At 62.6% G+C, this 56,807-nt stretch carries 52 protein-coding genes (2 of these 52 running past the window's edge); 35 read left to right on the top strand and 17 right to left on the bottom strand.

Annotated features, from left to right (window positions below; translation table 11 throughout):
• The 9 genes from IEI94_RS10120 to IEI94_RS10080 all read left to right on the top strand — a co-directional run.
• Window positions 1-392, top strand: the 3' end of a protein-coding gene (locus IEI94_RS10120) for a glycosyltransferase family 4 protein (protein ID WP_191167185.1). The gene continues 685 nt to the left of window position 1, outside the view; only the last 392 of its 1,077 coding nucleotides appear in the window; its start codon lies off the left edge, out of view; its stop codon occupies window positions 390-392.
• A complete protein-coding gene (locus IEI94_RS10115; protein WP_191167184.1) occupies window positions 389-1,057 on the top strand; it encodes a sugar transferase in 669 nt (222 codons plus the stop codon). Before IEI94_RS10120 ends, IEI94_RS10115 begins: the two co-directional genes overlap by 4 nt.
• Window positions 1,054-1,887, top strand: a complete 834-nt coding sequence (locus IEI94_RS10110) for an aldolase/citrate lyase family protein (protein WP_224750053.1) — start codon at window positions 1,054-1,056, stop codon at window positions 1,885-1,887. Before IEI94_RS10115 ends, IEI94_RS10110 begins: the two co-directional genes overlap by 4 nt.
• Window positions 1,887-2,864, top strand: coding sequence for a D-2-hydroxyacid dehydrogenase (locus IEI94_RS10105; protein ID WP_191167183.1), 978 nt, complete (start codon window positions 1,887-1,889; stop codon window positions 2,862-2,864). The genes IEI94_RS10110 and IEI94_RS10105 overlap by 1 nt, the downstream gene beginning before the upstream one ends.
• 1 nt (window position 2,865) lies before the next feature.
• On the top strand, window positions 2,866-3,924 hold the full coding sequence (gene galE, locus IEI94_RS10100; RefSeq protein WP_191167182.1) for a UDP-glucose 4-epimerase GalE: 1,059 nt from the start codon (window positions 2,866-2,868) through the stop codon (window positions 3,922-3,924).
• The gene (gene tviB / locus IEI94_RS10095; protein ID WP_191167181.1) at window positions 3,918-5,195 is read left to right on the top strand and encodes a Vi polysaccharide biosynthesis UDP-N-acetylglucosamine C-6 dehydrogenase TviB; all 1,278 of its coding nucleotides are present in this window, start codon (window positions 3,918-3,920) and stop codon (window positions 5,193-5,195) included. The genes galE and tviB overlap by 7 nt, the downstream gene beginning before the upstream one ends.
• Before the next feature lie 28 nt (window positions 5,196-5,223).
• On the top strand, window positions 5,224-6,261 hold the full coding sequence (locus IEI94_RS10090) for a hypothetical protein (protein WP_191167180.1): 1,038 nt from the start codon (window positions 5,224-5,226) through the stop codon (window positions 6,259-6,261).
• A 386-nt stretch (window positions 6,262-6,647) separates the two neighbouring features.
• Window positions 6,648-7,649 (top strand): hypothetical protein, encoded by a 1,002-nt coding sequence (locus tag IEI94_RS10085; RefSeq protein ID WP_191167179.1) that lies wholly within the window; start codon window positions 6,648-6,650, stop codon window positions 7,647-7,649.
• A 49-nt stretch (window positions 7,650-7,698) separates the two neighbouring features.
• Window positions 7,699-8,757 carry a sugar-transfer associated ATP-grasp domain-containing protein gene (locus IEI94_RS10080; RefSeq protein ID WP_191167178.1) on the top strand — a complete coding sequence of 353 codons (1,059 nt, stop codon included), beginning with the start codon at window positions 7,699-7,701 and terminating at the stop codon, window positions 8,755-8,757.
• A 120-nt stretch (window positions 8,758-8,877) separates the two neighbouring features.
• Here the strand turns inward: IEI94_RS10080 and IEI94_RS10075 are convergent, their stop codons facing one another.
• The 7 genes from IEI94_RS10075 to IEI94_RS10045 form a co-directional block, all read right to left on the bottom strand.
• The gene (locus IEI94_RS10075) at window positions 8,878-9,021 is read right to left on the bottom strand and encodes a hypothetical protein (protein ID WP_191167177.1); all 144 of its coding nucleotides are present in this window, start codon (window positions 9,019-9,021) and stop codon (window positions 8,878-8,880) included.
• A 452-nt stretch (window positions 9,022-9,473) separates the two neighbouring features.
• Entirely contained in the window at window positions 9,474-9,995 is a 522-nt protein-coding gene (locus tag IEI94_RS10070; RefSeq protein WP_318153387.1) for a lasso peptide biosynthesis B2 protein, read from the bottom strand.
• Between the two features lie 12 nt (window positions 9,996-10,007).
• Entirely contained in the window at window positions 10,008-10,298 is a 291-nt protein-coding gene (locus IEI94_RS10065; RefSeq protein ID WP_191167176.1) for a PqqD family peptide modification chaperone, read from the bottom strand.
• Between the two features lie 150 nt (window positions 10,299-10,448).
• Complete coding sequence (locus IEI94_RS10060; RefSeq protein WP_191167175.1) at window positions 10,449-10,592, bottom strand: hypothetical protein; 144 nt, start codon at window positions 10,590-10,592, stop codon at window positions 10,449-10,451.
• A gap of 96 nt (window positions 10,593-10,688) precedes the next feature.
• Window positions 10,689-12,626: an asparagine synthetase B family protein gene (locus IEI94_RS10055; protein ID WP_191167174.1), complete on the bottom strand. Its 1,938-nt coding sequence runs from the start codon at window positions 12,624-12,626 to the stop codon at window positions 10,689-10,691.
• Window positions 12,623-14,296: a cobaltochelatase CobT-related protein gene (locus IEI94_RS10050; protein ID WP_191167173.1), complete on the bottom strand. Its 1,674-nt coding sequence runs from the start codon at window positions 14,294-14,296 to the stop codon at window positions 12,623-12,625. Before IEI94_RS10050 ends, IEI94_RS10055 begins: the two co-directional genes overlap by 4 nt.
• Window positions 14,277-15,242 carry an AAA family ATPase gene (locus IEI94_RS10045; RefSeq protein ID WP_191167172.1) on the bottom strand — a complete coding sequence of 322 codons (966 nt, stop codon included), beginning with the start codon at window positions 15,240-15,242 and terminating at the stop codon, window positions 14,277-14,279. Before IEI94_RS10045 ends, IEI94_RS10050 begins: the two co-directional genes overlap by 20 nt.
• Before the next feature lie 489 nt (window positions 15,243-15,731).
• On the opposite strand from IEI94_RS10045, the gene IEI94_RS10040 reads away from it, so the two are divergent.
• From IEI94_RS10040 to IEI94_RS10020, 5 genes are all read left to right on the top strand, one after another.
• Window positions 15,732-16,934, top strand: coding sequence for a nucleotidyltransferase family protein (locus tag IEI94_RS10040; protein ID WP_191167171.1), 1,203 nt, complete (start codon window positions 15,732-15,734; stop codon window positions 16,932-16,934).
• Window positions 16,935-16,956: 22 nt separating this feature from the next.
• Complete coding sequence (locus IEI94_RS10035; RefSeq protein ID WP_191167170.1) at window positions 16,957-18,777, top strand: ABC transporter ATP-binding protein; 1,821 nt, start codon at window positions 16,957-16,959, stop codon at window positions 18,775-18,777.
• 57 nt (window positions 18,778-18,834) lie between these two features.
• Window positions 18,835-19,779, top strand: a complete 945-nt coding sequence (locus tag IEI94_RS10030) for a hypothetical protein (protein WP_191167169.1) — start codon at window positions 18,835-18,837, stop codon at window positions 19,777-19,779.
• Between the two features lie 169 nt (window positions 19,780-19,948).
• The gene (locus IEI94_RS10025) at window positions 19,949-21,325 is read left to right on the top strand and encodes an O-antigen ligase family protein (RefSeq protein WP_191167168.1); all 1,377 of its coding nucleotides are present in this window, start codon (window positions 19,949-19,951) and stop codon (window positions 21,323-21,325) included.
• A complete protein-coding gene (locus tag IEI94_RS10020; protein WP_191167167.1) occupies window positions 21,309-21,824 on the top strand; it encodes a zinc ribbon-containing protein in 516 nt (171 codons plus the stop codon). The genes IEI94_RS10025 and IEI94_RS10020 overlap by 17 nt, the downstream gene beginning before the upstream one ends.
• Here IEI94_RS10020 and IEI94_RS10015 read toward each other — a convergent pair whose 3' ends face one another.
• From IEI94_RS10015 to IEI94_RS09970, 10 genes are all read right to left on the bottom strand, one after another.
• Window positions 21,825-23,198: a hypothetical protein gene (locus tag IEI94_RS10015; protein WP_191167166.1), complete on the bottom strand. Its 1,374-nt coding sequence runs from the start codon at window positions 23,196-23,198 to the stop codon at window positions 21,825-21,827.
• Window positions 23,199-23,323: 125 nt separating this feature from the next.
• A complete protein-coding gene (locus tag IEI94_RS10010; RefSeq protein ID WP_191167165.1) occupies window positions 23,324-24,352 on the bottom strand; it encodes a GlxA family transcriptional regulator in 1,029 nt (342 codons plus the stop codon).
• Window positions 24,352-25,089, bottom strand: a complete 738-nt coding sequence (locus IEI94_RS10005; protein ID WP_191167164.1) for a class II aldolase/adducin family protein — start codon at window positions 25,087-25,089, stop codon at window positions 24,352-24,354. The genes IEI94_RS10010 and IEI94_RS10005 overlap by 1 nt, the downstream gene beginning before the upstream one ends.
• Window positions 25,090-25,109: 20 nt before the next feature.
• Complete coding sequence (locus IEI94_RS10000) at window positions 25,110-26,594, bottom strand: aldehyde dehydrogenase (protein WP_191167163.1); 1,485 nt, start codon at window positions 26,592-26,594, stop codon at window positions 25,110-25,112.
• A gap of 12 nt (window positions 26,595-26,606) precedes the next feature.
• On the bottom strand, window positions 26,607-27,557 hold the full coding sequence (locus tag IEI94_RS09995) for a PDR/VanB family oxidoreductase (protein ID WP_191167162.1): 951 nt from the start codon (window positions 27,555-27,557) through the stop codon (window positions 26,607-26,609).
• An 8-nt stretch (window positions 27,558-27,565) separates the two neighbouring features.
• Window positions 27,566-29,230 carry a choline dehydrogenase gene (locus IEI94_RS09990; protein WP_191167161.1) on the bottom strand — a complete coding sequence of 555 codons (1,665 nt, stop codon included), beginning with the start codon at window positions 29,228-29,230 and terminating at the stop codon, window positions 27,566-27,568.
• 26 nt (window positions 29,231-29,256) lie between these two features.
• Window positions 29,257-30,183, bottom strand: coding sequence for an ABC transporter substrate-binding protein (locus tag IEI94_RS09985; RefSeq protein ID WP_191167160.1), 927 nt, complete (start codon window positions 30,181-30,183; stop codon window positions 29,257-29,259).
• 45 nt (window positions 30,184-30,228) lie between these two features.
• The gene (locus IEI94_RS09980) at window positions 30,229-30,996 is read right to left on the bottom strand and encodes an SDR family NAD(P)-dependent oxidoreductase (RefSeq protein WP_191167159.1); all 768 of its coding nucleotides are present in this window, start codon (window positions 30,994-30,996) and stop codon (window positions 30,229-30,231) included.
• Window positions 30,993-32,147, bottom strand: coding sequence for an aromatic ring-hydroxylating oxygenase subunit alpha (locus IEI94_RS09975; protein ID WP_191167158.1), 1,155 nt, complete (start codon window positions 32,145-32,147; stop codon window positions 30,993-30,995). Before IEI94_RS09975 ends, IEI94_RS09980 begins: the two co-directional genes overlap by 4 nt.
• Window positions 32,148-32,338: 191 nt before the next feature.
• On the bottom strand, window positions 32,339-33,244 hold the full coding sequence (locus tag IEI94_RS09970) for a LysR family transcriptional regulator (RefSeq protein ID WP_191167157.1): 906 nt from the start codon (window positions 33,242-33,244) through the stop codon (window positions 32,339-32,341).
• A 226-nt stretch (window positions 33,245-33,470) separates the two neighbouring features.
• Between IEI94_RS09970 and leuC the strand changes: the two genes are divergently transcribed.
• The 21 genes from leuC to IEI94_RS09865 all read left to right on the top strand — a co-directional run.
• Window positions 33,471-34,916, top strand: a complete 1,446-nt coding sequence (gene leuC, locus IEI94_RS09965; RefSeq protein WP_191167156.1) for a 3-isopropylmalate dehydratase large subunit — start codon at window positions 33,471-33,473, stop codon at window positions 34,914-34,916.
• A 3-nt stretch (window positions 34,917-34,919) separates the two neighbouring features.
• Entirely contained in the window at window positions 34,920-35,573 is a 654-nt protein-coding gene (gene leuD, locus IEI94_RS09960; protein WP_191167155.1) for a 3-isopropylmalate dehydratase small subunit, read from the top strand.
• Window positions 35,574-35,799: 226 nt separating this feature from the next.
• On the top strand, window positions 35,800-36,879 hold the full coding sequence (leuB, locus tag IEI94_RS09955) for a 3-isopropylmalate dehydrogenase (RefSeq protein WP_191167154.1): 1,080 nt from the start codon (window positions 35,800-35,802) through the stop codon (window positions 36,877-36,879).
• 74 nt (window positions 36,880-36,953) lie between these two features.
• Window positions 36,954-38,066, top strand: coding sequence for an aspartate-semialdehyde dehydrogenase (gene asd, locus IEI94_RS09950; RefSeq protein ID WP_191167153.1), 1,113 nt, complete (start codon window positions 36,954-36,956; stop codon window positions 38,064-38,066).
• A 183-nt stretch (window positions 38,067-38,249) separates the two neighbouring features.
• Window positions 38,250-40,751, top strand: coding sequence for a FimV/HubP family polar landmark protein (locus tag IEI94_RS09945; protein ID WP_191167152.1), 2,502 nt, complete (start codon window positions 38,250-38,252; stop codon window positions 40,749-40,751).
• A gap of 49 nt (window positions 40,752-40,800) precedes the next feature.
• On the top strand, window positions 40,801-41,787 hold the full coding sequence (truA, locus tag IEI94_RS09940) for a tRNA pseudouridine(38-40) synthase TruA (RefSeq protein ID WP_191167151.1): 987 nt from the start codon (window positions 40,801-40,803) through the stop codon (window positions 41,785-41,787).
• Complete coding sequence (locus tag IEI94_RS09935; protein WP_191167150.1) at window positions 41,784-42,434, top strand: phosphoribosylanthranilate isomerase; 651 nt, start codon at window positions 41,784-41,786, stop codon at window positions 42,432-42,434. Before truA ends, IEI94_RS09935 begins: the two co-directional genes overlap by 4 nt.
• Window positions 42,435-42,583: 149 nt before the next feature.
• Window positions 42,584-42,817, top strand: coding sequence for a lasso RiPP family leader peptide-containing protein (locus tag IEI94_RS22950; protein WP_191167149.1), 234 nt, complete (start codon window positions 42,584-42,586; stop codon window positions 42,815-42,817).
• A 31-nt stretch (window positions 42,818-42,848) separates the two neighbouring features.
• Window positions 42,849-44,072 (top strand): PqqD family protein, encoded by a 1,224-nt coding sequence (locus tag IEI94_RS09925; RefSeq protein ID WP_191167148.1) that lies wholly within the window; start codon window positions 42,849-42,851, stop codon window positions 44,070-44,072.
• A gap of 15 nt (window positions 44,073-44,087) precedes the next feature.
• Window positions 44,088-46,010, top strand: a complete 1,923-nt coding sequence (locus tag IEI94_RS09920) for an asparagine synthetase B family protein (RefSeq protein WP_191167147.1) — start codon at window positions 44,088-44,090, stop codon at window positions 46,008-46,010.
• Between the two features lie 154 nt (window positions 46,011-46,164).
• A complete protein-coding gene (locus IEI94_RS09915) occupies window positions 46,165-46,362 on the top strand; it encodes a hypothetical protein (protein WP_191167146.1) in 198 nt (65 codons plus the stop codon).
• A 180-nt stretch (window positions 46,363-46,542) separates the two neighbouring features.
• On the top strand, window positions 46,543-46,707 hold the full coding sequence (locus IEI94_RS09910) for a hypothetical protein (protein ID WP_191167145.1): 165 nt from the start codon (window positions 46,543-46,545) through the stop codon (window positions 46,705-46,707).
• 303 nt (window positions 46,708-47,010) lie between these two features.
• Entirely contained in the window at window positions 47,011-48,225 is a 1,215-nt protein-coding gene (gene trpB, locus IEI94_RS09905; RefSeq protein ID WP_191167144.1) for a tryptophan synthase subunit beta, read from the top strand.
• Window positions 48,226-48,234: 9 nt separating this feature from the next.
• The gene (gene trpA, locus IEI94_RS09900) at window positions 48,235-49,038 is read left to right on the top strand and encodes a tryptophan synthase subunit alpha (protein ID WP_191167143.1); all 804 of its coding nucleotides are present in this window, start codon (window positions 48,235-48,237) and stop codon (window positions 49,036-49,038) included.
• A 54-nt stretch (window positions 49,039-49,092) separates the two neighbouring features.
• A complete protein-coding gene (gene accD / locus IEI94_RS09895; protein WP_191167142.1) occupies window positions 49,093-50,076 on the top strand; it encodes an acetyl-CoA carboxylase, carboxyltransferase subunit beta in 984 nt (327 codons plus the stop codon).
• A gap of 11 nt (window positions 50,077-50,087) precedes the next feature.
• Window positions 50,088-51,446, top strand: coding sequence for a bifunctional tetrahydrofolate synthase/dihydrofolate synthase (folC, locus tag IEI94_RS09890; protein WP_191167141.1), 1,359 nt, complete (start codon window positions 50,088-50,090; stop codon window positions 51,444-51,446).
• Window positions 51,443-52,111, top strand: coding sequence for an SPOR domain-containing protein (locus IEI94_RS09885; protein ID WP_191167140.1), 669 nt, complete (start codon window positions 51,443-51,445; stop codon window positions 52,109-52,111). Before folC ends, IEI94_RS09885 begins: the two co-directional genes overlap by 4 nt.
• Window positions 52,111-52,713, top strand: a complete 603-nt coding sequence (locus tag IEI94_RS09880) for a CvpA family protein (protein WP_191167139.1) — start codon at window positions 52,111-52,113, stop codon at window positions 52,711-52,713. The genes IEI94_RS09885 and IEI94_RS09880 overlap by 1 nt, the downstream gene beginning before the upstream one ends.
• Window positions 52,714-52,781: 68 nt before the next feature.
• On the top strand, window positions 52,782-54,302 hold the full coding sequence (gene purF, locus IEI94_RS09875; protein WP_191167138.1) for an amidophosphoribosyltransferase: 1,521 nt from the start codon (window positions 52,782-52,784) through the stop codon (window positions 54,300-54,302).
• A complete protein-coding gene (locus IEI94_RS09870; protein ID WP_191167137.1) occupies window positions 54,292-55,497 on the top strand; it encodes an O-succinylhomoserine sulfhydrylase in 1,206 nt (401 codons plus the stop codon). Before purF ends, IEI94_RS09870 begins: the two co-directional genes overlap by 11 nt.
• A gap of 342 nt (window positions 55,498-55,839) precedes the next feature.
• A protein-coding gene (locus tag IEI94_RS09865; RefSeq protein ID WP_224750052.1) for a GGDEF domain-containing protein crosses the window boundary here: on the top strand, window positions 55,840-56,807 show its 5' portion. The gene runs 55 nt beyond the window's last position; 968 of the gene's 1,023 nt are visible here — the first part of the coding sequence; the start codon lies at window positions 55,840-55,842; the stop codon falls past the right edge of the window.

The raw sequence follows: 56,807 nt of genomic DNA, 5'->3' as shown, positions 1-56,807 counted from the left end.
CCTCGGCTGATCTTGAGCGCTGGAAGGGTGAGGGTTGCGTGGAGTTCGTGGGTGGCGTCTCTGACGTGCGCCCGTGGATTGCCAAGTGCTCTGTTTTCGTACTGCCCTCGTATAGAGAGGGCACACCACGCTCGGTGCTCGAGGCGATGAGTATGCGCCGGCCGATCATCACCAGCGACGCACCAGGGTGCCGCGAGACGGTGGAAGATGGCGTGAACGGTTTCCTGGTGGCGCCACGCGCCAGTGCACCGCTGCTGGAGGCGATGAAGCGTTTTGTCGAGGAGCCGGCGTTGGTGCCGCAGATGGCCGAGGCATCCCGGGCGCTGGTCGAGCGGCATTATGATGTGCGAAAGGTCAATAAGGTGATTCTCGAGGCGATGGAGTTGGCATGAGGGATGGCGTTAAACGACTGATAGATATACTGGGCAGTGCGGCTGGCCTGATCCTGCTATCCCCGCTGCTGATTTTGGTGGCGGCTTGGATCAAGGTGGATAGCCCGGGGCCGGTGTTCTTTATGCAGCAGCGAGCCGGCCGCGGGGAGCGCCCGTTCAGTATTTTCAAGTTTCGGACCATGCAGCACCGGGCCCCCGACACCATTGACCAGCACCAGGAAAAGGTGGTCAGTGCCGGCCACGATCCCCGTATCACACGGGCAGGCCGGTTTATCCGTGCCACGAGTCTTGATGAGCTGCCGCAGTTGATCAATATCCTCAAGGGCGACATGAGCATTGTCGGGCCCAGGCCTGTGCTCATGGAGCAGACCGAGGTAGTGCCGCCCGGCTACAAGAAACGTTTCAGCGTGCGCCCCGGCTTGACCGGGCTTGCCCAGGTGCGGGGGCGGCGCAGCCTGGGCTGGCTGCAGCAGCTGGCCCATGATGCCGAGTATGTCGACAAGCGGAGTCTGGTACTGGATATCAAGATCCTGCTGCTGACGGTCAAGGTGGTGGTAATGGGCAGCGGGATTTACGGTGAGGCAGGACTTAACTGGCGCACCTATCGCGACCGGCTGAATGGGCAGCCGCCCAAGGACAGCGACGTTGAGGAGGCCATGCGATGAGCCAGCTCAACTTCATGATGATTACCGCCAGCCCGGATGTGGCCGCATTCATAGAGCAGCATGACGTGGCGCGCATTTTCATGGATCAGGAAGTGCTCGGCAAGGCGGAGAGGCAGGGGCACCTGGACACCCACAAGGCGGCCCACTCCCTCGAAGAGATTGCCGCAGTCGCGGCGGTGCTGAAGAGCGCAGAACTAATGGTGCGGCTGAATCCGCTCAATGCGTCGACCCGCGAGGAAGTGGAGGGGGCGCTAGACCATGGCGCGCAGCGCTTGATGCTGCCGATGTTCTCTTCCCGCGCTGAGGTCGGTCGGTTTCTGGATACCGTCAATGGCCGGGTGCCCGTGACTTTCCTGGCCGAGACGGCGGCCTCGCTGGTGCGCTTGCCCGATTGGCTGGATCTGCTCACACCGGGTCATGATGAAGTCCACATCGGGCTCAACGATCTCTACTTGAGCATGGGCCTTGGGTTCTTGTTCGAGCCCATGGCGGGGCGCCTGCTGGACCCCGCTGCCGCGCTGCTTGCGCAAGCCGATGTCAGGTGGGGGATTGGTGGTATTGCAAGGATTGGCCAGGGAGAGCTGCCCGCCGAAACGGTACTCGGCGAGCACGTTCGGCTGGGGTCGCAGTGGGTCATCCTGTCGCGGGCGTTTCATGCCGGAGCGGCGACCTCTGCAGACCTGCTCGAGACGCTCGATTTTCCCGCCGAGATAGCCAAGCTGCGCCAGGCCGAGTCGCACTGGCGTGGCGCCGAGACGGCGGCGTTGCTGGACAACCAGCGAGAGCTGGCCGACTGCGCCTATCGCCTCGGAAGCCGGGGAGGGGTGTGATGTCTCCTGCGCCCATCCTACGCGTGCTCTACCTCCAGAAAGCCGAGGTGCTTGCCCAGCAGCAGGGCGTAGTATCACGCACCCTGCAGCAGGCACTGCCAGAGGCTGAGATACTCTTTGCCGACAGCGTCGCGACGGTGCCGTGGCATGCCGATATCGATATCGTTATCACGCCGACCCTGCCGTGGCTGCCCGAGGCGCTGCGAAGGCTGGCCTCGTATCGCTGGTTGCATTTTCTTTCCGCCGGCGTCGAGAAGATCTGGTCGATGGATTTCGACAAGTCTTCCATCTTGATGACCAAGAGTAGCGGTGTTCACGGTGCGCCGATGAGCGAGTACGTCATTGGCGCCATGCTCTATTTCACCAAGCAGTTCGGTCGCTTCCATGACCAGGCAAGGCAGGCGAAGTGGCAACGGAGCTGGTTGGGTGAGCTGACCGGCAGCCAGCTGACGGTGCTGGGGCTGGGGCATATCGGGCAGTGCCTGGCCAGGCGTGCCAAGGCGTTCGATATGCAGGTGGTCGGCACTCAGCGCACCCCCCGTAGCCTGGCTGACGTCGACCGAGTTGTGGCCCTGGAGGATATTGGGCCCGAGCTGGGGCGCACGGATTTTCTGGTAGTGTGCCTGCCGCTGACAGAGGCGACGTGTGGCCTTGTCAATGATGCATTACTCAACCAGTTGCGCCCTGGTGCGGTATTGGTCGATATCTCGCGTGGCGGAGTAGTAAAGAGCGATGCGTTGCTGCGCGCACTGGATGCCGGCAGGCTGAAAGGCGCCGCCCTGGATGTATTCGAGCAGCAACCACTCCCTGCCGAGTCGCCGCTGTGGCAGCGCAGCGACCTTCTGATCACGCCGCATGTGTCAGGCACGACCCCGTTCTACCTGGAGCGGGCGCTCAATGTGTTGATCGATAACCTGCGTGCCTATCAGCAGGGCAAGCCCCTTGTCACAGCGGTAAGCGTCGAAGCCGGATATTAATATGCAGAAACCTAAGATCTTGGTAACCGGTGGTGCGGGCTATATCGGCTCGCATACGGCACTGGTGCTTTTGGAAGCAGGCTACGAGGTCGTAGTGCTGGATAGTCTGATCAATGCTTCCCGGGAGTCATTGCGGCGGGTGCAAGAGATCGTTGGTCGGGAGCTCGTTTTCATCGAGGGGGATGTGCGCGATCGCGCTTGTCTCGACCGGCTCTTCGGCGACCACGACATCTACGCAGTGATCCACTTCGCTGGTTTGAAAGCCGTCGGTGAGAGCGTCGAGCAGCCACTGGCTTATTACGACACCAATGTGGGGGGCTCATTGACCCTGTGCCGGGCAATGCACGCGGCCGGGGTGTTTCGGCTGGTGTTCAGTTCATCGGCCACGGTCTACGGACCCGATGCGCCGGTGCCATATCGGGAGAGCATGCCACGTGGACGGACCTCCAACCCCTATGGCACCTCGAAATCGATCGTGGAACAGACCCTCGAGGACCTGGTGCATGCCGACGGGCGCTGGAGCGTATCGCTGCTGCGCTACTTCAACCCGATCGGTGCACACCCCTCGGGACGCTTGGGGGAGGATCCCCAGGGCGTGCCCAACAATCTGCTGCCCTTCATTGCCCAGGTGGCGGTGGGGCGTAGGCAAGCGCTGACCGTTTTCGGCAATGATTACGCCACCGAGGACGGCACCTGCGTGCGGGACTATTTGCACGTCATGGATCTTGCAGAGGGCCATGTCGGGGCGCTCAACCGCTTGGGGCAGGCCGGCCTGCACATTTATAACCTGGGAGCCGGCAAGGGATTATCAGTGCTGCAGATGGTCGAGGCATTCGAACGCATCAGCCTGCGGCCGATTCCCTACCATTTTGCACCGCGTCGTGATGGCGACCTGGCAGCGTTCTGGGCGGATTCACAGAAGGCTGAGCAGGAGTTGGGATGGCGGGCCAAGCGAGGGCTGGACGACATGATTGCCGACACCTGGCGCTGGCAGCGTCAGAACCCTCACGGATATCGCTCTGAGATAAACGTCAAATCACAAGGGACATCAAAATGCTGAGCATGGATAACGTTCGTTTGGGGATCATTGGCCTAGGCTATGTGGGATTGCCGCTGGCCGTGGAGTTCGGCAAGGTCTTGCCGACGGTGGGCTTCGACATCAATGCCAAGCGCATTGGCGAGCTGCGTGATGGTATCGATCAAACCCTCGAAGTGGAGCCCGAGCTGCTGGCACAGTCGACGCAGTTGAGTTTCGAGAGTGAGCTGGAGGCTTTGCGCGCCTGCAACGTCTATATCGTCACCGTGCCTACGCCCATCGACAGCAGCCGGCGCCCCGACCTGACACCGCTGATCAAGGCCAGCGAAAGCCTGGGCCAGGTGGTCGCCAAGGGTGATATCGTCATCTATGAGTCGACGGTCTATCCCGGGGCGACGGAAGAGGATTGTGTGCCTGTTATCGAGCGACTCTCTGGGCTGGTTTATAATCGCGACTTCTTTGCAGGCTACAGCCCTGAGCGTATCAACCCGGGTGACAAGGAGCACCGCGTCACCACGATCAAGAAAGTGACCGCAGGCTCCACGCCGGAGGTGGCGGACTTCGTCGACGCGCTCTATCAGAAGGTGATCACCGCGGGAACGCACAAGGCCAGCTCGATCGCCGTGGCTGAGGCCGCCAAGGTGATCGAGAACACCCAGCGCGACGTCAATATCGCCTTGATCAACGAGCTGTCGATGATTTTCAACCGCCTGGGACTGGATACCGAAGAAGTCCTCGAGGCGGCCGGTACCAAGTGGAACTTCCTGCCGTTCCGCCCCGGGTTGGTCGGTGGGCACTGCATCGGTGTCGATCCTTACTACCTGACCCACAAAGCCCAGCAAGTTGGCTATCACCCCGAAGTGATCCTCTCGGGGCGGCGTATCAATGATGGGATGGGAGCCTATGTGGCATCCCAACTGATCAAGCAGATGATCAAGAGCCGAATCCACGTCGAGAAGGCTCGCGTGCTGGTCATGGGGCTGACGTTCAAGGAGAACTGCCCCGATCTGCGCAATACCCGGGTGGTCGATATTCTCAGCGAGCTTGGCGAATATGATATTCAGGTAGACGTTTACGACCCGCATGTCAGCAAGGAGGAGGCGGAGTGCGAGTACGGGATACGCCCTATCGAGGTGCCCGAGGACGGTGCTTATGATGCGGTGATTCTCGCCGTTGCCCACAGCGAGTTCCGCGACTTGGGGGTGTCGGCGATCCGCGCCTGGGGTAAGCCAGAGCATGTGTTGTACGACCTTAAGTATCTGTTACCTAAAGGCCAGGCTGATCTGCGCCTGTGATGATACCGCAGGCATGAGAGGGTGGGAGATGAAAGACACGGCCCATGAAGGCGGTGAAGACGTCGTAATGGCAGAGGATAAAGCGCTCCCTGGTCTCCCGGATGAGCGACGCACAGAAAAGGAGTCGCCGTCGACTTGGTATTACTACCATGCCTATGGTTTCGACATCGCTTCCCAGATTCCCCTACCGGAGCTCGTGAAAGTCACTCCCAGTGCTTCGCCTGACATCGAGATCGTGGCCGACCATGTCGACGTTACGCTACACGAGGGAAAGCACGTCAATCAGTGGCTTCAGATAGGCAAGGAGCACTGCCAGATATGGGTCGAGGGCATTGCCCGCTACCGTATCGAAGCTGGGCGGCGAGTAGTGGTGGATCGGCGCGTCTCGGACGCGAAGGATAATGCCGCTGCCGCGTCTGACATTCGTGTATATCTGCTGGGCACGGTATTTGGCGTGCTGGCCCATCAGTGTCGGTGGCTGCCACTACACGTCAGCGCCATCAAGGCCCCCAATGGGGTCTGGGCCTTCACGGGGGAGTCAGGGGCTGGCAAGTCCACTCTGAGTGCCTGGCTCCATCACCATCACGGCTGCGGCCTGGTGACCGACGATGTGGCTGTCGTCAAGCCCGAGGAATCTCTGCCACTGCTGCATCCCGGCCCGCGAAAGGTAAAGCTATGGAAGCAGACCCTGGCTGCGTTGGACATCGATGCCCAGCATGCCCAGCGCGACCTGATGCGCGTGGATAAATATCATCTAGCGCTGGATCACCAGGCTGCTCTTGGTGCTGAACCGCTCAAGGCGCTAGTAGTGCTCGAGCGTGGGAACCCTGATGAGCCGCCGAAGCTCTCGGAAGCGACTGGGGCAGAGGCGCTGTATCTCTTGCTCGAGTCGATCTATCGCCCTGAAATCGGTCGTGCCTACCAGGCGGCCGAGGAGATGATGGCTGCCTGCCAGGTGCTGACGGGACAGATCAGGGTCTACCGCTATCGGCGGCCATGGGATCTTGATGGGGTGTCTAGTTCGCTAGGGCCACTATTGAAGGAAATGGGCTTTGACAATTTCTAAGGGCGATTTATAGTGTAACGGTTGGTGATATTTTGTTATCAACACGTTCTGTGTCACCCATAATCAGGAGGATTAGGCATGCAGGGGAACGATAGCCGAAAGGCATACGAGTCACCCGCTGTGGCTGCCATTGGCACCATGGCAGAAAAAACCGAGTTTTTCTTTGGTAGATGGCTCTGGGAAAGGAAACTCGAGCACTGGCGATCGAAGAAGCCAAGTTTCCCGGATGAGCCCGAGTATTCATGATGCAAGGGCACTAGCCACTCATGACCTGCGACGCCTCGGCGTCGCAGGTTTGCTCCTGCGCTGAAGCTGGAGCAGGGCAGTGCTCGCGGGCACAACAAGATAAGGGAGTTTGGATAGTGGCCAGTCAAGGGAAAGATCGGGTGAGCAACAGCCCCACCTCTGTGCAGGGCGAGAGGCGCGGCAACCTGCCATTCAGCAATGAGCGATTCTACTACCGCACCTATGGCCTGAACATCGAATCTCAGCTGGAGCTCCCCGAGCTGCCAGCGATTCCGCCATGCGCTGAGCCTGATGTGGTCGTGCTGACGCCGGGTGTCGAGGATCAGTTGGAAGATGCCACCTTTCGCAAGGGCTGGCTGGAGATGGGCGACGACCGCTGCCAGATTACGATCGAGGGGATCGCCCGTTACCGCGTCGAGCATGGCCAGCGCATTCTGCTCGACCGACGCGTGCCCCGGGGCGTTGATCCGGTTGCCGACCCGGGAGATATTCGCCTCTTCCTGCTGGGGAGTGCTCTGGGTGGGCTGCTGCACCAGCGGCATTGGCTACCGCTTCACGTGAGTGCGTTGAAGACGCCTGGTGGCGTCTGGGCGTTCACCGGCCACTCGGGAGCAGGGAAGTCGACGATTGGCGCCTGGCTCCACTACACCCAGGGATGGCCGCTGGTGACCGACGATGTCGCCGTGATCAAGCCGCATGAGGAGGAGCCCTACCTTCATCCTGGTCCGCCTCGCGTCAAGTTATGGAAGGATGCCTTGGCCGCGCTGGGCATTGAGACCGAGGGGCTCGTTCGTGACCTGACACGGGAAGACAAGTACCACTTGATGCTCAACAAGGGCTTTCAAGATCGCCCCTATCCCCTGAAGGCACTGGTAATGCTGGAGCGTGCGGAGGAGGGGGAGTCGGCCAGCCTGGAGCGTATCACGGGGGTCGACGCATTCAAGTCGGTGATGGCGACGCTCTACCGGCCTGAGATGGGCAATGAATTTAACACTCCTGCTGGGTTGATGCGGGAGTGTACCAAGCTGGCGAGCAAGATAGAGGTGTATCGATTCCGTCGCCCCTGGTCACTGGATGACATGAACACCAGCATCCAGCCTCTACTGGAACGGATCATGCTGGAGCAGGACGCAGGCACGTGAGAGCGCCGCGCATTGATATGGTCGCCTTGCTCGGCGGCCCGGCAAGCTAATGGCATCGGCCTCGATCAAGCGCATATTGAAGCAGGTTGCGCAACGCGTGCAGCGCGAGCGGTGTCATGCCCAGCACGCAAGGATGGCACGGACACTGCTGGCGAATGTCGAGCAGAAAAGCGGAGCGCTGAGCGCAGCCGTCAAGCGTCAGGCCCGCGACTATGCCCAAGAGGTGCTGGGCAGCACGCGCTTCGCTCCCTGGTTACTGGTCTACTCCGCGGTAAAGGGTAATTTCGCCGAGGGCTGGATTCCTGGTGATTACTATCAAATGGTGGTGTTGCCGGCGAAGAATGGCCAAGTCGGTCAGGCGACCAATACCAAGACATTGACCAACCGTCTGCTGAACTCAACGGATCTCCCGGATATTGCCTATCTCATCGATGGGATAGGCTATGCTGCAGACTATTCCGTGGTGAGCGCCGCTGCCTTGGTCGATCTGCTGTTCGAGATAGATGAGCGTGTCTTCTTCAAGCCTGACCGTTCCTTTCAGGGCCAAGGCATTCGCATTCTTGAAAAAGGCGATATCAGCCCTGAGACATTGGGGAGATTACCCGATGGGGTTTTCCAGCGTCCGGTGATTCAACATGAGATATTCGATACGCTGACACCCAATTCCACCGCTACGCTCAGGCTTACCACCGCTAAGCTGCAGGATGGCGGTGTCGAGTTGCGAGCGGCGGACCTCAGGTTGGGCAGGGCGGGTGATCGCTATGTCAGGGCAGTAAGTGAAATCAGGGTACCAGTCGATCTCGCAAGTGGGACACTATGGTCGTGCGGCTTCATGCCCGACTGGCGTAGAGTCGAGTCACATCCTGATACAGGCACGTCATTCAGCCACATTCGCATTCCTGGCTTTGATCATGCTGCGGCGATGTGCAGCCGTCTGCATCAGGGATTTCCTCACCTGGGCTGCATTGGATGGGATATTGCGATTGATCGTGAAGAGACTGCCAAGATAATGGAGTGGAATGCACGACACAACAGTATCGTGTTCTCTGAGGCGACTACTGGGCCAAGCTTCAAAGGGCTTGGGTGGGAGTCTCTATGGAAGCGCTAAGTACGTCATGCGGCGCTTTTCAATATGATATTTGACAGACAATAAACGTGCGCACTACACGGTAATGGTCAGCTTGTCACTGCATACTGTGTAGTGCGCAATGTGCTAGATGGCTAGATATCAGGAACCGGGCTTATAAGCCGTATTGTTCTGGCCTCCAACGGTGTCTGCGTTTGGCAGGTCGCCGCCTTGAGTGATTTCAGAAGGCGAACCCAGCGAGATTAGCACCGGTGAAACATACACTTCTTTCTTGTCAGTTTTCATGCGACTACTCCATGGTGCTGTTGAGACGATCTACCTTGATGGACACTCCACCCCTGCTGCTCTGTCAGAATGCGCTTGATGTACCGTCACTCCCCGGATACATCTGCTTACATTCTTGTAGAATATTAGCCGCTAGCGACTCTACCGGCAAGCTCATTGCTCGAGTTTCACTCTAGTGGTGTTGTTGTAATATGTTGATTTTAAATGTTATTTTTAGGTATTAGGAAAAACCGTGCTTTAAGGTGAGTCACACTCTCAAGGTCTGTGTCTTATTGTTACGAAAGGGCGAGGGAGAGTAGTGAGGCTTCATTGAGCATTTAATGCTAGGTCCTGGACAGAAGCTGGCTTTGCTCGGTTATGTGGCGTGAAAAAAACAGGCCGAACGCGCTTGCCCGACGCCAGGCGGTCTCGGCGAGTGTGCTCAGTAGTGTATGAGTATCGGGGGAGGTTGGCTAACGCCGGGTTTGGCCCTGGGGTGGCAGGGAGGAGTAGCACCCGACGACGGTAAAAAGGTTAAAGCCGTAGCCGCCGGTTATCGCTACGCGGCCGGTCGCTACCCAGGCATGGGCCTTATACTCGCGGGTCTCCGGTTCGCGCATGACACCGAAATAGAGCGAGTAGGGAATGCCATAGAGGCCCAGCACCAGGCGGGCGGTAACGGCTTGGGGAAAGCAGTTGGATACCCAGGGCGTGTATCGAGCAGCGAGTCTGATGGCCTGGCCGATCTGTGCCGCCTTTGCTTCCTGTTTGGGCGTCAGTAGTGGGATATAGGCTGCAATACCCATTGGCTGGCCGAGATAAGGGGCCAGGCGGCGAAAGGAAAACAGCAAAATCGCCACTCTGCTCAATCCCAGCAGCACCCAAAGCAGAGGGAACCAACGTTTGGCAAAGCCAGGCTGGCGCAAGAAACTGATCGCCTTGCGCCTGATTTTTTTCAGGAACCCTGTCTGCAACGTCTGGAAGTAGGTCGCCACGTAGTAATGGCCTTATTCAACGACTTCAATCAAGTCGATCTTTATCAGATCATTGACGAATTTTGACATGTCTTCGCGGCATGTTGCCGGATCGGTCTCGTATTCCTGGCAGATGACGTCGGTGATGCCGTCAATGGAGATTGGCTCCTCAAGCAGCTCCCATACACGTGACCCTACGCCAGTGATGCCATAGTACTGCCCTTGATCTACGCCCATCATCACGACATCTCCGTCGATGTTGGCCGCCACCATGTCGGGATTACGCTTGAGTAGAGTAGTAGTAGAAATCGTGGGTGATGACATTGTTTCATACTCGAGTGGTTGAAGGGTGCGACATCAATGAAATAGTGCCTGAAGCAGCCTTTGGTGCGATATATCTTATTAATAAGAGCCGCATATTGCCACTAAGTGGCAATATGCGGCTAGTTATCTAGACATTACCGCAGGCTGAGCTTAGGAGCCCGGCTTGTTGGCGGTGCCGTCAGAGCCTCCAGGGGTGTCTGCGAGAGGCAAGCCGCCTGATTCGGTGATGTCTTTCAGAGCACCCAGTTCCTCAACGGAAGGGGTAGCATAGGGTTTGCGATCCATCTGATTCATGAGATTCATCCTTTAGTTGCGTTGCCGGAGTGAGTGGCAACTCCGACAGTATAGCGAGAGGTTGGATACTCATCTACCACTCTTTATTACACTCGGTTACTCATTGCCCTCGTCCGCGTAGCGGATGAAGGTCCCTACCGACAACCCCCTCAGCAGCTTGTAGCGATAGCGCCTCTCGACCTCGGGGGTAGCCCACCCCTCCTTCGGCCACTCATCCAGGGCCTGCTCCAGGGCATCCAGGTCCAGAAAGTGGCTGGCGCTGCTATGCGCCTTGAGCCGCTCGAGTTCCTCGCGGAGTTCGGGCAAGGCCTGCTCGGTCTGTTCGTACCAGTCGGCAGCCTGCAGGCCACGCGTCTTGGCATGTAGAATTTCGTCAGGGAGCATGTCTGCCATCAGCCGCTTGAGCAGCGACTGCGGCTCGCCGTCTTTCAGGTACTGCGAGTCGGGTAGCGCCAGGCAAAATTCCATCAGACGGACGTCGGCAGTCGGGTCGCGATACTCGATACCATCAACGTTGGCGGCGGCATTGTACTCACCGGTGTCCGTGAGGTAGAGCACGTTGATGCGGTACTTTCGCCCGTTGGCGGGTGGCTGGTAGGTCAGGTCGAAATCCAGTTCACTGGCACGCTTGCGGGTATTGAGGTCGCGCGATAGCCGGGGACTGACGGCGGAGTGTTTGTTGAGCTTCCAGGCCCGGTTGCGATACTTTTCGAATGCCTGCCACAGCGGGCGGGGGAGGAGCGGGGCAGTGGAAAACTTTACCATCTGACGCCAGGTCATGGTGGGATATTGGCGCTTCATATCCTGGTAGACCTGCCACAGTGTTGGCCAGCGTCCAGCACGCAACAGGTGAGGCAAATAGGGCATACCGTCATACGAGATGCTCAAGTTACCTTTGTCGCCGCACAGCAGCACTCTGACGCCACGCCTGGTGGCGTCTTCGCGAATGGCTGCTGCCCACGCCACGTTACAGGCATTGAGTGGCGCCCGATCGAGCATTTCTGTGGTTTCGTGGAGATGATCTAGCGGCGAGGTGCCGTCGGTACGAATCAGGACATGTTCAACGTTGGGAAAGCGATCGGCGACCGTGCGTGCGGCAGGGCCTTCATCTGCATGGCGGCCGCTGGGTACCGGACCGTCGAAATTCTCGCGTGGTACGGCGGTGTAGGCGATGAGCGGCTTTTGCTGTTCGGCTAATTGCTGGGCAGCAAAGGCAGTAACGGTCGTGCTGTCCTTTCCCGAGCTTAGGTGCGTGGCAACTGGGCCAGCAGTGCGCAGTCGGCAAGCCACGGCGCGGTTCAAATGCTCGCGCAGCGCGTCCACGTATTCCTGGTCGCTGTCGAAGTGGATCTCATGGTTCGGATCGAAGCGATGATAGCGCTGAGTACTGACCTGGCCATCTTTCAGCACCACGATATGTCCAGGCTCCACGCGGTAGACCTCCTTGAAGAAGGAGGCTGGGCCGGTCATCGGTAGCATGCACAGGTAATCGTGAAGCTGCTCTTCACAGATAGCCTTGCTAAGCCCAGGGATGGCGAACAGCGCCTTGGGCATAGTGGCGAAGGCAAACAGGTCGTTGCGTTTATACCAGAACAGCGGGCGGACGCCCAGTGGATCGCGAGCCAGCCACATCCGTCCCCGCCTGGGCTGCCAGCATGCCAGGGCAAAGTCCCCCAGCAAATGCTTGGGAGTGTCGATATCCCAGTGCAGGCAGGCGCGAAGTGCTAGGTCACTATCGGCCATCAGGGCGATATCCGACGGTGTCAGCCCTAGCGCCGAGGCGAGCTCGTCGCGATTGTCCAGGCGGCCGTCGAAGACCAGCACCGTGTCGGCGGCTAGCTCCACCAGTGGCTGACGATCGAGGCTGTCTTCTGGCGTGGTACGCAGCAGCGTACGCAGCATGCCGCTGCTGCCTTGCTGCCAGTTTTGCTGGGCGTCCCGGCCGTAAGGTGTCAGCAATACCTGCATGCGCCGCAGGGTGTCTCGGTCAACGGCTTGGCCGTCAATCTGAACAAGACCAGCGATGGCGCTCATGGCTCTCTCTCGTTTATCTCAACGTTGGTAAGAAGGTCACCCAACTGCTCGAACAGTGACTCTGCAACGGCTTCCGGACGGCGCACCGTTAATGCCTGTCGATAGAAGCGGGCGACATCCTGACCTGTTCCAATGGCGGCCAAGCTGATTGGGCTGCGTTCGACCTCCTGGATGATGCGCCTGAGGTGTTGTTCGAGAAACTCACGGCCGTTGGCTTGAGCCGTTGCTTTATCGTAAGGGGCGCCATCGGAGAGCATGATCAGCACCTTGCGCGGCTGGGGTTGACGAGCCAGACGTTTGGCTGCCCAGTAAAGGGCTTCACCGTCGATGTTTTCGTGGCCCGGCTCTTCGCGCAACAGAAGTCCCAGATGCTGGCGTGCACGGCGCCACGGCTGCTCCGGCGTCTTGTAGATGATATGGCGAATCGCGTTCAGTCGCCCAGGCGCCTTCGGGGTCGGGGTAGCCTGCCACTGGTGGACCAGCGGATTGTCTGCATTGAAGCGTGTCGTGAACCCCAGTACCTCGCAACGAATCTTGCACAGTTCCAGGGTATGCACCGCGAGGTCGATGGCAATCGCCGCCATTCGCCTGCGTTCGCCGCGCATTGAGCCTGACTGATCCACTAACAGGGTGACGCAGGCTTCAGGGACCGGCGCTTCCCGTTCGACGCGAAACACTCGCTGGCTGGGGCGGTCGCCGATCAATCTGGCCAGGCGACGGCTATCCAGGCGTCCCTCATCCTGGTCGAACGACCAGTGGCGTAGCTGGGCCGCCATCAGGCGTCGCTGCAGGCGGTGGGCTAGCTGACGAATGCGTCTTCGGTCAGGGGTGTCAAGCTGCTTCAACGCCGGAGCGTCTGTGCTGCGATACCAATAGCTGGCCGGTTGTTGCTCATCCCAGGCGCGAGAATAGACTGCATAGCCTTGTTGACGATCGGTCCGCTCGGCCTGTTCGTCATCAGCCGGCTGTGGTGGCGGCCCTGCGGTGGTCAGCTTGGCCTCGGGATGCTCTTGTTCAGCGCCACGGCGCGAGTTGCCGTGCAGGGTGATCTGGCCGTGCGGGGTGTCGGCATAGTAATTCGCAATGCGCTGTACGATCGGGGCGACCGTCTCGGCGAAGGCATGCCCCTGCGCCAGGTGCTGCGAGGCGGTGGTTAACGCTGCTACGACATCGTCATCCAGCAAAAGCGCTTGCGCGGCATGGCGGCCGTTGTCAGCTTTGCTAGTTGGCAGCAACGTTGTCAGCCACGCCAAGCGGTTGGGCGGCTTGTTCGTGATGGTTTCCAGAATCGGTGCGCGATAGTGCTGGCCAGCAAAAATGGCTCGTGAGGCTTGATAAAGGGATGCCATGGCGTGGTCAGTGGGCGCAATGGCATCTGCCCTCATCAGGTTACTGGCCATGCCGGGTAGGTGCTGCCGAGCAAGCGTCTCGACTCTGGCCCGCTCGAGCAATGCATACCACTGCCACTCTTGTTCGCTGAATGCCGCATCCTGTTGGGGAGTGTGCCAGCGTCGCCAGGCAGCCAGTGCATCGGCCTCACCGCGGCTGCAAGTATGCGCTGGTGCAGCGGCACCCAGAGAAACCGCGGTGGGGTGGCCGGCAGCATAGGTGCGTGACCAAGCTGAGATCAGCTCAGTTGCGCGGTTACTGTCAGTAGATACTTGAGACATGGGCCGTGCCACGCAGCAACTCAGCATCGAAACAGCGCTGGTAGAGTTCGGCGACCAGGGGGCGTTCGGTGTCGTCGCAACGGTTCACGAAGGCCAGGCGCAGGGATTCTTCCGTGTCGTCGATCAGGGCGATATTTTCTCCCCAGGAGATCAGCGTGCGCAGCGATAGCAGCGAAGAGAGATCGCCTTGCTGGAACGCGTGGCGAGTCAATCCGGCGAAGGTCACCATGCGCTCGATGATCGAGGTGTCGAGCGAGGGCAGGCGCGCCTGGAGTATCTGGCACTCCTGCTCGGGGGGCATGTAGCCAAGCTCCGTTACCACATGCCAGCGATCCATCTGGGCCTGGTTGAGCGCTTGCGTGCCAGCGTAGAGGCCCGTGGCGTCGCCTTGGCCTGCGGTATTGGCGGTGGCGAAGATGCGAAAGGCGGGGTGGGGCGTGATGACACGGTTCTGGTCCAGCAGTGTGAGGCGGCCATGGCTCTCGAGCAGCCGCTGAATGACGAACATGACGTCTGGGCGCCCTGCATCGTACTCATCGAAGACGATAGCCACCGGGCGCTCTAGGGCCCACACCAGGATGCCGGGGACGAACTCGGTGATCTGCTTGCCGTCGCGTATCACGACCATGTCGCGGCCTATCAGGTCGGCGCGCGTGATGTGGCCATCGAGATTGATGCGTATACAGGGCCAGTTGAGGCGCGCCGCGACCTGTTCGATATGTGACGATTTGCCACTGCCATGGGGGCCATGCAGGTAAACGCGGCGGTTATGGGCGAAGCCCATCAGTATCGCCTTGGTAACGTCCGGCATGAAACGGAACGCAGGGTCAAGCTCGGGCACGTGTTCGTCCGGGGAGCCGAAGGCGGGCACAGGCCACGGCAACTGCAGCTTGAACGTATGCTCGGTGTCACAGAATGCGTCTGGGCTCGAATTAGCGTCGTTCATGGCCGCTCAAGGTATTCCTTGTGGAGAACCTGGCCGTCGTGCCATCCGATGGCACGCGGGGTGTTCTGTTGATGATGAATCTAACCTAGCAGAAGCGCTGACATGGGGGCAATGCTGACAGCGCAAAATGTGTGTTTATGTTAACGGCTGGGCGATGGGATGGGTGGTCTGCTCTCATCTGAAAAACCGGCGATGCTCGAGATTCCCCATATGATGGGATGTATGAGGATTGGAAGTGGGGCGGCTATGTATGGCTGGCGGGCTGTTATTTTGTCACTAGACTGTTAACATAGTCGGCGTATGGAGGGCCTCGCTGATCTTCCATCCCACACCATGACAGCGTCCGTGGCATACTCAAGTACGCTAGAGATGGCGCGGTGATGAGATGAGGCGTATTCGTACCAGGGAATGATGAAAAATAACGTAAGCCTTTGATAAGAAGCCATTGTGGATGGAGATTTACGCCATGGTCAGTAAGGAACGCTCGTCATGACGGTAACGCTCGGCGTGCCAGCTAGGTTGGACCCATGCTTGCGGCTATTGATCCTGCTCGCCAGGCTCGAGCTGACTGAGGCCCAGGCGCGCGCCGCACTGGCACTTTGCGATGAGATTCCCGATTGGGAGCTGTTTACTCGCCGTGCACAGGAGCGTTTCGTACTGCCACTGGTCTATCGTCACCTGCGCAAGCTGTCTCCGCCGTCATTGTCTGTAGAACGATTGGAAACCATGAAGCTGCATTCGCTCAGCGTTCTGCAATACAACCTGAACGTGACGGCAGCGCTGCGCGACCTGGTAAAGGAGTTGCTGGGCCCACTCGAACTTCAGCACGTGTTCTTCAAGGGACCGACGCTGGCCACGCGGTATTACGACGAGCCGGCCATGCGCTTCTGCCAGGATATCGACATTCTGGTGCCCCGTGAGCGTATGGCCGAGTTGCTCGACCATGCGTTGAGCCAGGGCTATACCCCGTTGGATCCCGAAGCGCTGAAGGGCGATGCTAACAGTCTGGCTTTCGTCTCACGGGTGCAGAAGGTCATCACCCTTGTGTCGCCGCGCCGGATTGCCATCGAGTTTCACCAGCGTATCGACAACATCGGCTCGATTTATGATTCTCGCCAAGTCCTGGCGGCGGCCGAGCCAATGCGCGTTGGTAAAAACTATATCTCAGTGATGCCCACGGAGGAGCTGTTCGTCTATATCTGCTGGCATCACACCAAGCACTATTGGTCTCACCTGCATTGGCTAGTTGATATGGATGCTATCCAGCGGCATCCGAGCTTCGATCTCAAGGCGGTCATGGCTTGCGCCGACCGGCGCAATCTCCGCTCCACCGTGGAAGCTTCACTCGAACTGTTCAACACCTTGGCAGACCCCGAGCTGTGGGAGGGAAAAGCACTTTCGGAGCCTGGTAAGGAGATGCTGACCATGTCCTTGAAGGCCATGCAGGGCGACCATCAGGTCGAGCTCGCCATGCGCCGTCAGAAGGCAACGCCAGATTTCTCTTTCAGTTGGCAAACCGATGCACGTCGCTGGTTGAGCTGGAAACTACTGGGATGGACGCGCCTGTTTCGCCCCAGCTATGCTGACTACCAGAGTTGGCCGTTACCGCCCGGGTGGCAGTGGCTTTATCGAGTGACTCGCCCGTTTCGCGAATCCTATGTTCGCTTGACTTCTGGAAGCGCCCATAAATGAACTTGTCTGATGGCGGCCACCCATGATCCAGACCGATAAGATACTTGCTCCCGTTCTGACGCTGCGCCGCATTCTGCCCATGCTGTGGAAGAGCAGCCGCAAGTGGACGGTGCTCAGTACCTTGCTGATGGCACTGGAGGTGTTGTTTGGTCTGGCGGTGCTGTATCTCCTCAAGCAGTTGGTAGACGTTGTCACCCAGATGCTGGGCAGTGAGAGTGACCCCGGCGGGTTGTCGAATGTGTTGCTCTATGTCGCATTGACCGGGGCGAGTACGGTCGCGTTCATTGCTGCACGCAGCCTGTCGGGACTGGCCCGCGAAGCGCAGGGCATGATGGTCGCAGATTACGTCGACCGTGAGGTGCACTCGCGCGCCGTGCGTGCCGATCTTGCCTTCTACGAAAGCCCGCTCTACCACGATACGCTGGAGCGAGCGCGCCAGTCCGGCAATCAGCGTCCGGCCCAGGTGGCCAGTAATTTGATGATGCTGGGCAAGAACAGCCTGATGCTGGCGGCCGTGGTGGTGCTGATCATGACCATCAACTGGTTGTTGCTGCCGGTGTTGTTGATCGCGATCGTACCGGCCTTGCTGGTGCGGATCTACTTTACCCGCTACCTGTACGAGTGGCAGCGGCGGCGTACCCAGATGGAGCGTCGCGCGGCGTACCTCGATTGGCTGATGACGTCCGATATCAACGCCAAGGAGCTGCGACTCAACCAGTTGGGCGATTACCTTCGCGACCAGTACTCCAAGCTGCGTAGCACCATTCGTGGTGAGAAGCTTGCGATTACCAAGCGTCGTACCAGCGTCGAGATGGTCGTGGCCAGTATCGCTTCGGTGGCCTTTTTCGGTTCGCTGGGCTTTCTTGCCTGGCAAACCGCGGAAGGGCGCAACAGCGTTGGCGACCTGGTGCTGTTCCTGCTGATTTTTCAGCGTGCTCAATCCATGGGGCAGGAGTTGGTTCAGCAGCTTTCCAAGCTCTACGAGGACCATCTCTACGTCGGGTTGCTATTCGAGTTTCTGGATATTCGGCCTGCCATCGCCGAGCCAGAGGAGCCGCGCGAGGTGCCCGCCTCGCCCCGTGAAGGCGTGCGTTTCGAGAACGTGGGATTCTGCTATCCTGGCACCGATAGCCAGGTGCTGCACAATATCGACTTGACCATTCGCCCAGGGCAGATCGTGGCACTGGTAGGTGCCAACGGCTCAGGCAAGACCTCGCTGATCAAGCTTCTATGTCGTCTTTACGACCCCAGCTCTGGCCGCATCACGCTGGATGGCATCGATGTGCGTGAATTTGGCCTCGAGGATTATCGCCGCGTGTTCAGTGTGATTTTTCAGGACTATACGCATTACGCAACCAGCGTGCGTGACAATATCCGCTTCGGCGATATACGCGAGCCTGAGGATACCCCCGCGGTCAGAACGGCAGCCATCAATGCCGGTGCGGCGCCGTTTATCGAAACGTTAAAGCGTCAGTACGATACCCCACTCACCAGGATGTTCGATGATGGCCAGGAATTGAGTATTGGCCAGTGGCAGAAGATCGCACTTGCCAGGGCGTTCATGCATCGATCCAATATCATCATCCTCGACGAGCCTACCAGCGCACTGGATCCCGGTGCGGAGTTCGAGCTCTTCGAGAATTTCCGAGAGCGTATTGATCATCGCGCAGCGTTGGTGATCAGCCACCGCCTCTCGACTGTCAGGATGGCCGATTATATCTATGTGATGGATAAGGGGGTCATCTGTGAGTCAGGCACTCATGATGAACTGATCAAGCGAGAAGGCATCTACTGCGAACTTTTCAGGCGTCAAGCGCACCACTATCGGGAAGTAGAGGCCTAGGCTCCGCCTGGGGCTTAGCTGCGCAAACCTTGTTCAGACCCTGCTTGGGAGATGGTGGTGCCAAGATTCCGTTTATTCGGCTATGAAACGCTGTCAGATAGCGAGTTGTCCACGCCGATGGCGAATGCTTCGCAGGATACTGCCGCTGAGCTTGTCTTCACCTGCCGCGAAGCCGAGCCCCTGGCAGCGACGGGCAAGACGCTGTACCTCAGCCCTAGCCTGAACGCGCAAGGTGAACCCGCCGTACAGCTATTCGAGATCCATGCAGCGACATGGCTGATGCGTTTCCCGCAGGTTGCCGACTTCATCATGTGTCAGGGCGAGATCGAGTGTCGTTTGGCGGATGCGTCGTTGGCTTACATGGTGGATGTCTTGCTGCTGGGGCACGTGATGGCGTGCTATCTGGAGCAGCAGGGTGTTATCGCACTCCACGCTGGCGCCTTGGCCGTTGGCGGGCGTGCCGTGCTGGTGTTAGGGCACAAGGGAGCCGGTAAGAGTAGTATGGTGACCTCAATGGTGACCTCGGGCTTTCCCTTGATCGCAGACGATATTGCCGCCATTGAAGTACAGGAGAATGGCGTCACGTGCCGTTCGGCCTTTCCTCAGGTCAAGTTGACCCCAGAGCAGCTGCAGCGTTTTGCGAAGGGCAACAACAAGCCGTATCCTCGCTTTCATCCGGGATTTACCAAGCTGAGCGTGCCAGTGGACGATCTTGGTTGCTTTCATCCCGATACGCTTCCCGTTGGTGCAATTTATCTGCTTGCTCGAGGTGGTGGCGAGCCTCCCTCCATCGAGACATTGCCGCCTGCCAGGGCAGTGGCAGAGCTCGCCAAGCTCTCTTTCCTCAACCATTTGCTCGAGGCCATGCCCATTCAGCGGGAGCGCTTCAACCATTTGGTTCGCGTGGCGCGCGCAGTGCCGGTTAGGCTCCTGCGCTACCCAGATGGCTTTGACCGTCTCGGGGATGTGCATGCTGCCATCGTTCGAGACCTGGGCGGCTGAGCCGGCCGATTGCCAATCTGGCAGTACCGCGACAAGATGGCGCTTGCGTTGCTCTTGGAACAGATTGCAGTGGTAGGGGCGCCGGGCAGAGTGCTTGGCGAGTGCTGAAGGAAGTTGTACTGCTTGCCTGGAGGTTGATGCTGAAACGCCCCGACGCTATTGGATCGACATGTCGCTGATGCTGGAACGTGCCATTGGGAGTGCCAACAGCTTATTGGTGTTGGCTTTCATCGCCTTATTGGTGTTGATTCCCGATGCCTACCGCTGGGTGGCAGTTGCCGGCCTCGGGGTATTGGGGGTGGCTGCGGCGACGGCTCGTGGCAGCCAGTACCAGCGCTTGGATCGGGACGACGCCTGGTTCTGTTTGGCACTGATCGTATACGGCGTTATCTGGCTCGCCGATGTCTGGCGTTCCGGCCACTGGCCAATGGTGCATGGCGCCGGGCCACGCCTGCTTCCCCTGTGGCCGCTGCTGGCGGCGTTGCTGTTGGTGGGATTGCGCTGTTATCCACCCAATCCGCGCATGCTGTGGTGGGGCGTAGGTGTGGGCGCTTTGGGCGTGGGTGCTGTGGCACTCTATGAGCGCTTTCTGCTCGGGCTCGAGCGCGCCAGCAACGGCATCAATGCCATTCCCTTTGGTAACCTCTCGCTGCTGCTTGGCTCGTTGGCAGCGCTGGCCGTGCTTTGGTGCTGGCGTCACCGCTCGTTTCACTATGCGATCTTGATGGTACTGGCAATGCTGGCGGCCGTATTCGGTCTGCTGGCATCACTGCTGTCGGGCACTCGGGGCGGGTGGGTCGCGCTCCCCTTTGTGATGCTGCTGGTGTATCGCGCGGCGCGTGATCTGCTGCCGAGGCGCTATTTACGGCTCGGGGCCGGTTGTCTCACCGTGGTGGTGCTGGCGGTGGCGATACTGCCGCAGAGCGGGGTCGGAGAGCGTCTAGGACACATCTCCGAGGACGCGCATCGCTATTGGCAACAGGGGCGTGCCGGCAACTCGCTCGGCATGCGGCTGGAGCTGTGGCGAGCCGGTGCGATCATGGTCAGTGAGAAGCCGCTGTTCGGCTACGGTGAGCGGCATACCGAGCTGGGTTTGAGGGAGCTGGCCGAAGCCGGCAGGGTCTACGATAGGGTCATCATCCACGTGCAGCTGCACAACGAAGCCATTGACACGGCAGCCAGACGAGGCCTGTTAGGTGTTGCGAGCCTGCTATTGCTCTACGTCATTCCCTTCGGCCTTTTCTGGAAAAAGTTGCGGCGAGCAGGGCGGCGAACCGACCTGCAGTTGCTGGCCGTGGCCGGCATGATGGTGCCCTTGGCATTTTTCACCTTTGGCCTGACCCAATCGATGTTGCGCGACCTGCGAGGGTTGAGCGGCTACTTGGGGCTTTGTGTGGTCTGCTGGGCGGCTTTGCGCGCCCGTGAGGAGGCACTGCAATCCGCGCATCTTGGCTCGTGCGGTTTGCATCCAAGCGCTAATATTGAGGATGATGAAGACAGTTCATTCGTCCGCGTTCAAGGAGCAGATCATGAGCGATCACAATAAGACTTCCCAGGAGCATCGCCTGCGCGAAGGGTACGAACGCATGCTGGCACGACTCCAGGAGGGCGCCGACGAGCTGTCATGGGAGGCGCTGCAGAAAGATCTCGATGAGGCGGTGGAGTTCGAGGCCGAGCTCGAGGAGTTCACCAAGGATGAGCTGTCGCTGCTGCGCGCCTGGGTCGAGCGTGACCTCAAGGACATGCGTCGCTATCTCGCTGCCGGTGGCAACAGCGTGGCCAACTGGCTGGGCATCGATCTGGCAATGCTGTCGCGCAAGGTCAGTGAGGCGCTGCTGTCGGTGGCCGACCGCAGTGTCGTCGACCGCGAGCGCCTCGAAGATGATCTCGAGGCGGCCCAGGCCGACTACTGCGAAGGCGAGATTGCCGCGCCGGGGCTCATGGCCTGCGTGCACTGCGACGCCGTGGTGACGCTGGAGACGGTGACCCGTATCGAGCCCTGCCATAAGTGCGGCCATCGCTATTTTGCCCGCGCGTCGGATTGATCACGGCAAGAGATGGTCCAGCAGCAGTATGCCTGCCAGCACTGCTAGTGACATCACGGCGGCATAGGGGGCGTTGAGGCGCATGGTGCGGTAGCCGCTGACGCCATAGCGCCCCTGCAGCGAGAGATTGATCCCCGACAGCGGCCCTACCGCGGTACCCACCCCCCAGGAGGCCAGCGCCACGAACGCCAGCAGCGTATAGCGATTGCCCTCGAGGTCGAGCATCGACGCCAGCGTCGAGACGCCGATGATCGGGTGCAGGCCGGCGATGGCACTGGCCACGATCGCTGCATAGCTCAACATGGCCTGGGTGGCGCCGAAGTGCTCGAACAGCACCCAATTGCCCCCGGTTACGGCGGCGATCAGCGTCGACAGTCCCTGGGTGAATAGACCCGCGGCGAGGAATAGCGAGATCTCGCCGCGCATGCTTGGCAGTCGGCGGCGGGTATGCTCGACGATGCGTCGCCGAGTCCAGCGCAGCCCCTGGGGCAGGTTGGTCGCCAGCGCCGCGGCCGGCAGCAGGAAAGTGATGATGCTGACGATCGACAGCCCCGGCGTCAGGCCATAGTGGAACAGCATCACCAGGCTCGCCATGGCCACCGGCATCAGCAGGTTGGCCGGCGACATGGCAAAGCCGGGGGTGGTGGAGAGGTCAAATCGGCGATTCAGCTCCATGCTGGTGAACAGGCCTGAGAGCACCCCCAGCGGCAGGCCGAAAGCGAGGATCCACAGGAAATTCATCTGCGGCGCCAGGCTCATCACCACACCCATCGAAGCGAAGAACGGCGACCAGAATGCCGCGCTGGAGAGCCCGCGATTGAGGGCCAGTATCTGAGGCGGGCTAAGTGGGGCGCTGGCTGGCTGGGTAGCCGGCGGATTGAGGCCGCGCAGTCGGTCACCCACCATGAATACCGTGGAAAGATTGAGGATCGATCCGAGCAGGTGAACGCTGAACCAGGTGCTGAGCACGCCACGCCAACCGGTCAGGCGGGTGCCGGTACGACTGGGGCTTTGGCTGCCGATCAGGCTGATGAAGCTCACGCCCACCAGCATCGCCACCACGTAGGTATTACCGTCCAGGATCCATGGCCAGTCCACCTCGGTGGCGTATCCCAGCCGGGCAACCAGCAGCATGCCGGCTCCCAGTGCGATCAGCACCCCGGCCTGGCGCCGTGAGCGGGTGGGGATGTCGCGCCATAGCAGCACGACCGAGCACCACAGCAGATAGCCCACCGGCAGCGACGTCACGGCCGCGCCGGTAAACAGCAGGATCTGCCAGATCAGTCCGGCGAGGATAGCGACCCCGGCAATCACCTGACGCAGCGAGGGCGAATCGTGGCGAGTGGCGGCGGGCGGCGCATCCTGGCGGGGCATGGGTATCCTGAGCGAGCGACCTCGCGTGAAGGGAAAGTTAGCATCCTAGGTAAATTGTCGAGAAGGCTCAAGCGTCCCCAAGGAATAGCCGCGCCTAAAAACCGTCCGTTGGTAGAGGCTGTGGCTCAGCGACGACGGTAGGGCAGGTAGCGCAGCGGCAGCACCGGTGCCTCGGGTGACTGCAGGCGATCGGCACTGGGCGCGCAGCCGAAAAAACGTCGATAGCTGCGTGAGAAATGCTCCAGGGATGCGAAGCCGGCGGCGCTGGCGACGGCGGCCACGCTGAGTTCTGTCTGCTGCAGAAGACGGTGGGCACGGTTAATGCGCAGCCACAGATAGTAGCGAATCGGTGTCACCCCCAACTCCTGCTTGAAGCGACGCTCCAGCTGACGCGGCGAAAGACCGGCATGATTGGCCAGATCGGCCGTGCTCAGCGGTGTTTCGATGTGGCGGCGCATATGGCGGAGTACGCGGCGAATCTGGGCCGACGTCTCGATATGGTGGAGCGGGTCGGCGGCCAGCTGCTGGCGGGCGCCGTCGCGCTGGCGACGCTCGAGGAGATGGTTGCGCAGCTCCTCGAGTAGAGGCGGTTCCACATGGCGAGCCAACCAGGCGAACATCAGGTCGACGATGGCAGTGCCCCCGGCACAACTCAGTCGGTCGTGATCGAGACAGTAGAGCTCGCTGCTGGTTTCTAGTTGTGGATAGCGCTCGCTGAAGCCTTCGCGATTGTCCCAATGCATCGCGACGCGATGGCCCTGCATGACCCCAGCGGCGGCGAGCATATCGCTGCCAACCTCGATGCCGCCGAGGTTGGCACCCGCGGCCGCACAGTGGCGCAGCCACATGGCCAGGCGCGTGTCGTCGCGATAGCGCTTGGTGGCGAAACTGGCCAGCACCCATACTTCGTCCAGCGCATGCGGTGCCGGCCACTCACTCTCTACCGCCAGCGGTGTGCCGTTGGAGGCCGTGACGCTCTCCTCCAGGCCCAGCAGTTGCCACTCGAAGCGCGCTTCCTGAGCCAGCCAGTTGACGATGAACAGGCTATCCAGAATGGTCCCCAGTCCGGCGAAGGAGAACGCCGGCATCAGCATCAGCTTGAGCCGGTAGGGCGGCGGTGATGTGGCGCCATCGGATAGGTCGAGTGTGCGCATCAGTGGCGATAGTCGGGGGCGTCGCGGTCGAGAATGCGCAGCAGCGCGGCGAAGTGTTGCTGGGCCGCTCCCTGGGCCATGTAGTCGTCCCACTGAGCTGCCGTCTTGCGCGCCACCTCGTCGCTGACCGGCTTGAGCGGCAGATGGCTGGCACGGGCGATCAGATAGGTACGGCAGGCACGCTCGAAGTAGTAGAGGCGATCGAAGGCCTCGGCGACATCGGCGCCGGTGGTCACCACGCCATGATTGCCGAGCAGTAGTACCGAGGCACGGTTGGCCAGCCCGCCGAGGCGTTCGGCCTCGTCGGCCAGGCCCATGCCGTCGAAGCCTTGATCGACGTAGAGACGCTCGAAGAAGCGCATGCTGTTCTGCTCCACCGGCGGCAGATGGGGCTCTTTCAGGCAGGCCAGCGCGGTGGCGTAGGGCGAGTGGCTGTGCAGGATGCAGCCAATATGTGCACCCTGGCGGTGCATGGCACCATGGATCGCCCAGGCGGTGGGATCGATGCCTGCAGGCGCTTGGCCATGGCGGTCCACCTCGAGCAGATCGCTGGCGCGCAGTTCAGAGAAGTGATAGCCGAGCGGATTGATCAGGAAACGTCGCTCGTCTAGCGCCAGGCTGCAGTGATTGGCGGTGGCCTCGTGCATATCCAGGCGGGCCAGCCAGCGAAAGGCGGCGGCGAGTTGCTGGCGTGGACTGGCCTCAAGAATGGGACGCGACACGTCGTGCTCTTGCATGGAGAACTCCTGTCAGGGACTCAATACTGAATCCAGCGCGTTTTGACGGCCATGTATTTTTGCATACCGGCGAGGGCGTAGTCGCGACCGATGCCCGACTGTTTGAACCCGCCGAAGGTGGTCTGCAGGCTCACGGCATCCACGCCATTGACCGTGACGGTGCCGGCCTGCAGCCGATCACACAGGCGGTGAGCACGCCCCAGGTCGCAGGTCCACAGCGAGGCCGCCAGGCCGTAATCGCTGTCGTTGGCCAGTGCCACGGCCTGCGCTTCGTCGTCGAAAGGCGTTACCGTCAGGACCGGGCCGAAGATCTCCTCGCGAAACAGGCGGCGGCCTGGAGTGACGTCGGCAAAGATCGTCGGCTCCACGAACAGGCGGCCGCCGTCCGCCTCGCGGGGCTCGCCTCCGCAGGCCAGCGTCGCCTCGTCGCGCCCCAGGCGCAAGTAGTCGCAGACCTTGTCGTTCTGGGCTTGGCTGACCAGCGGCCCGAGGGTGGTGGCAGGATCGAGGGGGTCACCCATGATCAGTGACTCGGCGCGACGGCAGAGCGCCTCGATCAGTGGCTCGGCCAGCTCGCGCTGTACCAGCAGCCGCGAATGTGCCGAGCATACCTGGCCGGCATTGGTGAAGATGCCAGCGGCCACGGCATCGGCGACCTCCTCCAGATCCCCGGCATCGGCGAACACCAGATGCGGGCTCTTGCCCCCACATTCCAGCCATACCGGTTTCATGTTGGACTCGCCGGCATAGACCATGAAGCGTTTGCCGATCTCGCTGGAGCCGGTGAAGCCGATGGCATCGACGTCGGCATTTCGGCCCAGCGCTTCGCCGGCCTGGTGGCCGTGCCCGGGCACCACATTGATCACCCCCTGCGGCAGACCCGCGGCTTCGCACAGCTCGGCGAGGCGCAGCGCCGACAGCGATGACTCCTCGGCGGGCTTGAGTACCACGCTATTGCCGGCGGCCAGCGCCGGCGCCAGCTTGACGCAAGCGTTGTGCAGGGGGTAGTTCCAGGGCACCACCGCGCCGATCACGCCCAGCGGCTCATGGCGCATGCTGGCCTGCACGCCCGGCGGCGACGGGGCCAGGGCGTCATACCACTTGTCCTGCACCTCGGCGTACCAGTCGAACAGCCGGGCGGACTCCTCGACATCGTCGAGGGCCTCGTCGATGCGCTTGCCAACTTCCAGACAGTCGAGCAGGGCCAGCGTCTCGGCGTGCACGCGCAGCCCCGCGGCGATTGCCTGCAGAACCTGGCGGCGCTCAGAAGGTGCGGCCCGCGACCAGTCGCCGGCAGCGAAGCTGCGGCGGGCGGCGGCCACGGCCAGGTCGATGTCCGCGGCGGTGCCCGCGGCAATGCGCGCCACGGGCGGGCCGCCCATGGGGTTGAGGGAGTCTAGCCAGTCGCCGGCCTGGGCCGCCTGGCGCTGGCCGTCGATGAAGGCGCGGCCGTCCGCTGTCAGCTCGGCGGCGAGACGTTGCCAGTCGTGGTGGCTATGAGGCATGTGGGGCTCCACTTAGAGGTCAAGAACGAGACGCGGTCCGCGGGGACGCGACACGCAGGGGTAGATCAGGTCGTTTAGGGCCTTCTCGGCGTTGGATTGCACGGCGTCGAGATGCTCCACGTCGCCCTCCAGCAGCGGCGTGGCACAGGTACCGCAGACGCCTTCGCAGCACAGGCGTGGCGGGGCCACGCCGTGTGCCTCCAGGGCGTCGATAAGGGATTGGTCCGGGGCCAGCGTGAAGCGTTTGCCGCTGGCGTCGAGAATCACTTCGCAGGCGGCCCGAGGGGCGTCGCTTGGCGTGGCGGCGTTATGGAAGCGCTCCAGGCGCAGACAGCCTGCTGGCCATTCGGTGGCGATATGCTCCAACTCGTCGAGCAACGAGGCGGGGCCGCAGGCATAGACGCGGGAGGTGGCGCTAGGCGCCGCCAAAAGCGCCTCGAGTCGTGGGCGCCCCTGCTCCCCGGAAACATGCAGATGCAGCTTGCCGGGCGGAAAGAGCGGCGCCAGCGCTGCGGCAAAGATCGCCTGACGACGATGGCGGACCAGATAGTGCAGCTCGCGGCTGGCACCCAGGGCGTGCAAGCGTCGCGCCATGGCGACCAGCGGGGTGATGCCGATCCCAGCGCCGACCAGACAGTGGTGCGTGGCGTGCTCATCGAGGGGAAAGCGGTCGTGTGGTCCGCTGGCGATCAGCCTGGTGCCCGGCATGGCTTGCTCGGCGAGCCATGCCGAACCGCCGCGGGAGTCGCGCTCGTGGAGCACGGCGATGCGGTAGATCCCGTCATCGGCACCATCGAGCAGCGAATAGTGGCGAATCATCCCGTCGGGCAGGGTGAGTGCCAGGTGCGCTCCCGGCGGGGCCGGCGGCAGGGTAGCCCCGTCACTTGCCGCCAGGTCGAGTCGGTATAGGCGCTCGCCGAGGGCTTGGTGGTGACGGATTTCCAGGCGTAGAGCGTCGTGCATGGGAGCCTCTAGCGTTGCCGATGTTGCCATTCGGGGTGGATCCAGGTCGCTGCCTCGCTGGGCGGCAGGGGAGCGTTGCCGAGCAGCATGTCGCTGGCCTTTTCGGCGATCATCACCGTGGGGGCATTGGTATTGCCGCTGACGATGCGCGGCATGATCGAGGCATCGACCACGCGCAGCCCCTCCAGGCCGTGGACGCGCAGCTCGGGGTCGACCACCGCCTCGGGATCGCCCACGGGCCCCATCTTGCAGGTGCCTGCGGCGTGGTAGCCGGTCTCGGTGGTGCGCCGCGCCCAGGCGTCAAGGTCGGCATCGCTGTCGATGTGTGCCCCGGGCGAGATCTCTTCGCCGCGCAGGCCGTCAAAGGCGGGCTGGGCGATGATCTCGCGCACCAGACGCACGGCGCTGCGCATATCCGCGCGGTCACGCTGGCTGGCCAGGTAGTTGAAAACGATTGCCGGGGCCTCCCCCGGATCGGCGCTGCGCAGACTCACGTGGCCGAGGCTGGTGGGGCGCATCAGGTCGATATGCACCTGAAAGGCGTGCTCGCGAAGTGGCGCCACCGAGCCCGGCGGTACTGCCGCGGACATGAAGGTGAGCTGAATATCGGGGTGCTCGACCCCGGCACGGGAGCGGATGAAGGCGCCGGCATCGAACTGATTGCTGGCCGCTAGTCCGGTGTGGCGACAGAACCACTGCACCCCAAGCCACCACTTGCGAGGCGCATGGGTCCAGGGGGCGATGGAGACCGGCTGTTTGGCATGGTAGGCGACCACGCTGTCGGGGTGGTCACTGAGCCGCTGACCGACCCCAGGGAGTGGATGGCGACAGTCGATGCCATGCGACGCCAGGGCCTCCTCAGCACCGATGCCGGATAGCATCAGCAGTTGCGGGGTATTGATAGCCCCGGCGGCGAGGATAACCTCGCGTGTAGCAGTGGCACGGCGGGTCTCGCCTGCGACGCGATAGCTCACGCCCTGGGCGCGAACGGCGTCGAATAGCACGCGTTCGACCTGGGCCTCGGTGATCACGCTGAGGTTGTCCCGCGGCCTGGCGCGGGCCAGATAGCCGCGGGCGGTACTCCAGCGCCGGCCGCGGTAGGTGGTGCGATCGACGCGGCCCATGCCCTCCTGGCAGTAGCCGTTGGGATCCTCGGTATAGGGATAGCCGGCCTCGACCCCGGCGTTGAGAAAGGCGCGCGCCAACGGATCGTATGGTCGGCCGGCGCTGACCCTTAGCGGTCCATCTTCGCCGTGGTAGTCGTCGCCACCTAGCTCGTGGGATTCTGCGCGGCGAAAGTAGGGCAGCACCTCGGCGTAACTCCAGCCGGGGCAGCCACTGGCGGCCCAGTGGTCATAGTCGCGGGCGTGACCGCGAATATAGACCATGCCGTTGATCGACGACGAGCCACCCAGGGTCTTGCCGCGCGGGGTGGCGATATAGCGCTCGTCGAGATGGGGCTCTGGGCCGGAGTGATAGTGCCAGTTGAAGCGTGGGCCATCGATGGCGGCGCCCATAGCGGCGGGCATGTCGATGGTCCAGGAGGCGTCACGTGGGCCCGCTTCGATCAGCAGTATCCGGTGGCGGCCGTCGGCGCTGAGCCGGTCGGCCAGCACGCAGCCGGCCGAGCCGGCGCCGACGATGATGTAGTCGTATGACGCGGGGTCAGTCATGCCAGAGTCTCGCCACGGTGATGGGTTCAATACGTGTCGTGATAACGATCGGCGGCATCCTGCTCGCCGTCGGCGCTGGTCACGCCCTCGAGCCAGCCCAGCACCACGTCGGGGTTGTCAGCGAGCCATTGGCTTGCCACTTCTTCGAGGGGCACGTTGCGGCGGCTGTAGTCGTAGACCCAGGCATCCTGGACCTCGATGGGCAGCACGATCTGCTCCAGCAGACGGGTCAGGTTGGGATGACGCTCGACGAAGTCAGCGGCAACCACGGTGGAGACCGAACTGGCATCGCCCCACAGATTTTCCGGGTCTTCCAGGTAGCGGATCTCGAAGTCGATGTTCATCCAGTGCGGTTCCCAGCCGAGGAAGGCGATCCATTCCTCGTCGGTGATGCTGGTTTCCACCTGGGACATCATGCCCGCCTCGCTGGAAGCCACGACCCGCCAACCGTTCAGCCCATAGGTGTCGTCGTCGATCGCCTCCTGCATCAGCTCGTTGCCGACGTTGCCAGGCTCGATGCCGTAGAAGGTATGGCTGAAGCGTTCGCCATGTTCTGCCAGATCGGCCATCGAGCGCACGCCGGCCTCCCAGACGAAGCCTGGCACTGCGAGCTGGAAGCGCGCGTCTTCGATGTTCTCGGTCAGCTCGATCAGCTCTCCGCTCTCCAGGCGTGGGTCGAGCATGCCGCTCTGGGAGGGCCGCCATAGCGCCATGTTGATATCCAGGTCACCACTGGCCATAGCGCCAAGGATGATCGAGGAGCTGGCTTCCTGGAGTGTGGCCGTATAGCCCAGGGACTCGACCAACTGGCGGGTGACCTCGGACTTGACCGTGGCCCCGGGCCACTGAGGCGTAGCGAATCGGATCGTCTCGGCCTGGGCGGCGAGCGGTGCCAGAAACAGGGCGCCGGCGGTCAAGCTGGACAAGAGGGTGGGCAGTGCTGAATGACGCATGGTCGGGTTCTCCTCGTATTATAGGGTTGTCGTGCAGGGGAGTGGTTAGAAGCCGCACACGCCGCCGCCGTCGACGCTGAGAATGGCGCCGTGGGTGAAGCTGGCCCGGGGCGAGGCGAGGTAGAGAATCGCTTCTGCGACCTCGCCAGGCTCTGCCATGCGCCCCATCGGGGCGCGGGCATGGGCGCTGGCCAGGTAGGCGGTAGGGTCGACACTGCGCTGTGCGGCGCGGTCGATCATCTCGGTGGCCACGTTGCCGGGGCAGACGCAGTTGAGTCGGATGCGACCGGCCAGTTCCAGGGCCAGGGCGCGGGTCAGGTTGACCACTGCCGCCTTGGCGCCGGAGTAGACGCTGCTGGGGGGGTAGCCGATCAGCCCGGCATCGGAGCCGAGGTTGACCACGTTGCCGCCACTCGCCTCCAGCGCGGGTAGCGCCGCCTGAATGGCGAAGAAAGTGCCGGCAACGTTGATCTGACAGGTATCGTCCCAGTGCTGCTGAGTGACCGCTTCGAAGGCCACTTCCTCGAATACCCCGGCACAGTTGATCAGGCAGTCGAGCCCGCCGAGCCGCTCGCAGGCGCTGTCCACGACCCGCTGGCAACTTTCGCGATCGCGTAGTTCGCCCACCGCGGCCAGGGCCGGGGTGTCGCGTCCTGTGTTGAACGCCGCCACCGAGGCCTCGCTGCGTGCGCCGATGGCGACTCTCGCACCACGCCTCAGCAGCAGCTCGGCGGTGGCGGCGCCGATGCCGCGGGCACCGCCGGTGATCAGCACACGGCGGCCGTGGAACTCACCGTCAGCAGTATCGCTCATAAGCGACTCGCCTCGGGGTGCAAGGCACGAAATACCAGGCGGTGGAAGTGGTGCACCAGGTGTTCACTTTCGTTGCTGCGCTCGGCATCGATCATGTAGCGCCCCTGGTTGTACCCCAGCGAGTGCAGGCCCTGTTGCACGGTGACATTGAGCTCGATGTCCTCCGGACCCAGATCATTGCTCATCCACTCGATGCTGGCCCGGGAAACCTCGGAGATCGGCTGCTGGGCGCTGTAGTAGCCGAAGCGCAGCAGGCTGCGCTCGCTGTCCAGCGGGATCATCATGAAGGTGCCCAGGCACTGTGTGAACGGGAACTGGTAGAAGGTGTTGTGCGGCCAGATGCCGATGTTGAAGAAGCCGTCGCCCGACTCGGGGCGGCGTGCCAACGGCTTGCCGTAGGCCTGGGTGGTGTCGGGGTTGGGTGGCGCGCCGTAGGTCCACCAGTGGTCGAACTGACGCAGCCGATACCCGGCGAAGTCGATCAGGGCGGCGAGGTCGACGTGACAAGGCCCCGAGAGCTGGAAGTGATAGCCCTCGATGGAGTTGTCCATGATCACCTTCCAGTTGGCTGGGACGATGACATCGTCCTCCTCGACCAACTGCATCTTGTCGAGATCGGGTATCGCCTCGCGCATGGCCTGGTCGGCACCGGGAAACAGCGTCTGCATCGAGGGCGCATCAGGGGCGAAGTTGAAGAACACGCAGTCGGCGAAGATCTCCATGCGCACGGGCGGGATGGTGTGCTGCGTCTTGTCGAAGCCGGCCAGGCGCTCGCTGCGCGGGGCGCTGCGCAGGGCGCCGTCCTGGCCATAGCACCAGGAGTGGTAGGCGCAGCGAATCACGCCCTTGTTGACGCCACGGGTCTCGCTCAGCAGGCGATTGCCACGATGCTGACAAACGTTGTGGAACGCGTGGATCTCGCCCTGGCGGTCACGCATCAGAATCACGCTCTGCTGGAAGATATCGCGTACCACGAAGGCGCCCGCCTCGCCGAGTTCGTTGACATGGCAGCCGAAGTGCCAGGCCTGCATGAAGATTCGCTCGCGCTCCTCGGCGAAGATGGCCTCGTCATGGAAGTAGCGGGAAGGCAGGGTAACGGCCGTCTCTGCGGACTGTTCGTCCCACTGCTGGATCGGAATCCGGTCCGTCATGGGTCTGGCTCCTCATGCTGTAGCGGTCAGGGATAGCCCTAAGGCTAGGCCGCTACCTCGAAGAGGCATGAGGTTTTACGACGCTGCGTCGAAAGCGTATTGATCTTTTAAGACGCATCTCTGTCGTTATTTATCAGATGTATGCCGCAAACAGTTGCATGACTGTGTCGATGATCTGATGAAAAGCGACATCACGAGGTGCGGTCTGTGTCGCCATGGCTGAGCGCCGTGCGCTCGCTATCCAGCAATGCCAGCATCGAGCGCGCGGCGTTGGAAAGGGTGCGGCTGGTATGGACCAGATAGCCCAGCGGGCGCTCGATGGGGAGGTGCTCGATATCCAGCACGTGCAGATTGTCGTCGATCAAGGACTCCGGCAGCACGCTCCAGCCCAGGCCGATGCTGACCATCATCTTGAGTGTCTCCAGGTAGTTGGTGGAGAGGGCTACTTTTACAGCGAGGCCGTCGCGGGCGAAGGTGTCGACCACGATGCCGCGGGTGAAGGTCTGTGGCCCGGGCAGCACGGCGTCGTGGGCCGAGAGTGCCGTCAGCGGCGGCGTCGCGCCCTGCGCCAGAGGGTGGTCGGGGGCGCATACGAAGCGCAGCCGGTCGACCCATACTGGCACCACCGTCAGCTGCGGGTCGGGCACCGGCGCCAGGGTTACCACGGCAATTTCCAGTCCGCCGTCGAGTACCTCCTGGTAGGCCTGCTCGGAGTCGAGGAAGCGCATATCCAGGCGCACCCCGGGGTGGGCGCGGGTATAGCGCTTGAGCAGCGGCGGCAGGCGATGCAGACCAATATGGTGGCTGGTGCCCATGGTCAGGCTTCCGGCTACGTCGCCACTCAGGTTAGAGAGCGCGCGGCGACTGTCGTCGACCATCACCAGGATCTGTCGCGCCCGCGGCAGCAGCAGATGGCCCGCCTCGGTCAGCGATACTCGGCGGTTGATGCGGTCGAACAACCGAGCGCCGATCTGGTCCTCGAGGCTGGCAATGCGCTTGCTCACCGCCGGCTGGGTCAGGTGCAGCTGCTCGCCGGCCAGTGAGAAGGAGCCGTGATCGGCCACCGCCAGGAAAGCCTGTAGGCTCTGGGTATCCATGGGCGTCTCGTGTATTCCGTTTGGGAATTCAAAGTATGAATAACATGAATTGATTTTATGAGCGACCCGCAGGACACTGCTGGTAAGGAAAAAGCGCCAAGCCTCAGCGCCACCGTATAGCGGCGCAGGCCTGTCGCCGACAAGCCGCGAGACTAGAACGGCACTTGAGTGACATCATCCAAGACCGAGCAGATGAGAACAGGGCCCCAGAGCCCGGGAGAACGATATGGCAGGCCAGACCCTTTACGACAAGCTGTGGTCGCAGCACCTGGTCAAGGAGCGCGACGACGGCACCGCCTTGATCTACATCGATCGTCAGCTGCTTCACGAAGTGACCTCGCCCCAGGCCTTCGAGGGCCTGCGCCTGGCGAACCGCAAGCCATGGCGGCTGGACGCCAACCTCGCCACCCCCGATCACAACGTGCCGACCACGGTGATCGAGCGTGCCGAGGGTAACGCCGGCATCAAGGACCCGGTGTCGCTGATTCAGGTTCAGACCCTGGATGACAACTGCGCCGCCTTCGGCATCGAAGAGTTCAAGATCAACGACGCACGCCAGGGCATCGTGCACGTGGTCGGGCCGGAGCAGGGCGCGACACTGCCCGGCATGACCGTGGTCTGCGGCGACTCCCACACCGCCACCCACGGCGCCTTCGCGGCCCTGGCCCATGGCATCGGCACCTCCGAGGTGGAGCACGTGCTGGCCACCCAGTGCCTGCTGGCGCAAAAGATGAAGAACATGCAGGTGCGCGTCGAGGGCGAACTGGGCATCGGCGTCACCGCCAAGGACGTGGTCCTGGCAATCATCGGCAACATCGGCACCGCCGGCGGCACCGGCTACGCCATCGAGTTTGCCGGCAGCGCGATTCGCAGCCTCTCAATGGAAGGCCGCATGACGGTCTGCAACATGGCCATCGAGGCCGGTGCACGCGTCGGTCTGATTGCCGTCGACGACACCACTATCGAATATCTCGCCAATCGCCCCTACGCGCCGAGCGGCGAGCAGTGGGAGGCCGCCGTGGCCGACTGGCGTGGCCTGGTCTCCGACGCCGATGCCGCCTTCGACAAGGTGGTGGAGATCGACGCCGCCACCATCGAGCCGCAGGTCAGCTGGGGCACCAGCCCGGAAATGGTCACCGGGATCTCTGGTGAAGTGCCGGATCCGTCCAGTGCTAGCGACGATACCGTCAAGCGCAGCTACACCCGGGCGCTGGAGTACATGGGCCTGACGCCCAAGCAGAAGATTACCGATATCCGTCTCGACAAGGTCTTTATCGGCTCCTGCACCAACTCGCGTATCGAAGATCTGCGCGAGGCGGCCAAGGTCGCCAAGGGCAAGAAGGTCGCCAGTACCATCCAACTGGCCATGGTGGTCCCGGGCTCGGGGCTGGTGAAGCGCCAGGCCGAGGCCGAGGGGCTCGACAAGATCTTTACCGAGGCTGGCTTCGAGTGGCGCGAACCGGGCTGCTCGATGTGCCTGGCGATGAACGCCGACAAGCTGGGTGCCGGCGAGCACTGCGCCTCGACCTCGAACCGCAACTTCGAGGGGCGTCAGGGCTATGGCGGTCGCACCCACCTGGTCAGCCCGGCGATGGCCGCGGCGGCGGCGATTGCCGGCCACTTTGTCGACGTGCGCCAGCTCGATGCTCAACCCGCTGCCCAGGAGGCCTGAGAAATGAGAAAGTTCGAACGAGAGCAGGGCCTGGTAGCGCCGCTGGACCGCGCCAACGTCGATACCGACCTGATCATTCCCAAGCAGTTTCTCAAGTCGATCAAGCGCACCGGCTTCGGCGTCAATCTGTTCGACGAGCTGCGCTACCTCGATGAGGGATACCCGGGTCAGGACGCCAGCCAGCGCCCCCTCAACCCCGACTTCGTGCTCAATCAGCCGCGCTATCAAGGCGCCAGCGTGCTGCTGGCGCGGCGTAACTTCGGCTGCGGCAGCTCCCGCGAGCACGCGCCCTGGGCGCTGGAGGACTTCGGCTTCCGGGTGGTGATCGCCCCGAGCTTCGCCGATATCTTCTACAACAACGCCTTCAAGAACGGCATCCTGCTGGTGCCCCTCGACGAAGAGACCGTGGATCGGCTGTTCAAGGCGGTGGAGGACAACGAAGGCTATCGTCTCGACGTCGATCTCGAGCATCAGCGGGTTACCACGCCGGAAGGCGAGATCATCGAGTTCGAGGTGGATGAGTTCCGCAAGCACTGCCTGCTCAACGGCCTCGACGATATCGGCCTTACGCTGCAGGACGAGGATGCGATTCGCGACTTCGAAGCCAAACACCGCGTCAACCGGCCGTGGCTGTTCCGCGACAAGGCTCCGGCCTGAAGGCTGCACTAGGTCGCACGCGAGGCGCCGGGGGCAGGCCAAAGAGGAGGTTTGCGCCATGGATGGCGCAAGGTAGCGCCCAGGGATGGGTTCACAGCGCCTCCTCGTAGGCCTGCCGCCGGATCAGCCTCGCTGCCACCGACGCCGGCATAAAGCATTCATATCCGCCGTTGGATCAGATAACACCCACCAATGGCTACGTGGCATTACAAGGATTGAGAGCGACATGACACGCAAGATTCTGGTTCTCCCGGGCGACGGTATCGGCCCGGAAATCACCGCCCAGGCCAGCCGCGTGCTGGCCGCCTGCCAGGCCCGCGGCCTGGACGTCGAGGTCGAGGAAGCGCTGGTCGGTGGCGCTGCCTACGATGCCCATGGCGAGCCACTGCCCGCCGAGACCCTGGCCAAGGCCGAGGGCGCCCGGGCGATCCTGCTCGGCGCCGTAGGCGGCCCCAAATGGGACACCATAGAGGATCTCAGCAAGCGCCCCGAGAAGGGCCTGCTCGGCCTGCGCAAGAACCTCGGCCTGTTCGGCAACTTGCGCCCGGCGATTCTCTACCCGCAGCTCGCCGAGGCCTCCAGCCTCAAGCCCGAGGTGGTCTCGGGGCTCGATATCATGATCGTGCGCGAGCTTACCGGCGGCATCTACTTTGGCCAGCCCCGCGGCATCGAAGTGCGCGACGGCGAACGGGTCGGTTTCAACACCTACGTCTACTCCGAGAGCGAGATCGAGCGTATCGGCCGGGTCGCCTTCGAGATGGCGCAGAAGCGCGGCAAGAAGCTGTGCAGCGTCGACAAGGCCAACGTGCTGGAAGTCACCATCCTGTGGCGCGAGGTCATGGAGCGGCTGGCGCCGGAGTATCCCGACGTCGAGCTGTCGCATATGTACGTCGACAACGCCGCCATGCAGCTGGTGCGCGCGCCCAAGCAGTTCGACGTGATCGTCACCGGCAACATGTTCGGCGATATCCTCTCGGACGCTGCGGCGATGCTCACCGGCTCCATCGGCATGCTGCCCTCGGCGTCGCTCAATCAGAGCGGGCAGGGCATGTACGAGCCGTGCCACGGTAGCGCTCCGGATATCGCCGGGCAGAATATCGCCAACCCGCTGGCGACGATCCTCTCGGTGGCGATGATGCTGCGCTACTCGCTGGACGAGCCGGCGCTGGCCGAGCGCATCGAAGCGGCGGTGGGCAAGGTCCTCGACGACGGCCTGCGCACTGCCGATATCGCCTACCCTGGCACCCAACAAGTCTCCACCAGCGAGATGGGCGACGCGGTGCTGGCGGCATTCGAGGGGCTATAGGCCGCTTCCGCCGCTGCGAGCTAGATACGCTTCATGTATAATATTGGCCATATTTGATTTCAGGAGGACTTCACATGTTGAAAGTCGGTTTCGTCGGATGGCGCGGCATGGTGGGCTCCGTGCTCATGCAGCGCATGGTTGAGGATGGGGATTTCAACGGCATCGAGCCGGTGTTCTTTACCACCTCCCAGGTCGGCAAGCCCGGCCCCGACATCGGCGTTGACGTGCCTCCGCTCAAGGACGCCTTCGATCAGAATGAGCTCAAGGCGCTCGACGTAGTGGTCACCTGCCAGGGCGGCGACTACACCAAGGAGGTCTACCAGGACTTGCGCCAGGCGGGCTGGAAAGGCTACTGGATCGACGCCGCCAGCACCCTGCGTATGGCCGATGAGGCCACCATCGTGCTCGACCCGGTCAACCGCGGTGTGATCGACGCCCAACTGGCCAAGGGCGCCAAGACCTTCGTCGGCGGCAACTGCACCGTCAGCCTGATGCTGATGGGCCTTGGTGGCCTGTTCGAGGCAGACATGGTCGAGTGGATGACCTCGATGACCTATCAGGCGGCCTCCGGCTCCGGTGCCAAGCACATGCGCGAGCTGCTCAACCAGATGGGCGCCCTGCGCGACAGCGTTGCCGATGAGCTGGCCGATCCCTCCAGCGCGATCCTCGATATCGACCGCAAGGTTACCGCGGCGATGCGCTCGGGGGATTTCCCGACCGACAACTTCGGCGCACCGCTGGCCGGCAGCCTGCTGCCGTGGATCGACACCAAGCTCGACAACGGCCAGAGCCGCGAAGAGTGGAAGGGCAGCGTGGAGACCAACAAGATCCTCGGGCTCGACAACAACCCGATCCCCATCGACGGCCTATGCGTGCGCATCGGCGCCATGCGCTCCCATAGCCAGGCGTTTACGATCAAGCTCAAGAAGAATGTGCCGCTGGACGAGATTGAGGAGCGCCTGGCCAAGCACAACGAGTGGGTCAAGGTGATCCCCAACGACAAGGATGCCAGCAATGACGGCCTGACGCCGGCTGCCGCCACCGGCACACTCAGCGTCCCGGTAGGCCGCCTGCGCAAGCTGGCCATGGGCGGTGAGTACCTGTCTGCCTTCAGCGTCGGCGACCAGCTGCTGTGGGGCGCCGCCGAACCGCTCAAGCGCATGTTAAAGATCCTGCGCGAGCAGTAGGCGTCGCGCCACGCCGTGACCGTCACGACGCCTCCCTTCGCGGAGGCGTCGTCTTGTCAGCGGGAGGCAAACGGACATACGTTGAATGAACAGGCTTGTCAGACCTCCCCTGATGCTTTCTGCTGAGATAAAAACGATGCTTTCAAGCCACGGTATCATCAGGTCGCAGGGGCACACATAAGAATGAACCGCAAGCTCCCACTGGTCACTGCACTGTCGCTTACCGCAGCGACCAGCATGCCGCTGCTGGCACTCGGGCTGGGGGAGGCGGAAGTGCATTCGCGCCTCAATGCGCCGCTGCGGGCGACCCTGCCGCTCAATGATGTGGAGGGCGTAGATCCCCGGCGCATGCGGGTGTCGCTGGCCGACGAGTCGGCGTTCGAGCAGGCTGGCCTGAGTCGCGAACTGCTGGCACGTGGCATCGACTTCAGCATCGAGCGCCAGGGCGGTGAGCTGGTCGTCGCCATGCGCTCCGAGCAGCCGGTGCGGGATCCCTTCCTCGATCTATTGCTGGATATCGACTGGCCGGATGGGCGTGTTTTGCGCCAGGTGACGCTGTTGTTCGATCCTCCAGGCTACGAAGACAGCCCGGTGCTGGTGGTCGGGTCCTCCGCCGGCACAGCTGCGCCGACATTGGTGCCTTCCTCGCCGCCGTCTCCTGCCGCGTCTACTACTCCTTCTGTGCCGCAAGCGGCTAGCCGTAGTGCCGACCCTTCAGAGGTGCGCAGTGGTGACACCCTGTGGTCGGTAGCCTCGCGGCTGCGTCCCGGCAGCGACATCGATATCAATCAGATGATGCTGGCGCTGGTCGAAGCCAATCCCGAGGTCTTCCCTTCCGGCAATATCAACTCGATGCGCGCTGGGGTGACCCTCAATGTACCGTCTCGTGAGGCGATCACGCGGCGCTCGCCCAGTGAATCAAGCGCCCTGGTGCAGACCCAGAATCAGGCCTGGGCGGTGCGCCAGAGCGATGGCGGCGCGGCGGTAGCGGCGAGTGCGCTGTCCGGGCCGGCTGCTGAGGCTACTCCCGCCGGTACTGAGGTCGAGTCCACCGCTGCGGTTGATCAGGCCGAGCCCGATTCTGATGCGGCTGCTGAGGTGGCCGCCACCGAGCTTGCTGATAGCGAAGAGGGCGCCGACGACGCAGTAGAAGCGCCGCGCCTGACCCTGCTGAGTGATGAAGAGCTGGCCGCTGAGCAGGAGAATGGTGACGCAGATGAGCTGGCGCTGGCCGAGGCGGCTGAGGTGGCCGCCCCGGTCTCCTCCGGTGATGGCGAAACGGGGCAGGGAGGCGACGATGCGTCGGCTGCTGGCGTGGCCTCCGCTGAAAGCGCCGACCAGGATGAACGTCTGATGCGCGTGGAAGCCGAGCTGCTGGCAAGCCAGCAGGCGTTGCGCAACGTCGAGAACGAACGCGACCAGCTGCAGCAGGAGATGCGCGACATGCGCGACGAACTCGCTGCCATGCGCGAGCAGCTGGCGCAGCTCAGCGTCGGCGACGGCACGCCAGATGAGGCGGCTGGCGCCGGCGGAGTGACGCCACCGGCGGCAAGTCCCGCGCCTGAGCCCGAGCCCTGGTGGGGGGCGCTATGGCAGCAGGTACGTGACGGCAGCTTGACCGTGGCCGGGTTGGCCTTGGCGGCATTGCTGGCGCTATGGGCGCTGGTGCGCCGTCGGCGCGAAAGCGGTAGCGCGCCGCGGGCAGGGCAGCGTTATGTTGACGGTGCGGCAGTGATGCCGAGCATCTATGCGCCGAGCCATGTTCAGGCCACTGCGCCTGAGGCGCAGCGCACGAGTGCTGCGTCGTCGGATGGCGTCCCACACGCAGAGCCGCCCGTCACGCGGCCGATGCCCCAGGCCGAGGCCATAAGCGAAGCCGATATCTTCATGGCCTATGGCCGTTACGATCAGGCCCGCGAGCTGCTCGAGGCAAGCCTCGATGAACAGCCCGAGCGGCACGATCTACGCCTCAAGCTGCTTACCGTCCACGTTGAGCAGGGTGACTGGGGCGCGGCACAGCGCGAGGCCGATACCCTGCGCGGTGTCGATGAGCCGGCCGTGCAGGTCGATGTCGAGCGCCTGATGGCGCGACGTCAGCAGGTTCATGACGGCGTGTTGCCCGAAGCCGCTACCCCGAATGATCATTCTGCTGAGCCTGAGCCTGAGCCTGAGCCTGAGCCTGAGCCTGAGCCTGAGCCTGAGCCTGAGCCTGAGCCCGAGCCTGAGCCTGAGCCTGAGCCCGAGCCTGAGCCTGAGCCTGAGCCCGAGCCTGAGCCTGAGCCCGTCTCGCCGCCCCCTGCGGCATCCGGCGGTGCCGAGACGCCGCGCGTGATCGACTATCGCCCACCGACGCTAGAGCCCTCGGCGCCGCCGCGCGAAGAGACGCCCATGCAGCCCAGCGTTGAGTTCGAGCCGAGTGAGCCGGTATTGCCCGAGTCTCCTGCGGCACGGCCCGCCGAGGAGGAGTGGGAGGTCGAGGAGGTGGCGTTCGAGCCGCTGCATCTGGATAATAAGGGTCCTGCCGCCGACTCGCCCCAGTCGCTACTCGATGCGGCCCGCCAGCGCCTCGATCAGGGCCAGCCGCAAGCGGCTCGCTCGCTGCTCGATCAGGCGCTGGCCGAGGCCCGAGGAGATGACCAGCTGGAGGCCGAGGCGCGGCAGCTGATTGCCCAACACGACCTGTGATGCGCGCGGCTCTGCGGCGCGCTGACCCCGACGAGCCGCTGACGAACCGATGCCTCTGTTTCAACGCCTGGACGAAAAGACCCGCCTGACTGGCCGCCTGGCCGCCGCCGTCGAGTACGACGGCACCGCCTACTGTGGCTGGCAGCGCCTCAAGCATGCCTCCTCGGTGCAGTACGAAGTCGAGCAGGCCCTGGCGCGGGTGGCCAATCAACCGGTCACCGTGCACTGCAGCGGCCGCACCGACAGTGGTGTGCATGCCACTCGCCAGGTGATCCACTTCGACCCGCCGGTGTCGCGCTCGCAGAAGGCCTGGGTGTTCGGTGCCAACGCCAACCTGCCGCGGGATATCGCCATCCGCTGGCTGGTGCCGGTGGCCGACGACTTTCACGCGCGTTTTCTGGCCCTGGCACGTCGCTATCGCTATGTGATCCTCAATCAGCCCAGCCGTCCGGTACTGGAGCGCGCCAACGCCACCTGGTGTCGCGACCCGCTGGACGCTGATGCCATGCATCGCGCGGCTCAGGTACTGGTCGGTGAGCGCGACTTTTCGAGTTTTCGCGCCGCCGGCTGCCAGTCGAAAACTGCTTGGCGTCACCTGCATTTCATTGAAGTGCATCGCCACGGCTCGCTGGTGGTGGTCGACGTGCAGGCCAACGCCTTCGTCCATCACATGATCCGCAACATCGTTGGCGCGCTGGTCGATGTGGGGCGCGGTTCCAAGCCTGAAGAGTACATTGCCACGCTGCTGTCGCTGCGCGACCGCACCCAGGCCAGTGCCACGGCGCCGGGCTGCGGGCTGCACTTCGTCGACTCGATCTACGATCCGCAGTACGCCCTGCCACGCGAGCCACTTGGCCCCAACCTGCTGGCCTTTCTCGGCGAGTGGACCGGCGAGCGCGACTTGCCCGACTCGCCGCTGGTGCGCTATCGCCGTGGTCAACCGCTGGCCGAGGATGAGGGGCATCCTTCGCTGCCCAAGTATCGTGGCAAGCCCGCCAAGGTCGCCGCCCCGACACCGGAAGGGGAGTCGCCATGAACCAGCAGCGTCGTACCCGAGTCAAGGTCTGTGGCCTGACCCGTGTCGAGGACGTCGATGCCGCGGTGGCGTCTGGCGCCGATGCGTTGGGTTTTGTGCTGTGGCCGGGCAGCAAGCGTGCCGTGGATCTCGAACAGCTGGCCGCGCTCAGCGCACGGGTACCCGCCTTCGTGACCCGGGTGGGCCTGTTCGTCGACCAGTCAGCGGAGGCCATTGCCGACTGCGCGCCGCATCTGGACCTTTTGCAGTTCCACGGTGATGAGTCGCCAACCTTTTGCGCGGCGGCACCGCGCCCCTGGATCAAGGCGCTGCGCATGCGCGACGGTATCGACCTGCATGCCGCTGCGGCGGACTATGTCGGCGCTCGTGCGCTGCTGCTCGATGCCTATAAACCCGGCGTGCCAGGGGGCACCGGCGAGACGTTCGACTGGTCGCGGATCCCCGCAGACCTGGCAAAGCCTATTATCCTCGCAGGTGGTCTGACGGTCGCCAATATCGCGGCGGCCATCAGTGCGGTACGACCGTTCGCGGTGGATGTCTCGGGAGGCGTCGAGTCGTCGCCAGGCATCAAGCAGGCCGAGTTGATGAGTGGCTTTCTACGCAGCGTCATGGCGGTAGATGAGCGCTTGACGAAGAGGGCGTATTGATAGCTCGACAGAAGGAAAATCAGAATTATCTACAACAGTAAAGCCGGATGATCCGGCTTTGCTTGTCACTTTTATGTAAATGTGTGTATCTTTGGTCGAGTGAAGCCATAAAAAAGTTTTAGCAGTCCACTCCATACTAGGAGCTATCGATGAAAGGCTTGCATGACGTTGGTGTAGAGCATACTGCGCGTCTCGAATACAGCGCCCCACGGCTCAAGCAGTGGGGCAGCGTTGCCGATCTCACACAGCTCGGAGGATCTGGTGGCGCCGGTGATATCGGCTTCAACCCTGGTGGTAATCAGGTGGGGTCTGAAAATGGCAGCGTTTTTACTCCCGCCAATACTAGTGGCGGTGGTGGCGGCCAAGGCCGCGGTAGGCCCTGATCGACTACCAGGGATTTAAGGTGTCTGACACATGACCCGTACCGGCCATGGGTTGGTGGTGCTGCTCAGCGGCACTATCCCGGCTGAACGCGTCATGTCCTTTACCCGCCAGGACAGCCCGCAAGCCTCCCTGGCTTCCTTGATGGAAGCAATCTGTGCCAACCCGTTGTGGGAAGAGATGCCCGAAGCGCATCTCGTGGGGCGCGTAGAGCCCGACGTCATGTTGGGCGTGTTTGGAAATTTCACTGATTTCCAGCTCGCACGGTTGGAAGATCTCGCTATCCATTTGCGCGAAGGGCTGACTCGGCATCGCTATGTTGACTATGTCGATGCCGAGCGAGCAGTGGAGCGTTTGGCCGAAAAGTTGAAAGCTGAGCTTGGCCCGGAGTGTATTGCCAAGGCATATTTTTCCGCTATTCCGCGTGGCGGTTGGGTCATCTTGGGGATGCTGTCTTACTACCTAGAGCTGTGTCCCAGGCAACTGGTTGGCATCGACTCTCCTCCCTGCAGCCCGGATGACCTGCTCATCATCGTCGATGACTGCGCGCTGTCGGGGGTTCGCTTCCAGCAGACGCTACAGCGGCTCGAGCATGAAAGCGTCATCTTCTGTCCTCTGTTCTCGGTGCCGGCGTTATGCCGGAATATCGAGGCGCGGGAGTCACGGGTAGTATCCTGCCTGAGTGCTGAGGATCTGGAGGATATTGGCCCGGCACGCTATGGCGACGATTACCCGACATGGCGTGACAGGCGCAAGCAGCTTCTGGGCGGGCATGGTTATTGGGTGGGGATTACCGAGTATCTGGCCTTTGCCTGGTGTGAGCCTCAAACACGCTATTGGGACGAACGCATCCAGGGCTTTTCCGCTGGATGGAACATATTGCCGCCTGATTTGAGCATCAAGCGGCGGGTAGCTGCCCAAGCCATGAATATGATGCGATCCCGGTGGTCGATCCTGGAGCATTCTGGGACAGGACCGCTGCTCCCGTCGCAACGCTTGCTATGGCTGGATAATGGGGATGAGGTAGTCCTCGCTCGACTGCCCTTGGGTGCTGACAGTTCGATTCCGGTGTTCAGCTTGGCCGGCGTAGCGGCAGATATGTGGCGTCACCTCATGGGCAGTGGCTCGCTCGAGGCGACTCATGAGGCCCTGTTGGCACGCTATCGCGTCGATGCCGACAGTCTATTGGAGGACCTGAAGGCCTTCTTGACTCAACTGGTCGACCATCAGGTCATCCTCGTCCGTGACCCACCCTGAACGAGGAGGCCGAGTATGAGTGGCATTTGCGGCATCGTGCGTTTTGACGGTGCGGCCGTCGCCCGCGCAGAGCTGGAGGCGATGGTGTCACCCGCGGGGTGCCGCGGCCGAGACGGCGTCACCTACCTTCAGGAAGGTGCCGTGGGGTTTGCTTGTCTGTCACTTGAAACACTGCGGGCAGGGAGGGGGAGGTGCCTGCCGCTGATAGATCTGCAAGCCGGTATCATGCTGGCGGCGACTGCGAGAATCGATAACCGTCGGCAGCTCTCCCCACCGGTAGTTGAGGGAAGCAGCGATGCTGAGGTGATTCTGCAGCAGCTGTTGGCTAACCCAGAGCAGGCTGCTGCAAGTCTGCTGGGCGATTTTGCCTTTGCTTTCTGGGACCAGCGCCGTAGCCAGTTGACGCTGGCAAGAGACGCCATGGGGATGCGCTCCCTCTATTACCGCGTGGAACCCAATCGGGTGCTGTTTGCCACCGAGATCAGTCAGCTGCTCGCAGTGAGTGTTGGTTCGGCACGAGTCGATGAGAAGACCGTGGCGCACTATTTCACGGATATGCAGGTTCCGGGAGGCCGCACCTTCTATCAAGGAATGGAAGAGGTAAGGCAAGCCGAAGAAGTGACAATCAGCATGTCGGGTAGGGTATCGCGCCGCTATTTCTGGAAACCCGATCCCGCCAGGCGCCTGCACTATGCAGACGTACGTGACTACGATGAGCATTTTCGCGAGCTCATGGCCGATGTCATGCGCGATCGACTCGTTACCAAGTCGTTCATGGGGATCAGCCTGAGCGGCGGCATGGATTCATCTACGGCAGCATCGCTGGCTGGTTGGTTGGCCCAGCGAGGCGAGGACGTGGCGGCTATCAAGGCCTACAGTTGGGCCTTCACGCGTTTTCCCGAGTGCGATGAACGTGACAACATTCATAAAGTGGCTGGGCGCTATGCGATCCCGGTGCATGAAATTGCTGCCGAAGAGACCTATCCCCTGGTGAATCCCGACGCTTATCGGCCCCATCGAGATGATCCTTACATGTCGATCTATCATGCCTATATGCATCGTGCGATATCTGCAGCGGCGGACGATGGTGCAAGCGCCATGATGTTTGGCTTTCGCGGCGACCTGATGAGCGGCGAAGCGGTATTCGACATTAATGGGATGCTGCGCGATGGGCTCTACGCCGAGTCGCGCCGAGAGCTGGCGCGTCTCTCGCGCATGTATGGCACGTCGCGGCTGGCCACGCTGTTCGAGTACGTCTTGAGTCCGGCAATCTCTGATCTGTTTCCGCGACGCGCCGGCGTGCTGAGCCAACGCCTATTGAGTCTCGGGCGTCACTATGCTGCGCAAGGGCTCAATCGCCACTCTGCGCCGGGGTGGGCCTCACGGCGGTCAGCCAGCTACGTCAGCAGGGAGTTCCTCAGTCGGGCAGGGCTGCCGCGCAGAGATCCCCAGGAAGTCACTGCCGAGCAGTGGCCGGGCGTTGCGGCGCGGCAACGGTATGCTCTGGTCAATTCCCCGCTGGCTTCTCGTGTCGTGCAGTTCAGTGAGCGGCTTTGTGCACGTTATGGTCTTGATTTTATTGACCCTTGGAGCGATAGGCGAGTGCTTGAGTTCGTGCTGTCATGTCCGCAACATATCGTGACGCGGCCGCGCCAGTTCAAACGGCTCGCCAAGCGCTCCATGCATGACATCATGCCAGATGAGGCGATTCATGCGGCCCGCAAAGTCACGCCAGAACCCCTCTATCTGCATGCCTTGCGAGAAGAGGCGAGCGACACCGTGCGGGATCTCGTCACTGATAGCCGCTGTGCGGCGATGGGCTTTGTTGATGAGCGGGTTCTGCGGCAGCAGTGCGAGAGCCTGCTCGCTGGCGAGCGTAACGACGTCGATCTATGGCCGATGCTTTCCCTTGAGCTGTGGCTTCGGCAGCACTGGTAGTCGTGCTGGGGATAGCCGCAGAGCTGAGAGCATCTGATATCCCAGGATGGCAAAAACCACCCGCTGCTCATATTGTTTCATTTTGTTTCTTGGAGTAACTTGATGTTGTGCCAATCGGCACGGCAAGCAGATACTTTGCGCAGGAGCGATGGCAATGGGCAATGACGTAGAACGAATGAATGGCAAGCGCCTTGGCTATGCGCCTCCCCAGTTGGCGCAGTGGGGCAGCGTTTCCGACATGACCCAGCTCGGCAATTCCGGAGGCCCTGGAGACATCGGCTATAACAAGCCGGGTAAGCAGGTAGGTTCCGAGAATGGCAGTGTCTTCCCGGGCGGCATCACCTTCGAGTGATGATTAGTGGTGCCAGCCCGCTGGGCTGGATTTGGCTCGATGGCTTCTCAGTCCATCGAGCTTTGTTTTTCGTAAGTACGAACGAGAGTGGTTATTGGAATTATGAGATTGGAATGTAACCAATTGGTGTGATAGATTTACAAAGTGTCGCATAACGTGCCTACCTGAACGGTGATATCCATGGCGAGTCAAGAGCAGTCCCAGATCAATGAAGCCTCTCCGCGCATCGAGTACCATCCGCCTCAGCTCAAGCAGTGGGGCCGCGTCGCAGACCTCACCGAGCAGCGCGATGATCAACCCATTCCGGGTCTGGAGCCAGGCAGCGTGACGCCCGAGCTGCGCTAGTGCACCACTGCTGACGCCAGGCTATTGACCTGCTCAGGTGTCGTGTGCCGTTATCTGCCTGACAGGTCAACACTCCCAACTCCCGTCAGCGGCCGTTCCTGGCTGCGCAGCGTTGCTGTGGCCAAAGGCCAGAGATGTCCGTCCCGCCGCGTATCATGCTCTGCAACACCGCCAAAACCTGATATCCTCATGGGCCGATTTGCCGTGCTCGTTCGTGCCTGAGCCATCGAGTCGATGGGGCTCAGCCATGAACTTTCTGGCTAAATCTCCAATCCGCTCAAGCGACCCTGTGAGGTGTCTTTCGTGACCAAGTTCAGCGACCTGACCCGACTGCCCGATGCGCGCGGCCATTTCGGCCCCTACGGCGGCCGGTTCGTTTCGGAAACGTTGAGCTTCGCCCTGGATGAACTCGAGAAGAGCTACGCCGCGCTACGCGACGACCCCGAGTTCCAGGCCGAATTCGACCATGATCTAGCCCACTACGTGGGGCGGCCATCGCCGCTGTATCATGCCAAACGCTGGTCGGACTCACTGGGCGGTGCGCAGATCTGGCTCAAGCGCGAGGACTTGAATCACACCGGCGCGCACAAGGTCAACAACACCGTCGGCCAGGCGCTGCTGGCCAAGAAGAGCGGCAAGCCGCGGGTCATCGCCGAGACCGGCGCCGGCCAGCACGGCGTGGCGACCGCCACCGTGGCGGCGCGGCTAGGCCTGCAGTGTGAGGTCTATATGGGCGCCGAAGACGTTCAGCGCCAGAAGCTCAACGTCTATCGCATGCACCTGCTGGGCGCCAAGGTGATTCCGGTAGAGTCCGGCACCCGCACCCTCAAGGACGCCATGAACGAAGCGCTGCGCGACTGGGTGACCAACGTCGACGACACCTTCTACATCATCGGCACCGTGGCTGGCCCGCACCCCTATCCGCTGCTGGTGCGCGACTTCAACTCGGTGGCCGGCCGCGAAGCGCGCCGCCAGTCGCTGGAGCAGATCGGTCGGCTGCCGGATGCGCTGATCGCCTGCGTCGGCGGTGGCTCCAACGCCATTGGGCTGTTCTATCCGTTCGTCGAGGATGACGAGGTGGTCATGTATGGCGTCGAGGCCGGTGGTGACGGCGTCGAGACCGGCCGCCACGCCGCGCCGCTGGCCTCCAATGCGCCGCGCGGTGTACTGCACGGTAACCGCACCTACCTGATGTCCGACGAGGCCGGCCAGGTCTCCGACACCCACTCGATTTCCGCCGGTCTCGACTATCCGGGCGTAGGCCCCGAGCATGCGCTGTGGAAAGACGTGGGGCGCGTCAACTACGTGACCGCCAACGACCAGCAGGTGCTCGAGGCGTTCCGCGAGCTGACCCATATGGAAGGCATCATGCCGGCTCTGGAGTCGGCCCACGCTCTGGCCCATGCCAAGGTGCTGGCACCGACCATGCGCCCCGACCAGCACATCGTGATCAACCTCTCCGGTCGCGGTGACAAGGACATCATGACGGTGGCCAAGCTCGACGGCATTGAATTCTAAGGACCCGCGATGAACCGTATTGATCAACGCTTCGCCGAGCTCAAGGCGCAGGGCCGAAAGGCCCTGATTCCCTACATCACTGCCGGTGATCCGGGCCCCGAGCATACCGTGGGCTTCATGCACGCCCTGGTCGAGGCCGGTGCCGATATCATCGAACTCGGGGTGCCGTTCTCGGACCCCATGGCCGATGGTCCGGTGATCCAGAAAGCCTGCGAGCGGGCACTGCTCAAGGGCACTCGGCTGGTCGACATGTTCGACATGGTGCGCGAGTTCCGCCAGACCGATACCACCACGCCGGTGGTATTGATGGGCTACCTCAATCCGGTCGAGCGGATCGGCTATGAAGCCTTCGCCGATGCCGCCAGCGCCGCTGGCGTCGACGGCGTGCTGACCGTTGACATGCCGCCGGAAGAGGCCGATGAGTTCGGCCCGGTACTCAAGTCATTCGGGCTGGCGTCGATCTTCCTGGTCGCGCCTACCACCTCCAACGCCCGGGCCGCTACAATATGCGCCCATGGCGAAGGCTATCTGTACTATGTGTCGCTCAAGGGCGTGACCGGCTCCGCCAGTCTCAACGCCGAGGACGTGGCCAGCCACCTGGCGCCGCTGCGCGAGATGACCACGCTGCCGCTGTGCGTCGGCTTTGGCATCCGCGATGGCGCCTCGGCGGCGGCGGTGGCCCAGGTCGCCGACGGCGTGATCGTCGGTTCTGCGCTGGTCAATCGGATTGCCGAAAACGCCGACAATCCGGCCGCTATCGCGCCTCAGCTCAAGGCGGTACTGGGCGAGATGCGCCAGGCCATGGACGCTTGAGCGAGCGCCAACGATATATGACTCAACGTTTCAGCATACGGGAAGCATTCTGACATGAGCTGGCTAGACAAGATCGTGCCCTCCATGGGCCGTATCCAGCGCAAGGACCGACGCGCCAGCGTGCCCGACGGGCTGTGGCGCAAGTGCCCCAAGTGCGAGGCAGTGCTCTACCTGCCCGAACTCGATAAACACCATAACGTCTGCCCCAAGTGTGACCATCACCTGCGGCTGACTGCGCGCAAACGCCTCGACTGGTTCCTCGACAAGGAGGACCGCAGCGAGATTGCCGCCGACCTCGAGCCGGTGGACCGCCTCAAGTTCCGCGACTCCAAGAAGTACAAGGACCGCCTCGCCGCAGCCCAGAAGAGCACCGACGAGAACGACGCGCTGGTCGCCATGCGCGGCACCCTCGACGGCATGCCGATCGTCGCGGTGTCCTTCGAATTCACCTTCATGGGCGGCTCGATGGGCGCCATCGTCGGCGAGAAATTCGTGCGCGCGGCAAGCGCCGCGCTGGAGGAGGGCATCCCGCTGGTGTGCTTCTCGGCCTCGGGTGGCGCGCGCATGCAGGAGGCGCTGTTCTCGCTGATGCAGATGGCCAAGACCTCTGCGGCGCTTGAGAAGCTCAAGCAGGCCGGGGTTCCCTATATCTCGGTGCTGACCGATCCGGTCTACGGTGGCGTCACGGCGTCCTTGGCGATGCTTGGCGATCTCAATGTGGCCGAGCCCAACGCCTTGATCGGTTTCGCCGGGCCACGGGTCATCGAGCAGACCGTGCGCGAAAAGCTGCCGGAAGGCTTCCAGCGCAGCGAGTTCCTGCTCGAGCACGGCACCGTGGACATGATTGTCCATCGCAGCGAGATGCGCGAGCGCCTGGGGGCAGTACTGCGCAAGCTGATGCACCTGCCGGTGACCGGCATGCCCGAGGAGCACGAGCCCGACCTGGTCGATGTCGCCGAGCAGCAGCCCGCCGAGGCCAGCGAGGCGGAGGAGCCGCTGGAGCAGCCCGCCGAGGATGACGGCCAGGAGCCGCGTTGACGGAGCGCCCCATGAGTCCGCCCGATAGCCCCTCACAGCCCGCCGATCTGGCGGGCTGGTTGGCGTATCTCGAACGCCAGCATCCGCTCAGCATCGAGCTCGGCCTAGAGCGTGTCGCTGCGGTGGCCGAACGCATGGGGCTATTCGACGCACCCGTCGCCGGGCGCTTGATTACTGTTGCTGGCACCAACGGCAAGGGCTCCACGGTGGCGGTGCTCGACGCGCTGGCCCGTGCCCACGGCCTGACCACCGCCAGCTACACCTCGCCGCATCTGCTGCGCTATAACGAGCGCCTGCGCTTTGACGGCGCCGAAGCCGACGACGCCACCCTGATCGCGGGCTTTGCGGCAGTCGAGGCGGCGCGCCTCGCCGACGAGCCGATCAGTCTGACCTACTTCGAGGTCGGTACCCTGGCCGCACTGCACAGCATCGCGCAACGCTCACCGCAGCTGGCGATACTCGAAGTGGGCCTGGGCGGGCGGCTGGATGCGGTAAATATTCTCTCCGCCGACGTCGCGGTGGTGACCACCGTGGCCCAGGATCACGCCGCCTTTCTCGGCACCGACATCGCCCAGATCGGCCGCGAAAAGGCCGGTATCATGCGAGCTGGGCGTCCAGCGGTGCTGGGCAGCAGCGAACTGCCGCCCAGCGTACGCGCCTATGCCGATGAGCTGGGTGTACCGCTGTACGCGCTGGGCGAGCAGATGACCCGTAGCGAGCCCGATGCCGACGGGCGCTGGCAGTGGCAGGGACACATCACAGGGCAGCGCGAAGGCGACTCGCTGACACTTGACCACTTGCCCGACCCGGGGCTGCCGCTGGACAATGCGGCGAGTGCGCTCCAGGCACTGGCGTTGACCGGCCTGACGCTCGACGCCGAGTGCTGTCGCCAGGGGTTGGCGCAGGTGCAGCTGGCCGGTCGCATGCAGTGGCTGGGCAATTGGTGCCTGGATGTGGCGCACAACCCGCATGCGGCCCATTATGTGGCCAGGCGCCTGGCTCAACGGCCCTGTGACGGCAAGCGCTATGCGCTGCTCGGCATGCTCGCCGACAAGGACGCCGCCGGCGTGGTGGGTGAACTGGCCGGGCAGATCGACGCCTGGGTCACGGCAAGTCTCGACGGCGAACGCGCGCGTAGCGCCGCGGCGCTGGCGGATACGCTGAAGGCCAGCGGCCAACCGGTGGTACACCGCGCCGAGAGCGTGGCCGCCGCCGTCGCCTGGCTGAGTGAGCGCCTCGGCGCTGATGATCAAGTGCTGGTGTGCGGCTCGTTCTTCACCGTGGCCGAGGCGCTGGCAGAGGTTCAGGCTAGGCAACTACCGCCGTTGGCAGAGGATGCCAGCATCTGGCATGAGGAGGGATCAGCATGAAATATGGCATGCGTGAACGCATCAGTGGGGCGGTGATCATTATTGCCCTGGGGGTGATCTTCGTGCCGATGCTGTTCGATACGCCGACGCCCCGCGAAGAGCGCCCGGCACCGGTGCTTACCATCGAGCAGCCTATCGACGTGCAGCGCACCCCGGTGGACGAGCCGAGCCCCCCGGCCAGTCTCTCGACGCCGCCGTCAGGCGAGATCGACGAGCCGCCCGAGGTCGATGTCGAGCAGGTGGTCGAGGCCACCGAACCGGTGGTGCGCGACGAACCGGGTGATCTCGACGAGCCGACCCCGGCCGAGCCCGAGGTCGACAGCGATCCCATCGCCGAGCTGGCCGAGGCCGCCCAGGCGCCCAGCGAACCCGAGCCGACGCAGGAGGCCGAGTCAGAGCCTGCCAGTGAGGCACCTACGGCTGCCGTTGAAGGCGGTGAGTGGACGGTGCAGGTAGGCAGCTTCGGCGAGCCGGCCAACGCCGAACGCCTCGAGGCGCAGCTCAACGAGCAGGGCTTCAGCGCCTACCGCCGCGCGCGTGACAACGATATGACCAGCGTCTACGTCGGGCCCTTCGCCAGCTCCAGCGACGGTGAGCAGGCCCGGACCGAGCTCCAGGAGCGCGCCAATATCCAGGGACTGCTGATTCGGGTGCGGGAGGATTGATGAGTCTCACCTGGCTGGACATGGCGTTTCTGGCGGTGCTCGCCATTTCGATGCTGGCGGGCTTTATGCGCGGCTTGATCCGCGAGGGGCTGGGTCTGGCAGCCTGGGTCATCGCGCTGATCGCCGCGCGCATGTTCGCCGAGCCGGTGGCCGACATGCTCAGCGGGCTGATCGACAACGCCGACGGCAGGCTGGTGCTGTCGTTCATTCTGGTCATTTTCGTGGTGATCATGATCTGCGGTTTGGTGATCCGTGCCGTCCATGCCGCGGTAGAGTGGGTCGGCATGGGCTTCTTCAACCGCATGGCGGGGGCCGCCTTCGGTGTGCTGCGCGGCGCGGCGATCCTGGTGCTCGTCACCGTGCTGATTTCGCTGACGCCGCTGTCGCAGCTCGAAGCGTGGCGCAACGCCGAGCTACGGCCCACCTTCGAGGAGCTGCGCGGCTGGGTGATCAGCCAGGTCGAGGCCTGGGAACAGCGTGACCCCGAGCGCACCGAGGCGTGGCGCAATATCTCGCTACCCGGTTTCGGGGGCGATGACGCCGATGATGATGGGGCGCTCGACGATCCCGATAGGCAGGGCGGAGCGCCGCCCGCCCAGTAGCATCCCAACTATTTTATAGGGCCGGCGTTGTCGGTCGGTCGTTAAACAGTGCAGCGAGGTAAGGCGGAATGTGCGGTATCGTGGGCCTGATGGCCAACCAGGCGGTCAACCAGAGCATCTATGATGCGCTGACAGTCCTTCAGCATCGTGGCCAGGATGCCGCCGGGATGATGACATGGCATGAAGACCGCTTCCTGCTGCGCAAGAGCAACGGACTGGTGCGCGACGTCTTCCATACTCGCCATATGGCGCGCCTCAAGGGCAACCTGGGCATCGGCCACGTGCGCTATCCCACCGCTGGCTCGTCCAGCGAAGCAGAGTCGCAGCCGTTCTACGTCAACTCGCCCTACGGCATCTCGTTGGCCCACAACGGCAACCTGACCAACTCCGATCAGCTCAAGCAGGAGCTGTTCTCCACCGACCTGCGCCATATCAATACCAGCTCCGACTCCGAGGTACTGCTCAACGTCTTCGCCCATGAGTTGGGCAAGCAGGGCCATCATCTCGAGCCCGAGGACATCTTCGACGCCGTGCGCCGCGTGCATCGTCGCTGCAAGGGCGGCTATGCTGCGGTGGCGATCATCAACGGCTTCGGCATGGTCGCCTTCCGCGACCCCCAGGGCATCCGCCCGGTGGTGTTCGGTACCCGCGACGAGGGCGGCCACCAGGACGTGATGATCGCCTCCGAGTCGGTGGCGCTGGACGTCGGCGGCTTCGAGCTGCACCGCGACCTCGCCCCGGGCGAGGCGATCTTCGTCGACATGCGCGGCAACATCCACACCCAGCAGTGCGCCGACAAGCCGATTCTCGCGCCGTGCATCTTCGAGCACGTCTATCTGGCGCGGCCCGACTCGATCCTCGACGGTGCCTACGTCTACGGCACCCGCATGCAGATGGGCCGCAAGCTCGGCGACCGCATCCAGCACGAGTGGCCGGAGCACGATATCGACGTGGTGATCCCGATCCCTGATACCTCCCGCACCTCGGCGCTGGAGCTCGCCCAGCATCTCGGCGTGACCTACCGCGAAGGTTTCATGAAGAACCGCTATATCGGGCGGACCTTCATCATGCCCGGCCAGACCCAGCGCAAGAAGTCGGTGCGCCAGAAGCTCAACGCCATCGACATCGAGTTCAAGGGCAAGAACGTGCTGCTGGTCGACGACTCCATCGTGCGCGGCACCACCTGCAAGCAGATCATCCAGATGGCCCGCGAAGCCGGCGCCAGCAAGGTCTATTTCGCTTCCGCCGCGCCGCCGGTGCGCTACCCCAACGTTTATGGCATCGACATGCCGGCGGCCAACGAGCTGATCGCCCACGGCCGCAGCGAAGCCGAGGTCGGCGAGCTGATCGGCGCCGACCGCATCTTCTACCAGGACCTCGACGACCTGCGCGACGCCTGCCGCGAGGTCAATCCGGCCCTCGAGCAGTTCGACTGCTCGGTGTTCGACGGCCAGTACATCACTGGTGATATCGACGACGCCTACCTGAGCCAGCTCGAGGCCTCGCGTAACGACAGCGCCAAGGACCAGAACGTCAGCGACCATGCCCTGGTCGGCATGCACAATCAGGATGACTTCGATGACGACTGACAACTCACACGACTGGGCCCTGGCCACCCAGGCGATCCGCGCCGGCCATGCCCGCACCCACGAGCAGGAGCACGGCGAGCCGATCTTCCCGACCTCCAGCTTCGTCTACGGCAGCGCCGCCGAGGCCGCGCGCAAGTTCGGCGGCGAGGAGCCGGGCAATATCTACTCGCGCTTTACCAACCCCACGGTGCGCAACTTCGAGAAGCGCTTGGCGGTGATGGAGGGCGGTGAGCGCTGCGTCGCGACCAGCTCCGGCATGTCGGCGATCCTCTCGACCGCCTTGGCGCTACTCCAGGCCGGTGACGAGATCGTCGCCTCGCGCTCGCTGTTTGGCTCCACCGTCAGCCTGTTCGACAAGTATCTGGGCAAATTCGGCATTACCACCCGCTACGTCGAGCTCTCCGATCTCGAGGCCTGGGAAGCCGCGATTACCCCAGCGACCCGTCTGCTGTTCGCCGAGACGCCGTCGAACCCGCTCTCCGAGGTGGTCGACATCAAGGCACTGGCCGAGATCGCCCATCGCCACGACGCCTGGTTGGCCATCGACAACTGCTTCCTGACCCCGGCGCTGCAGAAGCCCATCGAACTCGGTGCGGACCTGGTGATCCACTCCGCTACCAAGTACCTCGACGGTCAGGGGCGCGCCATCGGCGGGGCGGTAGTCGGTCGCGACAAGGAGCTCGAGGAGCTGTTCGGCGTGGTGCGTACCTGCGGGCCCTGCATGAGCCCGTTCAACGCCTGGATCTTCCTCAAGGGCCTCGAGACCCTCAATCTGCGCATGAAGGCGCACTGCGAGAACGCCCTTGAGCTGGCGCGCTGGCTCGAGGCTCACCCGGCGGTTGCGCGGGTGCACTACAGCGGTCTCGAAAGCCATCCCCAGCATGCCCTGGCCAGCCGCCAGCAAAAGGCCTATGGCGCCGTGCTCGGCCTGGAAGTGGCCCCGAGCAGTGGCAAGGGCGCACGTGAAGCGGCCTGGTCGGTAATCGACGCCACCCAGATCATGTCGATCACCGGCAACCTGGGCGACGTCAAGACCACCATCACCCATCCCGGCACCACCACCCACGGCCGCCTCAACGAGGAGCAGAAAGCCGCCGCCGGGATTAGCGAAGGGTTGATCCGCGTCGCCGTCGGCCTCGAGGACCTCGACGACCTCAAGGGCGACCTGGCCCGCGGCCTGGACGCCCTGGTTTAGCCACTCCAGCGCAATTAATGTGGGAGCGGTTTCAACCGCGATGCAGCGCGCAGCGCTGCCGGCCAAACCAACCCCATCGCGAATAAATTCGCTCCTACATTAGCCAGGGTCGCCCGACCCCAATGTAGGAGCGGTTTCAACCGCGATTGCAGCGCGCAGCGCTGCCGGCCAAATCAACCCCATCGCGAATAAATTCGCTCCTACATTTGCCAGGGTCGCCCGACCCCAATGTGGGATCGGTTTCAACCGCGATTGCAGCGCGTAGCGCTGCCGCTTCTTAACCATTGCTTGCCAGCTGCCGCCGTTGCTGCAATGGTTGACGCAAACGTCCCTGGTATCGCCATGAGTGACACTCCTCCTCCCAGCGCGGCACGACTGACCTTCCACGAGGCGCTGATGGCGCATCCTCTGGTCCGCGAGCTGTGGCACCATTTTCCTGAAAATATGTTTCTGGTGCGGGCCGAGAAGGACGGCCACTTCGTGGTCGAGGCTGCCAATCCGGCGCAGCTAGCCACCATTGGCCGCGAGTGCCTCGGCAAGCCGCTCTCGGCGTTTATGCCAGAAGCGACTGTCGAGGCGATCTACGCTCGCTATCGTGAATGCGTGGCGGCAGATATACCGATGCGCTATGAGGAGCACGTCGCCTTCTTCGATACGCAAGGCCAGGAGCAGTTTGGTTACTGGTTAACGCTGATAGTGCCACTGCACAACGACCCTGATGACCTGCAGCGCGTCACTCATCTGTTCGGCATTGCACAGGATGTGACCGAGCTGCGGAACGCTCGTGATGCCCTGGAGCAGCACAATCAGGCGCTGGAAGCTCGCGTTATGCAACGCACCGCAGAGTTGACTCGCGCCAACCACGAGCTGACGCTGCTTAATGCCCAGCTCGAGGAGATGGCCAGCCGTGATTTTCTCACCGGTTGCTATAACCGCCGCCATATCGAAGTGCTTGGCCAGCGTGAGCTGGAGCGCGCACGGCGCTACGCGTCGCCACTCAGCGTGCTGATGATCGATCTAGACGCCTTCAAGCAGGTCAACGATACCCATGGCCATGCCGCCGGCGATATCGCCCTCAAGCGCGTCGCCACCAGCCTCGCCGGTGAACTGCGCGAGAGCGACTTGCTGGGGCGCTTCGGCGGCGACGAGTTTCTGGTCCTGTTGCCCGGGATCGCCGAGCGGGATGCCAAGGCCACTGCCGAAAGGCTGTGCCAGCGCATCGTCGACCTGACCGACATCTCGATCAGCCTTGGGGTCGCCACGCTGGTGGAGCAGGACGACAGCCTGGATAGCCTGGCCGGCCGCGCCGA

The organism is Halomonas sp. ML-15, assembly GCF_014779595.1.
Lineage (GTDB): Bacteria > Pseudomonadota > Gammaproteobacteria > Pseudomonadales > Halomonadaceae > Franzmannia.
This window is presented reverse-complemented; position numbering and strand designations above follow the sequence as displayed.

What these genes read in the sequence shown, in the direction of transcription:
- IEI94_RS10115 (WP_191167184.1), top strand. Translation starts at nt 389, where the DNA reads ATGAGGGATGGCGTTAAACGACTGATAGATATACTGGGCAGTGCGGCT.
- IEI94_RS10110 (WP_224750053.1), top strand. Translation starts at nt 1,054, where the DNA reads ATGAGCCAGCTCAACTTCATGATGATTACCGCCAGCCCGGATGTGGCC.
- IEI94_RS10105 (WP_191167183.1), top strand. Translation starts at nt 1,887, where the DNA reads ATGTCTCCTGCGCCCATCCTACGCGTGCTCTACCTCCAGAAAGCCGAG.
- galE (WP_191167182.1), top strand. Translation starts at nt 2,866, where the DNA reads ATGCAGAAACCTAAGATCTTGGTAACCGGTGGTGCGGGCTATATCGGC.
- tviB (WP_191167181.1), top strand. Translation starts at nt 3,918, where the DNA reads ATGCTGAGCATGGATAACGTTCGTTTGGGGATCATTGGCCTAGGCTAT.
- IEI94_RS10090 (WP_191167180.1), top strand. Translation starts at nt 5,224, where the DNA reads ATGAAAGACACGGCCCATGAAGGCGGTGAAGACGTCGTAATGGCAGAG.
- IEI94_RS10080 (WP_191167178.1), top strand. Translation starts at nt 7,699, where the DNA reads ATGGCATCGGCCTCGATCAAGCGCATATTGAAGCAGGTTGCGCAACGC.
- IEI94_RS10075 (WP_191167177.1), bottom strand. Translation starts at nt 9,021, where the DNA reads ATGAAAACTGACAAGAAAGAAGTGTATGTTTCACCGGTGCTAATCTCG.
- IEI94_RS10065 (WP_191167176.1), bottom strand. Translation starts at nt 10,298, where the DNA reads ATGTCATCACCCACGATTTCTACTACTACTCTACTCAAGCGTAATCCC.
- IEI94_RS10060 (WP_191167175.1), bottom strand. Translation starts at nt 10,592, where the DNA reads ATGAATCAGATGGATCGCAAACCCTATGCTACCCCTTCCGTTGAGGAA.
- IEI94_RS10055 (WP_191167174.1), bottom strand. Translation starts at nt 12,626, where the DNA reads ATGAGCGCCATCGCTGGTCTTGTTCAGATTGACGGCCAAGCCGTTGAC.
- IEI94_RS10050 (WP_191167173.1), bottom strand. Translation starts at nt 14,296, where the DNA reads ATGTCTCAAGTATCTACTGACAGTAACCGCGCAACTGAGCTGATCTCA.
- IEI94_RS10045 (WP_191167172.1), bottom strand. Translation starts at nt 15,242, where the DNA reads ATGAACGACGCTAATTCGAGCCCAGACGCATTCTGTGACACCGAGCAT.
- IEI94_RS10040 (WP_191167171.1), top strand. Translation starts at nt 15,732, where the DNA reads ATGACGGTAACGCTCGGCGTGCCAGCTAGGTTGGACCCATGCTTGCGG.
- IEI94_RS10035 (WP_191167170.1), top strand. Translation starts at nt 16,957, where the DNA reads ATGATCCAGACCGATAAGATACTTGCTCCCGTTCTGACGCTGCGCCGC.
- IEI94_RS10025 (WP_191167168.1), top strand. Translation starts at nt 19,949, where the DNA reads ATGTCGCTGATGCTGGAACGTGCCATTGGGAGTGCCAACAGCTTATTG.
- IEI94_RS10020 (WP_191167167.1), top strand. Translation starts at nt 21,309, where the DNA reads ATGAGCGATCACAATAAGACTTCCCAGGAGCATCGCCTGCGCGAAGGG.
- IEI94_RS10015 (WP_191167166.1), bottom strand. Translation starts at nt 23,198, where the DNA reads ATGCCCCGCCAGGATGCGCCGCCCGCCGCCACTCGCCACGATTCGCCC.
- IEI94_RS10010 (WP_191167165.1), bottom strand. Translation starts at nt 24,352, where the DNA reads ATGCGCACACTCGACCTATCCGATGGCGCCACATCACCGCCGCCCTAC.
- IEI94_RS10005 (WP_191167164.1), bottom strand. Translation starts at nt 25,089, where the DNA reads ATGCAAGAGCACGACGTGTCGCGTCCCATTCTTGAGGCCAGTCCACGC.
- IEI94_RS10000 (WP_191167163.1), bottom strand. Translation starts at nt 26,594, where the DNA reads ATGCCTCATAGCCACCACGACTGGCAACGTCTCGCCGCCGAGCTGACA.
- IEI94_RS09995 (WP_191167162.1), bottom strand. Translation starts at nt 27,557, where the DNA reads ATGCACGACGCTCTACGCCTGGAAATCCGTCACCACCAAGCCCTCGGC.
- IEI94_RS09990 (WP_191167161.1), bottom strand. Translation starts at nt 29,230, where the DNA reads ATGACTGACCCCGCGTCATACGACTACATCATCGTCGGCGCCGGCTCG.
- IEI94_RS09985 (WP_191167160.1), bottom strand. Translation starts at nt 30,183, where the DNA reads ATGCGTCATTCAGCACTGCCCACCCTCTTGTCCAGCTTGACCGCCGGC.
- IEI94_RS09980 (WP_191167159.1), bottom strand. Translation starts at nt 30,996, where the DNA reads ATGAGCGATACTGCTGACGGTGAGTTCCACGGCCGCCGTGTGCTGATC.
- IEI94_RS09975 (WP_191167158.1), bottom strand. Translation starts at nt 32,147, where the DNA reads ATGACGGACCGGATTCCGATCCAGCAGTGGGACGAACAGTCCGCAGAG.
- IEI94_RS09970 (WP_191167157.1), bottom strand. Translation starts at nt 33,244, where the DNA reads ATGGATACCCAGAGCCTACAGGCTTTCCTGGCGGTGGCCGATCACGGC.
- leuC (WP_191167156.1), top strand. Translation starts at nt 33,471, where the DNA reads ATGGCAGGCCAGACCCTTTACGACAAGCTGTGGTCGCAGCACCTGGTC.
- leuD (WP_191167155.1), top strand. Translation starts at nt 34,920, where the DNA reads ATGAGAAAGTTCGAACGAGAGCAGGGCCTGGTAGCGCCGCTGGACCGC.
- leuB (WP_191167154.1), top strand. Translation starts at nt 35,800, where the DNA reads ATGACACGCAAGATTCTGGTTCTCCCGGGCGACGGTATCGGCCCGGAA.
- asd (WP_191167153.1), top strand. Translation starts at nt 36,954, where the DNA reads ATGTTGAAAGTCGGTTTCGTCGGATGGCGCGGCATGGTGGGCTCCGTG.
- IEI94_RS09945 (WP_191167152.1), top strand. Translation starts at nt 38,250, where the DNA reads ATGAACCGCAAGCTCCCACTGGTCACTGCACTGTCGCTTACCGCAGCG.
- truA (WP_191167151.1), top strand. Translation starts at nt 40,801, where the DNA reads ATGCCTCTGTTTCAACGCCTGGACGAAAAGACCCGCCTGACTGGCCGC.
- IEI94_RS09935 (WP_191167150.1), top strand. Translation starts at nt 41,784, where the DNA reads ATGAACCAGCAGCGTCGTACCCGAGTCAAGGTCTGTGGCCTGACCCGT.
- IEI94_RS22950 (WP_191167149.1), top strand. Translation starts at nt 42,584, where the DNA reads ATGAAAGGCTTGCATGACGTTGGTGTAGAGCATACTGCGCGTCTCGAA.
- IEI94_RS09925 (WP_191167148.1), top strand. Translation starts at nt 42,849, where the DNA reads ATGACCCGTACCGGCCATGGGTTGGTGGTGCTGCTCAGCGGCACTATC.
- IEI94_RS09920 (WP_191167147.1), top strand. Translation starts at nt 44,088, where the DNA reads ATGAGTGGCATTTGCGGCATCGTGCGTTTTGACGGTGCGGCCGTCGCC.
- IEI94_RS09915 (WP_191167146.1), top strand. Translation starts at nt 46,165, where the DNA reads ATGGGCAATGACGTAGAACGAATGAATGGCAAGCGCCTTGGCTATGCG.
- IEI94_RS09910 (WP_191167145.1), top strand. Translation starts at nt 46,543, where the DNA reads ATGGCGAGTCAAGAGCAGTCCCAGATCAATGAAGCCTCTCCGCGCATC.
- trpA (WP_191167143.1), top strand. Translation starts at nt 48,235, where the DNA reads ATGAACCGTATTGATCAACGCTTCGCCGAGCTCAAGGCGCAGGGCCGA.
- accD (WP_191167142.1), top strand. Translation starts at nt 49,093, where the DNA reads ATGAGCTGGCTAGACAAGATCGTGCCCTCCATGGGCCGTATCCAGCGC.
- folC (WP_191167141.1), top strand. Translation starts at nt 50,088, where the DNA reads ATGAGTCCGCCCGATAGCCCCTCACAGCCCGCCGATCTGGCGGGCTGG.
- IEI94_RS09885 (WP_191167140.1), top strand. Translation starts at nt 51,443, where the DNA reads ATGAAATATGGCATGCGTGAACGCATCAGTGGGGCGGTGATCATTATT.
- IEI94_RS09880 (WP_191167139.1), top strand. Translation starts at nt 52,111, where the DNA reads ATGAGTCTCACCTGGCTGGACATGGCGTTTCTGGCGGTGCTCGCCATT.
- purF (WP_191167138.1), top strand. Translation starts at nt 52,782, where the DNA reads ATGTGCGGTATCGTGGGCCTGATGGCCAACCAGGCGGTCAACCAGAGC.
- IEI94_RS09870 (WP_191167137.1), top strand. Translation starts at nt 54,292, where the DNA reads ATGACGACTGACAACTCACACGACTGGGCCCTGGCCACCCAGGCGATC.